General features: G+C 53.6%; 54 protein-coding genes and 10 tRNA genes (2 of these 64 only partly in view). 56 read left to right on the top strand and 8 right to left on the bottom strand.

Features of this window, described 5'->3' with window-relative positions:
• The 24 genes from yqfD to HGBM_RS04575 all read left to right on the top strand — a co-directional run.
• Window positions 1-372, top strand: the 3' end of a protein-coding gene (gene yqfD / locus HGBM_RS04695) for a sporulation protein YqfD (protein ID WP_019119931.1). 843 nt of this gene lie to the left of the window's left edge; only the last 372 of its 1,215 coding nucleotides appear in the window; its start codon lies off the left edge, out of view; it ends in the stop codon at window positions 370-372.
• Between the two features lie 33 nt (window positions 373-405).
• Window positions 406-1,377 (top strand): PhoH family protein, encoded by a 972-nt coding sequence (locus HGBM_RS04690; RefSeq protein WP_019119930.1) that lies wholly within the window; start codon window positions 406-408, stop codon window positions 1,375-1,377.
• Between the two features lie 22 nt (window positions 1,378-1,399).
• Window positions 1,400-1,879, top strand: a complete 480-nt coding sequence (ybeY, locus tag HGBM_RS04685; protein ID WP_026074208.1) for an rRNA maturation RNase YbeY — start codon at window positions 1,400-1,402, stop codon at window positions 1,877-1,879.
• 10 nt (window positions 1,880-1,889) lie between these two features.
• On the top strand, window positions 1,890-2,273 hold the full coding sequence (locus tag HGBM_RS04680) for a diacylglycerol kinase (RefSeq protein WP_019119928.1): 384 nt from the start codon (window positions 1,890-1,892) through the stop codon (window positions 2,271-2,273).
• A 33-nt stretch (window positions 2,274-2,306) separates the two neighbouring features.
• Window positions 2,307-3,002, top strand: a complete 696-nt coding sequence (locus HGBM_RS04675) for a DUF502 domain-containing protein (RefSeq protein ID WP_019119927.1) — start codon at window positions 2,307-2,309, stop codon at window positions 3,000-3,002.
• Entirely contained in the window at window positions 2,999-3,397 is a 399-nt protein-coding gene (locus HGBM_RS04670; protein ID WP_019119926.1) for a cytidine deaminase, read from the top strand. The genes HGBM_RS04675 and HGBM_RS04670 overlap by 4 nt, the downstream gene beginning before the upstream one ends.
• Window positions 3,390-4,307, top strand: a complete 918-nt coding sequence (gene era / locus HGBM_RS04665) for a GTPase Era (RefSeq protein ID WP_019119925.1) — start codon at window positions 3,390-3,392, stop codon at window positions 4,305-4,307. The genes HGBM_RS04670 and era overlap by 8 nt, the downstream gene beginning before the upstream one ends.
• A gap of 108 nt (window positions 4,308-4,415) precedes the next feature.
• Entirely contained in the window at window positions 4,416-4,571 is a 156-nt protein-coding gene (locus HGBM_RS29340) for a YqzL family protein (RefSeq protein ID WP_081590111.1), read from the top strand.
• Window positions 4,562-5,317, top strand: coding sequence for a DNA repair protein RecO (gene recO / locus HGBM_RS04655; protein ID WP_019119923.1), 756 nt, complete (start codon window positions 4,562-4,564; stop codon window positions 5,315-5,317). Before HGBM_RS29340 ends, recO begins: the two co-directional genes overlap by 10 nt.
• Window positions 5,318-5,654: 337 nt before the next feature.
• A complete protein-coding gene (gene glyQ / locus HGBM_RS04650; RefSeq protein WP_026074207.1) occupies window positions 5,655-6,542 on the top strand; it encodes a glycine--tRNA ligase subunit alpha in 888 nt (295 codons plus the stop codon).
• The gene (glyS, locus tag HGBM_RS04645) at window positions 6,535-8,613 is read left to right on the top strand and encodes a glycine--tRNA ligase subunit beta (protein WP_019119921.1); all 2,079 of its coding nucleotides are present in this window, start codon (window positions 6,535-6,537) and stop codon (window positions 8,611-8,613) included. Before glyQ ends, glyS begins: the two co-directional genes overlap by 8 nt.
• 134 nt (window positions 8,614-8,747) lie before the next feature.
• Window positions 8,748-9,389, top strand: a complete 642-nt coding sequence (ccpN, locus tag HGBM_RS04640; protein WP_026074206.1) for a transcriptional regulator CcpN — start codon at window positions 8,748-8,750, stop codon at window positions 9,387-9,389.
• 13 nt (window positions 9,390-9,402) lie between these two features.
• Window positions 9,403-10,239, top strand: coding sequence for a pyruvate, water dikinase regulatory protein (locus tag HGBM_RS04635; RefSeq protein WP_019119919.1), 837 nt, complete (start codon window positions 9,403-9,405; stop codon window positions 10,237-10,239).
• A 190-nt stretch (window positions 10,240-10,429) separates the two neighbouring features.
• Window positions 10,430-12,289 (top strand): DNA primase, encoded by a 1,860-nt coding sequence (gene dnaG, locus HGBM_RS04625; protein WP_019119917.1) that lies wholly within the window; start codon window positions 10,430-10,432, stop codon window positions 12,287-12,289.
• A 35-nt stretch (window positions 12,290-12,324) separates the two neighbouring features.
• Window positions 12,325-13,443, top strand: coding sequence for an RNA polymerase sigma factor RpoD (rpoD, locus tag HGBM_RS04620; protein WP_019119916.1), 1,119 nt, complete (start codon window positions 12,325-12,327; stop codon window positions 13,441-13,443).
• Between the two features lie 148 nt (window positions 13,444-13,591).
• Window positions 13,592-14,500 carry a hypothetical protein gene (locus HGBM_RS04615; protein WP_019119915.1) on the top strand — a complete coding sequence of 303 codons (909 nt, stop codon included), beginning with the start codon at window positions 13,592-13,594 and terminating at the stop codon, window positions 14,498-14,500.
• A 166-nt stretch (window positions 14,501-14,666) separates the two neighbouring features.
• Window positions 14,667-15,806, top strand: coding sequence for an acyl-CoA dehydrogenase (locus HGBM_RS04610; protein ID WP_019119914.1), 1,140 nt, complete (start codon window positions 14,667-14,669; stop codon window positions 15,804-15,806).
• A gap of 184 nt (window positions 15,807-15,990) precedes the next feature.
• Window positions 15,991-16,725: a tRNA (adenine(22)-N(1))-methyltransferase gene (locus tag HGBM_RS04605; protein ID WP_019119913.1), complete on the top strand. Its 735-nt coding sequence runs from the start codon at window positions 15,991-15,993 to the stop codon at window positions 16,723-16,725.
• Window positions 16,701-17,816 carry a Nif3-like dinuclear metal center hexameric protein gene (locus HGBM_RS04600; protein WP_019119912.1) on the top strand — a complete coding sequence of 372 codons (1,116 nt, stop codon included), beginning with the start codon at window positions 16,701-16,703 and terminating at the stop codon, window positions 17,814-17,816. Before HGBM_RS04605 ends, HGBM_RS04600 begins: the two co-directional genes overlap by 25 nt.
• Before the next feature lie 10 nt (window positions 17,817-17,826).
• Entirely contained in the window at window positions 17,827-18,330 is a 504-nt protein-coding gene (locus HGBM_RS04595; RefSeq protein ID WP_019119911.1) for a C4-type zinc ribbon domain-containing protein, read from the top strand.
• A gap of 18 nt (window positions 18,331-18,348) precedes the next feature.
• On the top strand, window positions 18,349-20,370 hold the full coding sequence (locus tag HGBM_RS04590; RefSeq protein WP_019119910.1) for an S-layer homology domain-containing protein: 2,022 nt from the start codon (window positions 18,349-18,351) through the stop codon (window positions 20,368-20,370).
• Entirely contained in the window at window positions 20,367-21,863 is a 1,497-nt protein-coding gene (locus tag HGBM_RS04585; protein ID WP_019119909.1) for a S41 family peptidase, read from the top strand. The genes HGBM_RS04590 and HGBM_RS04585 overlap by 4 nt, the downstream gene beginning before the upstream one ends.
• A 20-nt stretch (window positions 21,864-21,883) precedes the next feature.
• A complete protein-coding gene (locus HGBM_RS28760; RefSeq protein ID WP_019119908.1) occupies window positions 21,884-22,471 on the top strand; it encodes a TetR/AcrR family transcriptional regulator in 588 nt (195 codons plus the stop codon).
• A 116-nt stretch (window positions 22,472-22,587) separates the two neighbouring features.
• The gene (locus HGBM_RS04575) at window positions 22,588-24,069 is read left to right on the top strand and encodes an alkaline phosphatase family protein (protein WP_019119907.1); all 1,482 of its coding nucleotides are present in this window, start codon (window positions 22,588-22,590) and stop codon (window positions 24,067-24,069) included.
• Here the strand turns inward: HGBM_RS04575 and HGBM_RS04570 are convergent.
• Window positions 24,029-24,715: an endonuclease/exonuclease/phosphatase family protein gene (locus HGBM_RS04570; RefSeq protein WP_019119906.1), complete on the bottom strand. Its 687-nt coding sequence runs from the start codon at window positions 24,713-24,715 to the stop codon at window positions 24,029-24,031. The genes HGBM_RS04575 and HGBM_RS04570 overlap by 41 nt on opposite strands.
• 285 nt (window positions 24,716-25,000) lie before the next feature.
• Here HGBM_RS04570 and HGBM_RS04565 point away from each other — a divergent pair.
• From HGBM_RS04565 to HGBM_RS04535, 7 genes are all read left to right on the top strand, one after another.
• Window positions 25,001-25,091: transfer RNA gene (locus HGBM_RS04565), tRNA-Ser, on the top strand.
• Between the two features lie 4 nt (window positions 25,092-25,095).
• A tRNA-Met gene (locus HGBM_RS04560) sits at window positions 25,096-25,172 on the top strand.
• A 1-nt stretch (window position 25,173) separates the two neighbouring features.
• A tRNA-Trp gene (locus HGBM_RS04555) sits at window positions 25,174-25,247 on the top strand.
• Between the two features lie 28 nt (window positions 25,248-25,275).
• Window positions 25,276-25,351, top strand: a tRNA-His gene (locus HGBM_RS04550).
• A 4-nt stretch (window positions 25,352-25,355) separates the two neighbouring features.
• Window positions 25,356-25,429: transfer RNA gene (locus tag HGBM_RS04545), tRNA-Cys, on the top strand.
• A gap of 9 nt (window positions 25,430-25,438) precedes the next feature.
• Window positions 25,439-25,515: transfer RNA gene (locus HGBM_RS04540), tRNA-Arg, on the top strand.
• 213 nt (window positions 25,516-25,728) lie between these two features.
• Window positions 25,729-26,157 carry an EamA family transporter gene (locus HGBM_RS04535; protein ID WP_019119905.1) on the top strand — a complete coding sequence of 143 codons (429 nt, stop codon included), beginning with the start codon at window positions 25,729-25,731 and terminating at the stop codon, window positions 26,155-26,157.
• Between the two features lie 44 nt (window positions 26,158-26,201).
• Here the strand turns inward: HGBM_RS04535 and HGBM_RS04530 are convergent, their stop codons facing one another.
• Window positions 26,202-28,382 carry an anthranilate synthase component I gene (locus HGBM_RS04530; RefSeq protein WP_019119904.1) on the bottom strand — a complete coding sequence of 727 codons (2,181 nt, stop codon included), beginning with the start codon at window positions 28,380-28,382 and terminating at the stop codon, window positions 26,202-26,204.
• A gap of 273 nt (window positions 28,383-28,655) precedes the next feature.
• On the opposite strand from HGBM_RS04530, the gene HGBM_RS04525 reads away from it, so the two are divergent.
• Window positions 28,656-30,038 (top strand): hypothetical protein, encoded by a 1,383-nt coding sequence (locus HGBM_RS04525; RefSeq protein ID WP_147512802.1) that lies wholly within the window; start codon window positions 28,656-28,658, stop codon window positions 30,036-30,038.
• 39 nt (window positions 30,039-30,077) lie between these two features.
• Here HGBM_RS04525 and HGBM_RS04520 read toward each other — a convergent pair whose 3' ends face one another.
• Together HGBM_RS04520 and HGBM_RS04515 are read right to left on the bottom strand one after the other, a co-directional pair.
• Window positions 30,078-30,704, bottom strand: coding sequence for a methyltransferase domain-containing protein (locus HGBM_RS04520; protein ID WP_019119902.1), 627 nt, complete (start codon window positions 30,702-30,704; stop codon window positions 30,078-30,080).
• 78 nt (window positions 30,705-30,782) lie between these two features.
• Window positions 30,783-31,814, bottom strand: a complete 1,032-nt coding sequence (locus HGBM_RS04515; RefSeq protein WP_026074205.1) for a MerR family transcriptional regulator — start codon at window positions 31,812-31,814, stop codon at window positions 30,783-30,785.
• A gap of 167 nt (window positions 31,815-31,981) precedes the next feature.
• Between HGBM_RS04515 and HGBM_RS04510 the strand changes: the two genes are divergently transcribed.
• The 5 genes from HGBM_RS04510 to mnmL all read left to right on the top strand — a co-directional run bounded on the left by HGBM_RS04510 (window position 31,982) and on the right by mnmL (window position 34,973).
• A tRNA-Arg gene (locus tag HGBM_RS04510) sits at window positions 31,982-32,056 on the top strand.
• A gap of 45 nt (window positions 32,057-32,101) precedes the next feature.
• Window positions 32,102-32,186: transfer RNA gene (locus tag HGBM_RS04505), tRNA-Leu, on the top strand.
• A gap of 84 nt (window positions 32,187-32,270) precedes the next feature.
• Window positions 32,271-32,344: transfer RNA gene (locus HGBM_RS04500), tRNA-Gly, on the top strand.
• A gap of 311 nt (window positions 32,345-32,655) precedes the next feature.
• On the top strand, window positions 32,656-33,891 hold the full coding sequence (locus tag HGBM_RS04495; protein ID WP_019119900.1) for a glycosyltransferase family 2 protein: 1,236 nt from the start codon (window positions 32,656-32,658) through the stop codon (window positions 33,889-33,891).
• Window positions 33,892-34,004: 113 nt separating this feature from the next.
• Window positions 34,005-34,973, top strand: a complete 969-nt coding sequence (gene mnmL / locus HGBM_RS04490; protein WP_019119899.1) for a tRNA modification radical SAM protein MnmL/YtqA — start codon at window positions 34,005-34,007, stop codon at window positions 34,971-34,973.
• 9 nt (window positions 34,974-34,982) lie between these two features.
• On the opposite strand, the gene HGBM_RS04485 is transcribed toward mnmL, so the two are convergent.
• Window positions 34,983-35,720, bottom strand: coding sequence for a glycerophosphodiester phosphodiesterase (locus HGBM_RS04485; protein WP_019119898.1), 738 nt, complete (start codon window positions 35,718-35,720; stop codon window positions 34,983-34,985).
• A 340-nt stretch (window positions 35,721-36,060) separates the two neighbouring features.
• Between HGBM_RS04485 and ablB the strand changes: the two genes are divergently transcribed.
• Window positions 36,061-36,894, top strand: a complete 834-nt coding sequence (ablB, locus tag HGBM_RS04475; RefSeq protein WP_019119896.1) for a putative beta-lysine N-acetyltransferase — start codon at window positions 36,061-36,063, stop codon at window positions 36,892-36,894.
• Here ablB and HGBM_RS04470 read toward each other — a convergent pair.
• Window positions 36,891-38,423 (bottom strand): PucR family transcriptional regulator, encoded by a 1,533-nt coding sequence (locus HGBM_RS04470; RefSeq protein WP_019119895.1) that lies wholly within the window; start codon window positions 38,421-38,423, stop codon window positions 36,891-36,893. The genes ablB and HGBM_RS04470 overlap by 4 nt on opposite strands.
• Window positions 38,424-38,572: 149 nt before the next feature.
• Between HGBM_RS04470 and HGBM_RS04465 the strand changes: the two genes are divergently transcribed.
• The 14 genes from HGBM_RS04465 to HGBM_RS04400 all read left to right on the top strand — a co-directional run bounded on the left by HGBM_RS04465 (window position 38,573) and on the right by HGBM_RS04400 (window position 52,842).
• Window positions 38,573-39,934: an aspartate aminotransferase family protein gene (locus HGBM_RS04465; RefSeq protein WP_019119894.1), complete on the top strand. Its 1,362-nt coding sequence runs from the start codon at window positions 38,573-38,575 to the stop codon at window positions 39,932-39,934.
• A 15-nt stretch (window positions 39,935-39,949) separates the two neighbouring features.
• The gene (locus HGBM_RS04460) at window positions 39,950-40,648 is read left to right on the top strand and encodes a CoA transferase subunit A (RefSeq protein WP_019119893.1); all 699 of its coding nucleotides are present in this window, start codon (window positions 39,950-39,952) and stop codon (window positions 40,646-40,648) included.
• Entirely contained in the window at window positions 40,630-41,307 is a 678-nt protein-coding gene (locus HGBM_RS04455) for a 3-oxoacid CoA-transferase subunit B (RefSeq protein ID WP_019119892.1), read from the top strand. Before HGBM_RS04460 ends, HGBM_RS04455 begins: the two co-directional genes overlap by 19 nt.
• A 17-nt stretch (window positions 41,308-41,324) precedes the next feature.
• Complete coding sequence (locus HGBM_RS04450) at window positions 41,325-42,605, top strand: peptidase (protein ID WP_019119891.1); 1,281 nt, start codon at window positions 41,325-41,327, stop codon at window positions 42,603-42,605.
• A gap of 108 nt (window positions 42,606-42,713) precedes the next feature.
• Window positions 42,714-44,132: an aldehyde dehydrogenase family protein gene (locus HGBM_RS04445; RefSeq protein ID WP_019119890.1), complete on the top strand. Its 1,419-nt coding sequence runs from the start codon at window positions 42,714-42,716 to the stop codon at window positions 44,130-44,132.
• Window positions 44,133-44,302: 170 nt separating this feature from the next.
• A complete protein-coding gene (locus tag HGBM_RS04440) occupies window positions 44,303-45,514 on the top strand; it encodes an MFS transporter (protein ID WP_019119889.1) in 1,212 nt (403 codons plus the stop codon).
• A 183-nt stretch (window positions 45,515-45,697) separates the two neighbouring features.
• A tRNA-Ser gene (locus tag HGBM_RS04435) sits at window positions 45,698-45,786 on the top strand.
• Between the two features lie 359 nt (window positions 45,787-46,145).
• Entirely contained in the window at window positions 46,146-47,234 is a 1,089-nt protein-coding gene (locus HGBM_RS04430) for an Ldh family oxidoreductase (RefSeq protein WP_019119888.1), read from the top strand.
• 25 nt (window positions 47,235-47,259) lie between these two features.
• The gene (locus tag HGBM_RS04425) at window positions 47,260-48,147 is read left to right on the top strand and encodes a fumarylacetoacetate hydrolase family protein (RefSeq protein WP_019119887.1); all 888 of its coding nucleotides are present in this window, start codon (window positions 47,260-47,262) and stop codon (window positions 48,145-48,147) included.
• A 147-nt stretch (window positions 48,148-48,294) separates the two neighbouring features.
• Window positions 48,295-48,984: a FadR/GntR family transcriptional regulator gene (locus HGBM_RS04420; protein WP_035286525.1), complete on the top strand. Its 690-nt coding sequence runs from the start codon at window positions 48,295-48,297 to the stop codon at window positions 48,982-48,984.
• A gap of 203 nt (window positions 48,985-49,187) precedes the next feature.
• Window positions 49,188-49,979: an HpcH/HpaI aldolase family protein gene (locus HGBM_RS26585; RefSeq protein ID WP_161605013.1), complete on the top strand. Its 792-nt coding sequence runs from the start codon at window positions 49,188-49,190 to the stop codon at window positions 49,977-49,979.
• Window positions 49,976-51,010, top strand: a complete 1,035-nt coding sequence (locus tag HGBM_RS04410) for a TRAP transporter substrate-binding protein (RefSeq protein WP_019119884.1) — start codon at window positions 49,976-49,978, stop codon at window positions 51,008-51,010. Before HGBM_RS26585 ends, HGBM_RS04410 begins: the two co-directional genes overlap by 4 nt.
• A gap of 57 nt (window positions 51,011-51,067) precedes the next feature.
• Complete coding sequence (locus HGBM_RS04405; RefSeq protein WP_019119883.1) at window positions 51,068-51,577, top strand: TRAP transporter small permease; 510 nt, start codon at window positions 51,068-51,070, stop codon at window positions 51,575-51,577.
• Window positions 51,571-52,842: a TRAP transporter large permease gene (locus HGBM_RS04400; protein WP_019119882.1), complete on the top strand. Its 1,272-nt coding sequence runs from the start codon at window positions 51,571-51,573 to the stop codon at window positions 52,840-52,842. The genes HGBM_RS04405 and HGBM_RS04400 overlap by 7 nt, the downstream gene beginning before the upstream one ends.
• A 208-nt stretch (window positions 52,843-53,050) precedes the next feature.
• Here HGBM_RS04400 and HGBM_RS04395 read toward each other — a convergent pair whose 3' ends face one another.
• Complete coding sequence (locus HGBM_RS04395) at window positions 53,051-53,308, bottom strand: hypothetical protein (RefSeq protein WP_019119881.1); 258 nt, start codon at window positions 53,306-53,308, stop codon at window positions 53,051-53,053.
• A gap of 118 nt (window positions 53,309-53,426) precedes the next feature.
• On the opposite strand from HGBM_RS04395, the gene HGBM_RS04390 reads away from it, so the two are divergent.
• Window positions 53,427-53,924: a hypothetical protein gene (locus tag HGBM_RS04390; RefSeq protein WP_019119880.1), complete on the top strand. Its 498-nt coding sequence runs from the start codon at window positions 53,427-53,429 to the stop codon at window positions 53,922-53,924.
• Between the two features lie 208 nt (window positions 53,925-54,132).
• Here the strand turns inward: HGBM_RS04390 and HGBM_RS04385 are convergent, their stop codons facing one another.
• Window positions 54,133-54,459 carry a hypothetical protein gene (locus HGBM_RS04385; protein WP_019119879.1) on the bottom strand — a complete coding sequence of 109 codons (327 nt, stop codon included), beginning with the start codon at window positions 54,457-54,459 and terminating at the stop codon, window positions 54,133-54,135.
• 398 nt (window positions 54,460-54,857) lie between these two features.
• Between HGBM_RS04385 and HGBM_RS31280 the strand changes: the two genes are divergently transcribed.
• The 3 genes from HGBM_RS31280 to HGBM_RS04370 form a co-directional block, all read left to right on the top strand.
• On the top strand, window positions 54,858-55,079 hold the full coding sequence (locus HGBM_RS31280) for a hypothetical protein (RefSeq protein WP_019119878.1): 222 nt from the start codon (window positions 54,858-54,860) through the stop codon (window positions 55,077-55,079).
• A 90-nt stretch (window positions 55,080-55,169) separates the two neighbouring features.
• A complete protein-coding gene (locus tag HGBM_RS04375) occupies window positions 55,170-57,530 on the top strand; it encodes a xanthine dehydrogenase family protein molybdopterin-binding subunit (protein ID WP_019119877.1) in 2,361 nt (786 codons plus the stop codon).
• Window positions 57,527-57,671, top strand: partial view of an FAD binding domain-containing protein gene (locus HGBM_RS04370; protein WP_019119876.1) — the start only. 695 nt of this gene lie beyond the right edge of the window; 145 of the gene's 840 nt are visible here — the first part of the coding sequence; it begins with the start codon at window positions 57,527-57,529; the stop codon falls past the right edge of the window. Before HGBM_RS04375 ends, HGBM_RS04370 begins: the two co-directional genes overlap by 4 nt.

Below are 57,671 nucleotides of genomic sequence, written 5' to 3'. Positions count from 1 at the left end.
GCCCTTCGGCTTTGGCCCCTTCGCCAGGACCCGTACGAGCGCTACGAGCAAAGCGAGCAGCGCTACCAGTTCAGCTATGATCGGTTCACCTTCCCGATCGGATTCAAAAGGCAGATCCAACAGAAAGCGGCTGGCATAACAAGAACCCTGAGCGAGGCGGAGGCGATCGAAGCGGCCAAACGCTTCGCCCGCAACGACGTGCTGAAGCGGGCGGGAGCGGATGCGACGATCAAAGACGAAAAAGTTTTGCACGTAAAACGAGAGAATGGTAAAGTTTACTTGAGTATTCATTACTCCGTAATCGAGGACATCACGGCGGAGCAGCCGCTTGTCGCTCTGCCGCCTGCACCGTTAAACGAGACGGATCAATAAGTTACTACGTTACAGATAAGGAGATGGAAGTCTTTGCCGGTCAAAGAAGAGGTCAGCATCCGGTTTACTGATGCAGCCGAAGCGTTGATGCTATTCGGTCCGCACGACGTTTATCTGAAGCAGATAGAGGATCATACAACTGCCAAAATCATCATCCGCAGTGAAGAGCTGGCGATCAGCGGCGACAAGGAGGAAGTAGACAAGCTTGCCTCGCTGTTTGACGTCCTGATCCAGCTCGTGCGGCGCGGGATGACGCTATCGGAGAGAGATGTAGCGTACGCGCTCAAACTTGCGGACAGAGGGGAGGCGAAGCAGTTGCTCTGCCTGTTCGACGAGGAAGTGGCGAGAACGCAGCGCGGTAAACCGATTCGTGCCAAGACGCTGGGACAGCGGCATTACTTGTCTGCGATCAAGCGGCATGATATCGTCTTTGGCATTGGTCCGGCAGGGACTGGCAAGACCTATTTGGCGGTTGTTATGGCCGTAAGCGCCTTGAAGAGCGGCCGGGTAAAACGGATCGTATTGACCCGTCCCGCCGTAGAAGCAGGGGAAAGCCTGGGATTTTTACCGGGGGATTTGCAGGAAAAGGTGGATCCCTACCTGCGCCCGCTGTACGATGCTCTCTACGACATGCTCGGCAATGAGCAGGTGTTGAAAATGATGGAACGCGGCCTGATTGAAGTGGCGCCGCTTGCCTATATGCGCGGACGAACGCTGGAGGACTGCTTTGTCATTTTGGACGAAGCGCAGAATACCACTTACGAACAGATGAAAATGTTCCTTACCCGGCTCGGCTTCGGCTCCAAAATGGTCGTCACCGGGGATGTGACGCAGATCGATTTGCCCAAAGGGAAAAAGTCTGGATTGCAGGCGGCCGAACGAATCCTGCGCGACATTCCGGAGATTTCCTTTATCCATTTTCAGGAAGCTGACGTCGTGCGGCACAGTCTTGTCCAGAAGATGATACAGGCCTATGCTGCCTCGGAAGCGGCAGGCAATCCATAAACGAAGAGGGGCCGGAGTGAACATGTTGACCATCGAGATAATCAACGAACAGGATGAAGAGATCTCCGCCGCGGTGTATCAATTGATCGAGCAGTGCCTGCAGACCGCCGCAGAGCTGGAAGAGGTCTCGGGTGAAGTGGTCGTATCGCTGGTGGATGACGAGCGCATACACGAGCTGAACCGCGAGTACAGGGGAGTCGACCGACCGACCGACGTGATCTCTTTCGCGTTAAATGAAATGGGCGAAGACGAGCCGGAGATTTTCGTGGACGAAGCGGAGCAGGATTTGTTTCCCAACGCGCTCGGCGACATCGTGATCTCCATTCCCCGCACTCGGGCGCAGGCAGAGGATTACGGGCACTCCTTTGAGCGGGAGATCGGATTTTTAGCCGTTCACGGCTTTCTGCACCTGCTGGGCTACGACCATGGGACCGAGGAAGAGGAGAAAGAGATGTTTGGCCGTCAGGAAGAGGTCTTGCAAAAAATGGGCTTGACGAGGTAGGGGTTATCCCGTGAAAGAGTTGCGCCGTTTTTGGCGCAGCGCCTGCTGGGCCTGCGCCGGTATTGTCTTTGCCTTGAAGACACAGCGAAACATGCAAATTCACGCGACAGCAGCGGTTCTCGTCCTGCTCTCTGCGTGGTGGCTGCACATTCCGCGCGGCGATGTTTTGCTGGTCTTTTTTTCTATCGGGTTGGTCTTGTCGCTGGAGTTGGTCAACACGGCCATCGAGTCGGCAGTAGACCTGGTCACCGAAGAATGGCACGCAAAGGCGAAGGCGGCGAAAGACACGGCTGCCGGCGCCGTCCTGTTGGCAGCGGTTGTCGCCATCGTGATCGCTTGCTGTGTGTTTGGTCCGCCGCTCTGGGACAAAATAACCACAATCCTCATGGGTTGAGTTCGGCGAATGGAAAGGAGTAGAGGTTCATCCATGTGGCAACAACTGCGTTCCTCTCTGTTCGGTGGAATGATGGTGATCCTGCCGCTGCTCGTCACCGTATACCTGATCCAATTGGTCATCGGCATCGTCGATCGGGCAGCGGGGGGCTGGCTGACCCGGTTTCTGCTTTCCATCGGTTGGGCCTATCAGCAGGACGGACATATCTGGTTTCTCGGACTGCCGTTCCACGACCGGGTCCCGCTGTTAGGACTGCTCTTGGTGGTGGTGATTCTGCTTTTGATCGGCGGCCTTGCCCGCACGGTCGTCGGCCGCTTCGTCTTGGGCGGAATCGAGCGGTTTGTGTCGTTCATCCCTGTGGCGCGCGGGATTTACTCTACCGTTCGGCAGGTGTCCCAGGCATTTGTCCACGGCAGCTCCACCTTTAAACAGGTTGTGCTGGTCGAATACCCGCGGGAGGGCCTGTACACCGTAGGGTTCGTCACCGGCGAATCGCAGGGGGAGACGCTGGCGTTTACCGGGCGTACATATGTCAACGTGTTTTTGCCGAAATCGCCAAACCCGACCAACGGCTGGCTCGTGCTCGTTCCCAAAGACGATGTGATTTATCTGGATATCCCGGTGGAAGAAGGGCTGAAGTTCGTCGTCTCCGCTGGCGTCGTTTCACCCCAGACATCTCCTGCCCAGGCAATCCATCTCACTGTAAAAAAAGAAGGGGATCTTACATGATCGATCAAGAGTTAATCAAACAGGCGAAAGAAGCCCGCAAGCTCGCCTATGTGCCTTACTCCGGGTTTGCCGTAGGGGCTGCCCTTTTGAGCGAATCCGGCAAAGTGTACCTGGGCGGCAACATCGAAAACGCCGCGTATTCCCTCTGCAATTGTGCGGAACGCACGGCGATCTTCAAGGCGTTTTCCGAGGGGGACCGTACCTATCAGGCAATCGCGGTGGCCGCCGACACGCCGGGCCCGGTCTCTCCGTGCGGAGCCTGCCGCCAGGTCATGGCCGAGCTGTGCCCTCCGGATATGAAGGTGCTGCTCGCAAATTTAGAGGGAGAGGTTCTTGAGACTACAGTCGCCAAGCTGCTGCCGGGCGCTTTCAGCAAGGAGGATATGCGTGGATAATCGCAAGGAAAAACAACCGTTTAAATCCGGCTTTGCCGCCATCGTCGGCCGGCCCAACGTGGGCAAGTCCACTTTGCTCAACACGGTGGTTGGACAAAAAATTGCGATTATGTCCAACAAGCCGCAGACGACCCGCAACAAGATCCGGGCCGTTCATACCACGGAAAAGGGCCAAATCATTTTTCTCGACACGCCGGGCATCCACAAGCCCAAATCAAAGCTGGGCGACTACATGATGAACGTGGCCGAGAATGCGCTGAACGAGGTGGATTTGATCCTCTACGTGATCGACGCGACCGAGAAGCGCGGTCCCGGAGAGGAGTACATTATCGAACGGCTCAAACAGGTGAAGACTCCGATCTTCCTGGTGATCAACAAGATCGACAAGGTGCATCCGGAAGCGCTGCTGCCGATCATTGACGACTACAGCAAGCTGCTTTCGTTCAAACAGATCGTGCCGGTTTCCGCTCTGGAAGGAAACAACACCCAGGCGCTGCTGGATGCGATCTACGACGAACTGGACGAGGGCCCGATGTTTTATCCGGCCGATCAGGTGACAGACCATCCCGAACGGTTTGTCGTCGCGGAGCTGATTCGCGAAAAGGTGCTGCATCTGACGCGGGAGGAAGTGCCGCATTCGATCGCCGTCACCGTAGAGGAGATGAAGCGGCGGCCGGATAAAAAGACGTTGTACATTTACGCGGCAATTTACGTCGAGCGCGATTCCCAGAAGGGGATTTTGATCGGCAAAAACGGTGAGATGCTCAAAGAGATCGGACGCCGGGCCCGCGTCGATATCGAACGCCTGCTGGGCGATAAGGTTTTTCTGGAGATCTGGGTGAAGGTGAAAAAGGATTGGCGCAATCAAGAGCGAATGCTGCGCAACTTTGGGTTTTTCGATGAGGAGTAGCGCGGATTGGGAGTATACGTGGTAAGTTTTCCAAGGCATAGAACTACATGCTGGTGTGGAATCTATAAACAGCAGTGGATACAGCGGAAACAGGAAGGGATGATGCTTATGCTTCGCGACTTTTCTTGGCGCTATTTCGCTTCAACCGGCGACATCCACGCCTATCTGCTTTATCGGGAGAACTGCCTCGAAGCAGCGGCAGTCATCGATGAAGCGGCGGATTCCACCCAGTCGGAACCGGGTGAAACACAGGTATGCTTGTAAAGTGGGAAGGAATCGTCATCCGCAGTACCGATTATGGCGAGTCCAGTAAAGTAATTACCGTTTACACCAGAGAACACGGCAAGGTTGGGCTGATGGCTCGCGGCGCAAAGAAGCCGAAAAGCCGCCTGGCCGCCGTGTCCCAATTGTTTACGCACGGTTTTTTTCTCTGCAAAAAAAGCCCCGGCCCCGGGATGCCTGACTTGTCGCAAGGGGAAATTGCCGATGCCTACCCCGACCTGCGGCAGGACTTGTTCCGCACCGCCTATGCCGCTTACATCGCCGAATTGCTTGACCGTCTCACCCCGGAAAACGAAGCCAATCCTTATCTGTTTCAACTGCTGCTTTTGACCTACCGCTATCTCGACGAGGGGAAGGACCCGGAAGTGCTTTCCCGCATTTTTGAAAGCAAAATGCTGGTTGTAGCGGGAATCCGCCCTCATCTGCAAGGGTGTGTCCGCTGCGGGGCGGAGCAGGAGCCGTACGTGTTCAGCGTGACCCAGGGGGGACTGCTCTGTCCGGATTGCCGCACCAGCGATCCGCATGCGATCGCGGTCAGTGAGGTTGTGTGGAAACTGCTGCGCCTGTTTCAACTGTTCGACCTGGAGCGGCTCGGCGAGATTGAACTGAGGGACGCGACGAGGAGCCAACTGCGCCATGTCATGCGCCGTTTCATCGATGAGCATCTGGATATTCGTCTGAAAAGCCGCCATTTTCTCGATCAGGTGGAAAAACTGTTTCCGACCTGACCGGCTTGCAGTTGACATGATTTTGGTTTTTCGCTATCATAAATCAATAAATCTTTATAACGATGCGATGCGACGAAAGAAAAGAGTAGTGGGCCGCTGGCTTGTGAAGCGAACCGGGGATGGTGAAAGCCCGGTAGCCATGCCGACGAAGGGCGTTCTGGAGCATGTGATTAGCAAAAGCGGACAGCTTGCATTACGGCTGTCAAGTAGGGTGGAACCGCGGGAGTACCTCTCGTCCCTGCACTGTCATGTCAGTGCAGGGACGAGAGGTTTTTTGACGTGCGGCGATTCCGGCGAGCAGCCGCGTTACATTCAGGAGGTGGAAGTTTTTATGAGTATGACCTTTCAAGAGATGATCCTGACTCTGCAGAATTTTTGGGCCAAGCAAAACTGCCTGATCGTCCAACCCTACGATGTGGAAAAAGGGGCGGGGACGATGAACCCGATGACGTATCTGCGCACGATCGGCCCGGAGCCGTGGAACGTAGCCTATGTGGAGCCGTCGCGGCGCCCGGCAGACGGACGCTACGGAGAAAATCCCAACCGCCTGTACCAGCACCATCAATTCCAGGTGATCATGAAGCCGTCGCCGGACAATATCCAGGAACTGTATCTGGACAGTCTGCGGCAGCTCGGCATCGAGCCGCTTGACCACGATATCCGCTTTGTCGAAGACAACTGGGAAGCTCCGACCTTGGGCGCCTGGGGACTCGGCTGGGAAGTGTGGCTTGACGGGATGGAAGTCACCCAGTTCACGTACTTCCAGCAGGTGGGCGGCATCGACTGCGACCCGGTCGCCGTGGAGATTACCTACGGGCTGGAGCGGCTGGCATCTTATCTGCAAGACAAGGAGAACGTATTCGACCTCGTCTGGGTAGACGGCTTTACCTATGGGGACGTGTTCCACCAGCCTGAGTACGAACATTCGAAGTACTCGTTTGAAGTGGCGGACGCCTCCATGCTGTTTTCGCTGTTTGGCACCTATGAAGCGGAAGCCAAGCGGGCGATGGAGCAGCATCTCGTTTTTCCGGCCTACGATTACGTCCTGAAGTGCTCGCATACGTTTAACCTGCTGGATGCCCGCGGGGCGATCAGCGTGACGGAGCGCACCGGATACATTGCCCGCGTCCGCAACCTCGCCCGCGAAGTGGCGCAGACCTATTACAACGAACGGGAGCGGCTCGGCTTCCCGCTATTGGCGAAAGGGGAGAGCAAAAGTGAGTAAACGAGACCTGCTGTTGGAGATTGGAACGGAAGAAATGCCGGCCCGTTTTGTCGCCGGAGCTGTCCAGCAACTGACGGAGAAAACAGAAAAATGGCTGCAGGCACAGCGGATTTCCTATGACAGGGTGAAAGCGTACGACTCTCCGCGGCGGCTGGCGGTGCTCGTCAGCGGCGTGAGCGAAAAGCAGGCAGACCAGAGCGAAGAGGCAAAAGGCCCCTCCCGCAAGATCGCGGTAGACGAAGCGGGCAACTGGACGAAGGCGGCGCTCGGCTTCGCCCGCAGCAACGGCGTGGAACCGGATCAGCTTTTCTTCAAAGAGGTAAACGGCACCGAGTACGTGTACGCCCGGAAAAACGAGGTCGGTGTGGAAACGGCTGGTCTGCTGCCGGCGCTCGCCGAGGTCATCACCGGGATGAGCTTTCCGAAAAACATGCGCTGGGGGGCTCACAAGCTGAAGTACGTCCGGCCGATTCGCTGGTTGGTCGCACTGTTTGGCGAGGATGTCATTCCGATGGAGATTGCCGACGTCCGGTCGGGGCGCATCAGCCGCGGCCATCGGTTTCTGGGAGGCGACGTCGAGATATCGACTCCGCAGGAATACGCCGCAAAATTGGCGGAGCAGTACGTCATGGTCGACTCAGAGGAGCGGCGCAAGCTGATTCGGGAGCAGCTGGAGCATTTCGAGAAAGAAAACGGCTGGCGCATTCCGATCGATCAGGATTTGCTCGACGAAGTGGTGCATCTGGTGGAGTATCCGACTGCGCTGTCCGGCAGTTTTCATCCGGACTTTTTGCAGATTCCGAGGGAAGTGCTGGTCACCTCGATGCGCGAACATCAGCGCTACTTCCCGGTGGAAGACAAGGCGGGACAGCTGCTGCCGCACTTTGTGACGGTCCGCAACGGAGATTCCCGCTCGCTCGACAACGTGGCTCGCGGCAACGAGAAGGTATTGCGCGCCCGTCTGTCTGACGCTCGTTTCTTTTATGAGGAAGATCAAAAACTGTCGATAGAAGATTGTCTCAAGCGGCTGGAGTCGATCGTCTTCCACGAGGAGTTGGGGACGATTGGCGACAAAGTACGACGCGTGCAAAAGGTCGTGAAACAGATCGCCGCTGCCTTGTCCTTGCCTGCAGAGGCGGTAAGACGAGCCGAACGGATTGCCCAAATCGCCAAGTTTGACCTAGTGACCAATATGGTCGGCGAGTTCCCGGAATTGCAGGGAATTATGGGGGAAGACTACGCCCGAAAAGCCGGAGAAGAGCCGGCAGTCGCCAAGGGGGTCTTCGAACATTACCTGCCGCGCCACGCCGGCGACGAATTGCCGGGCTCTGACGAGGGAGCCGTCGTCAGCATCGCGGACAAACTGGATACGATCGTCGGCTGCTTCTCCATCGGGATCATTCCGACCGGTTCAGCCGACCCGTACGCGCTGCGCCGCCAGGCTGCCGGGATCGTGCAAATCATCGCCGACCGCGGCTGGCCCCTGCCGCTGTCCGAACTGTTTGGCTTCGCCCTCAAGGCTTATCGGGAGCAGGGCATCGCGAATCGTCCGGGGGCGGAAGTGGAGCGCGACTTGTTTGATTTCTTCGCGCTGCGGCTGAAGAATGTGCTGCAGGAAGAACACGTTCGCTACGACGTGATCGACGCCGTATTGGCTGCGGACATCTCCGATGTGACACAGCTTCTGGCCAAGGCCAAGGCGCTGATGGAAGCGGTCGCGGCAGATGACTTCAAGGCGACGGTCGAGCAGTTTAACCGCGCCTACAACCTGTCACAGAAGGCGGATTCATTCGAGGTGGACACTGCCTGCTTCCAGGAGGAAGCGGAGAGCGTCTTGCATCAGGCGTATCAATCCGTGCATCGCGAAGTCTCCGACTTGTACCGGAGCGGCGAACTGCAGCGGGTGCTCTCCGTGCTCGCTTCCCTCTCCGAACCGATTCGCGGCTTTTTTGACAGCGTGATGGTCATGGCCGAGGACGAGCGGGTCCGCCGCAACCGCCTGGCTCTGCTCGCCAACGTATCGGCGGAGATCCAGCGTTTTGCCGACTTCACCAAACTCGTCTTTGCTTAAATTACACGTGAACCAATGCCTCCGGAATACATTGCGGAGGCGTTTGTCTTTTCATTTTTCATCCCGAAAGCAGGAAAAGTGCGGCTAAATAGAGTAATACTAGGATAGACAAGCAAATGAACCGGTGGTGATCCATCATCGAACTTACCAAGCGACAAGAGCAGATCCTGCAAATTGTAAAGGACGAAGGTCCGATCACGGGTGAGCATATTGCCGAGAGGCTTCATCTCACCCGTGCTACGCTGCGTCCAGATCTCTCTATTTTGACCATGTCGGGTTACCTGGAAGCAAGGCCGCGCGTGGGTTATTTTTATGCCGGTCGCAAGGCTTCCAACGTCATCAGCGAGCGGCTGCACAAACTCTTGGTGAACGATTACAAGGCGATGCCCATCGTGGTACAGGAGTCGGCGTCCGTCTATGATGCGATCGTCACGCTGTTCCTTGAGGACGTCGGTACGCTGTTTATCGTCAACCAAAAAGGATACCTCGCCGGTGTGGTCTCCCGCAAGGACCTGCTGCGCGCTTCCCTCGGCAACAAAACGTTGGAGGATATGCCGGTCAGCATCATCATGACCCGCATGCCCAACATCGTGACGATTTTTCCTGAAGAGAGTTTGTTTGCCGCGGCAAAGAAGCTGATTGACTTCCAGATCGATTCCCTTCCCGTCGTCAGAGCGGAGGAAGGGGATGGACGCAATTTTGAACTGCTGGGAAGAGTGACGAAAACGACAATAGCCAAAGCGTTTGTCGAACTGGGCCAAGAGCCGATGGTTTAGGAGGAGAATGGAAATGCAGGCAAACCGTCAAGGACAAGTGATCTACGTCGTCTCGGACTCGATTGGCGAAACAGCCGAATTTGTCGTTCGCGCGGTCGCAAGCCAGTTTGACAACCATCTCATTGACGTCATCAAGTACCCGTACATCGAGGATACGGGTTCGATTGACGAGATCGTCAGCTCGGCCAAGGAATCCGGCGCGATGATCGTGTTTACCCTGGTGATTCCCGAATTGAAAGCGTACATCATGGAAAAGGCTGACAAGGCAGGCGTGCCGATCGTAGATGTCATGGGACCGCTGATGAACACGCTGCAGGAGATTCTGCACACACAGCCCAAATACAAGCCTGGTCTCGTACGCAGACTCGACGAAGAGTACTTCCGCAAAGTAGACGCGATTGAATTTGCCGTCAAGTACGACGACGGGCGGGACCCGCGCGGGCTGCTGCGCGCCGATGTCGTGCTGATCGGCGTTTCCCGTACATCCAAGACGCCGCTTTCGATGTATTTGGCCAACAAGCGTTTCAAGGTAGCCAACGTCCCGCTGGTACCGGAGGTGGAGCCGCCGGAAGAGTTGTTCCAGCTTCCGCCGGAGCGGTGTATCGGGCTTACGATAGATGCTGCACAGTTAAACTCCATCCGCACGGAGCGGTTAAAGGCCCTCGGGCTCACATCACAGGCCAACTACGCGACGATTGACCGCATCAACGAAGAGCTGGCCTACTCCAAAAAGGTGCTGGATCGCATCGGCTGTCCGGTGATCGACGTGTCAAATAAAGCCGTCGAAGAAACGGCCAACATCATTTTGGAGATCATCCGCCGCAACAAGCTAAAGCAAGGACAGTCTTGAACAAAAAGAGGAGTTTGTAAGGAGTTGTCGAATTACTTACAGAATCAAATTGCGCGAGGCGGCGAATGGGATCATATCGCCGCTTACATTCGCCACCAAATGGAAAAAAAAGAAGCTGCGAAATAGGGAGGAATTTATCGAATCCTGACGAAATAAATATCCTCACTCTTAAAAAAAAGGTGAAATGCAGATGTCTAGTCCCTCGTCGGACGACCTTGTTACCCGGGTTCGGGCGGCAGTCGATATTGTTGATGTCGTTGGGGAATACGTTCAACTAAGGAAGAGCGGGCGGGCACTCGTCGGGTTGTGTCCCTTTCATTCCGAGAAAACGCCTTCTTTCAACGTAAATGCAGATCGACAATTTTTTCACTGCTTTGGCTGCGGGGCAGGCGGCAGCGTGTTCGACTTCGTGATGCAAATCGAGCAATTGACGTTTGCGGAAGCCCTGCACAAGCTCGCAGAGCGGGCGGGCATTCCGGTTCCCGTCACTCACAATCTGCATGCTGCGGCTGAAAATCCGGAAAAGCAGGCTATGTATGAAGCGCATCAACTTGTGGCGAAACTATACCATTATGTACTAACCTCAACGCCGTACGGCATGGAAGCGATGCGGTACCTGCAAAAGCGCGGCCTGACAGAAGCGACAATTGCCCAGTTTGAAATCGGCTTTGCTCCGGATTCGTGGGATTTTACCATGCAGTTTTTGGAGAAGCGCGGCTTTTCCCTTCCGTTAATGGTGGAAGCGGGACTGTTATCCGTATCCGAGAACGAAAAGGGACAGCGATTTTACGACAGATTTCGCGGACGGGTGATCTTTCCGATCCACGATTCGCAGGGAAGGGTCATCGGCTTCGGCGGACGGTCGCTGGACGGCGGACAGCCGAAATACCTCAATAGTCCAGAGACGCCGCTGTTTAACAAAAGCCGCACCATCTTCAACCTTCACCGCGCCCGTTCACCGATACGCAAGCGCAACGAGGCGATTTTGTTTGAAGGCTATGTCGATGTAGTCGCCGCCTGGCAAGCGGGAATCCAGCAGGGAATCGCCACTTTGGGGACGGCCCTGACCGGTCAGCAGGCCCGGGTGATTCGCCGCAATGCCGAGCAGGTGCTGCTCTGTTACGACGGAGATCGGGCTGGACAAGAGGCGACGGCAAAAGCTGTCGACATTTTGCAGCAGACTGGCTGCACGGTACGGATCGCACCGCTGCCGCCAGGGCTCGATCCGGATGACTACATCCAAAAACACGGAGCAGAAGCCTTTTCCCAGCACGTTCTGCTGCAAGCCATGCCTGTAACTGCTTTTCGCCTGAAACATTTGCGCGCCAATCGCGTACTACAAGATAAAAGCGATCAGGCCAAATTTATTCAAGAAGCGCTGTCCATTATCAGCGAATTAAACAGTTCAGTAGAGCGTGATATGTACGAGCGAGACCTGGCGGAGGAATTCTCCCTGTCCCTTGACGCTGTGAAAGCAGAAGCGAAAAAAGTGTACAAGCAGCAAAAAATAAATCAACAAAGGGATAAAGTGACGCCAGCATGGAATAATAGTATAAATAATGGCAAATTTACGCTCGCAAAACAGTTGGCTCCCGCGTATTACAATGCTGAACGCATGCTGCTGCATTACATGATGCGAAATCAGGACATTGCCGAACGGGTGCAAGCAGAGGTCAAGATCCACTTGCAAGTCGACGAACACGATGCACTCGCCGCTTATTTATATGCGTACTATGCTGAGGGACACCCAGCAGATCCAGGACTTTTTATTCATTATGTAGAAGATGAAAAGCTTAAGCAATTAGCCTCGGGATTGGCCATGATGGAGTGCAAGGAAGACGTATCTGACATTGAGATCGGCGACTACATCAGACAAGTAAATAACTACCCGCAGCGCGCCGAGTTAGAACGCCTGCAGGAGGAGTTGAAAAAACTTGAACTTCTCGCTGCCGGCGAAGGAGATGCGGATGTGCAAAAACAACTTCAGAATCAAGCAGCCATTGTAGGGATGAAGATTCTAGAATTGGAAAATGCTTTAAAAGAAGGGTAGGCCCATTAACATTCCCGGGGAAGGAGGGAAAGTAGATGAACAAGCAACACATCAGCCCTGACATGGAAGCTGCATCCATCGAGCAGGTGAAAGAACAACTGATCGAATTGGGCAAAAAGCGGGGATCGCTCACCTACAAGGAGATCATGGAGCGCCTCTCCGGATTTGACCAGGATTCCGATCAAATCGATGAGTTTTTTGAGTTTCTCGGCGATCAAGGCGTCGATGTAACCAATGAGAGCGAAGAAGAAGTTGATGAGATGATGCTGAAAGACGAGGATGTGGAAGAGTATGAGTTTGACGACCTCTCCGTACCTCCAGGGATAAAGATCAATGACCCGGTTCGAATGTACCTAAAGGAAATTGGCCGCGTTCCTCTGCTTTCTGCAGAAGAGGAGATCAAGTTGGCGAACCGCATCGAACAGGGGGATGAGGAAGCCAAGCGGCGCCTGGCCGAGGCCAACCTTCGCCTGGTTGTCAGCATCGCCAAGCGGTATGTCGGTCGCGGCATGCTCTTTCTCGATTTGATTCAAGAAGGCAACATGGGCTTGATCAAAGCCGTAGAAAAATTTGATTACCGCAAAGGGTTTAAGTTCAGCACCTACGCCACCTGGTGGATTCGCCAAGCGATCACCCGCGCAATCGCCGACCAGGCCCGTACCATCCGGATTCCGGTACACATGGTGGAAACGATCAACAAGTTGATCCGCGTTTCCCGCCAGCTCCTGCAGGAACTGGGACGTGAACCGCTGCCGGAAGAAATCGCCGAAAAGATGGACCTTACCCCGGAAAAAGTCCGGGAAATTATGAAGATTGCCCAGGAACCTGTCTCGCTGGAGACGCCGATCGGTGAAGAAGACGACTCGCATCTCGGCGACTTTATCGAAGATCAGGAGGCGTTGGCTCCATCCGATGCAGCCGCTTACGAACTGTTGAAAGAACAGTTGGAAGACGTGCTGGACACGTTAACCGACCGGGAAGAGAACGTGCTGCGCCTGCGTTTCGGTCTGGATGACGGACGCACCCGGACGCTGGAAGAAGTGGGCAAGGTATTTGGCGTCACGCGCGAGCGAATTCGCCAAATTGAAGCGAAAGCACTACGTAAATTGCGCCATCCGAGCCGCAGCAAACGCTTAAAAGATTTCCTCGAATAACCGATATATAGAAAAGAAAACGGCCTACGTATTGCTGTCGCTGCCGCTGCGTAGGCCTTTCTGCTTTTCGCTGCGGCATATCTTACCTAACATTATACACGAGAAATGTATAAACTTCGATTGTTTTGTAGATAAAGGAGGGTGCAGCTTGGACGCAAAAACGAAAGTGATCATCGCCGAAATAGAAAAATGGCAAAGAACGCAACTGCTTCCAGAACATTACTGCATCTTTCTGTTGAAATTGTATTCTGGCGGCGAACATACAGGAATACAGCAGGATGGCAGTGAGAATGCAAGCGACAAAAGAGGCAACGGTTTGTTTGCGAAGCTGGCAGGCAGTTTTGCGCCGGGGAAGGGAAACGGTCAGACCGGCAACAGCCCCACTACCCGGGCAAAGGCGTTCGTTTGGCTGATCGGTACGTTTGTAACCGCTATCAGTATCTTGCTTGCTTTTCATTTTAGCGATTTTCCCACAGCAATGCAAATCGCATTTGTCGCCATATTTTCCCTGTTTTTTTATGTACTGGCCTTCATCCTGCGAAAGAGGACGATCGCGGGCACCAATATAGCGTTGGCGCTTGCCTTTTTTGCAATGGCGGCAGGCGGGCTCTTCCTGCTGCAAAGAACGGGTGCATCCCTGCCTGTGATGCTGCTGTTCCTGGCTGCTGCCTGCCTCTTGTGGTATGTCACCGGCCTTCTCTTTCGCTTGGCTTATCTGCAGTACTGCGGTCTGGTCGGACTGGGGCTTATCTACGGGTATGAAATCCTCGGGCTGATCGCTGCAGACCCCAGTTACCTGCGGGCGCAGCTGTACTGGGTACCGCTGGCCGCGGTGATGATCGGACTCGGCTTCTTTTTGCGGCGCCGCCGCGCGCAGGCAGCGGGGGTGCTGGCGGTCTGCGGCTTGCTCTTTCTGTTCGGCTCAGAGGTGTGCATGCTCTTCATCCCGGGAATGGCCCGCGATATGATCCAGTTGCTGCTGTTCATCAAAATACTCCTCGGCTCGGCTGTGTTTTTTGTGACGCGCCGCACCTGGCTCGGATCGCTGCGGCTGTAACTCCAAAGACGTCCCGTGCGGCATTCCCCGTTCGGGACGTCTTTTGCATCTTCTGAGTGACGATCGCCCGATTATTTCGAAAATGTTGTATCCAGCCACCGAGCGCTGTTGTATAATAAATGACTGAACAAACGCTCAGTCAGTATGGTGTGAAGGGGGATCAGTCATGCATTTTGAGTGGACGGAAGAACAGCGAATGCTGCACAAGATGATGCGCGAATTTGCCGACGAAGTGGTCGCTCCCGGGGCGGACGAGCGGGATCGGACCAAACAGTTTCCTGTCGAAATTTTTCGCCAGATGGCGGAGCTGAATTTGCTTGGCCTGCCGTTTCCCGAAGCGTACGGCGGGGCGGGCGCCGACTACATCAGTTTTGCGATTGTCGTCGAGGAACTGAGCCGCGCTTGCGCTTCGACCGGCATCACTTATTCGGCCCACATCTCATTAGGCGGAGCGCCGCTTGCGCTGTTTGGCACGGAGGAGCAAAAGCAGCGGTACTTGACCCGCATCTGTACGGGAGAGAGCATGGGGGCTTTTGGGCTGACCGAACCGGGCGCCGGTTCAGATGCCGGAGGCACCCAGACGACGGCCGTGTTCGAAGGCGGCGAGTGGGTGCTTAACGGCTCCAAGTGCTTTATTACGAATGCCTCGTACGCCAGGTTTCTCGCCTTGACTGCCGTGACGGACAAACAGAAGGGAACGCGCGGCATCACTGCCTTTATCGTCCCGACCGATGCACCTGGGTTGACCGTTTTGGACAACTACGAGAAACTGGGACTGCACAGCTCCAATACGACAGAATTGATCATCGACAACGTGCGTGTGCCCGATGAAAATATCTTGGGAAAGCGCGGAGAAGGCTTTAAACAGTTCATGGTGACCCTGGACGGCGGCCGGATCGGCATTGCCGCGATGGCGGTGGGAATCGCCCAGGCCGCGTACGATCGCGCCCTCCGCTACGCCCGGGACCGGCGGGCATTTGGGCAATCGATCTCAAAGTTCCAGGCGATACAGTTTAAATTGGCTGACATGGCCATGCAGATCGAACTGGCCCGCAACATGGTCTACAAGGCGGCCTGGATGAAGGACAACGGCCGCAAATTTACGAAAGAAGCGGCGATGGCTAAGCTCTACGCCTCCGAGATCGCGATGGCGGCCACCCATCAGGCGATTCAAATTCACGGCGGTTACGGCTACATGCGGGAGTACCAGGTGGAGCGCCTGTTTCGCGATGCCAGGCTGCTGGAGATCGGCGAAGGCACGTCGGAGATCCTGCGCACGGTTATCGCCCGCGAGATTGGCTGCTGATCGTCCGCGAAAGCCTCCCGGATCCGGTTTTGACAAACCAGGGCGGCTGATCGCCCAGACGAGCGTCGAATTTGCTCGAAGCAAGCCGGTATTGCCCCCCCTATGGGGGCTTTTTGTGTTTTTTTGCTCATGGGCATTTATGGGCAAATAGGGTAGAATAGACACATTGGAAGGTGACTTGCAGATGACATCCATTGTGCTTTCAAAACGGCTGAAAACAATTGCCGATTACTGCCCGGCCGGTTCGCGAGTGGCGGACATCGGCTCTGATCACGCCCTCTTGGCTTCGTACTTGCTGGCAAATGGGCTTGCCTCCTTTGTCATCGCCGGTGAGCTGAATGACGGGCCGTATCAGGCGGCGAGAGAGCAGGTCGCCAAGCTGGCGGCTGCCGATCGCGCGTCCGTGCGCAAGGGGGATGGCCTGGCGGTGCTTGCGCCGGGGGAGACAGACGTGATTTGCATCGCCGGAATGGGCGGGCAGTTAATCGCCTCCATCCTGGAGCGGGGCAAAGCGAAGCTTCCCGGTGTGAAGCGCTTGATCCTGCAGCCCAATGTCGGCGAGGAAGTGGTCCGGCGCTGGCTGCTGGACAACGGCTGGCAGTTGACCGCTGAAGACGTCTTGGAGGAAGACGGCGTGATATACGAGATTCTCGTGGCCCAGCCGGGCGATCCGCTTGCCCCGTACCGGGAAAAAGCGCGTTCGACGGAAGAGCTGCTCCGGCTTGGTCCCTGGCTGTGGGAGAAAAAATCCCCGATCCTGCGGCAAAAGTGGGAGCGCGAGCGGGAGAAGCGGAAGTCGATTCTCGATCAGCTGGCCAAATCCAGGCGGCCCGAGACGAGGAAGCGCTATGAACAAGTCGCGAAAGAATTGGACTGGATAGAAGAGGTGATCCAATGTTTGCAAACGGACAAACCGTAATTCAATACGTGGAGCAATTGGCGCCAAAATCCTTGGCAATGGAAGGGGATAAGATCGGCCTGCACGTCGGCACGCTGCAGAAATCGGTGAAAAAGGTGCTGGTCGCACTCGATGTGCTCGAAGAAGTCGTAGACGAAGCGATCGCGCTGGGGGTGGATTTGATCGTCGCCCATCACGCTGTCATCTACCGGCCGCTCAAAACGCTGCGCACCGATCTGGCTGCCGGCAGGCTGTACGAAAAATTGTTGAAGCACGACATCGCCGTCTACACGGCCCATACCAATCTTGACGTCGCCCGAGGCGGGATGAACGACTGGCTGGCGGAAGCGATCGGACTGACAGAGCTTGAGGTGCTGGCTGAAACTTCCCGGGATGTCTTGAAAAAACTGGTTGTCTTTGTACCTGTCTCCCATCAGGAACCCGTTTTTCAGGCCATCTCGGAAGCTGGCGCCGGCTGGATCGGACAGTACAGCCACTGTTCGTTTCAAGTCGAAGGGACCGGCACGTTTTTGCCGCTCAGCGGGACCAATCCGTTTATCGGCGAACAGGGCAGGCTGGAAAGAGCGGCGGAAGTGCGCATCGAGACGATCCTGCCCGCGTCCAGGCAGTCGGCGGTCGTCCAGGCGATGAAAGCGGCCCATCCCTACGAAGAGGTGGCCTATGATATCTACCCGCTGGATCTGCCCGCAGAGGCGCTCGGCATCGGCCGGTTGGGAAAACTGCCGCAGCCGATGACGCTGCGGGAGCTGGCCGGACTCGTAAAGGAACGCTTTGGCCTGCAGGGGGTCCGGGTGGTCGGCAAGCTTGACGCTGTGGTACAAAAAGTGGCGGTCGTCGGCGGGGACGGCAATTCCTTTGTCGGCAAGGCAGCCTTTCGCGGGGCTGACGTGCTGCTTACAGGCGATATCTACTACCATACGGCACACGATGCACAGGCCGACGGGCTGCATCTGATTGACGCCGGCCACAACATCGAGAAGATCATGAAGCAGAAGTTGGCTGACATTCTGCAAGAGCGCTGCAGGGCGGCGGGTTATGAGACCGAAGTGGTAGCCTCACGGGTACATACTGACCCCTTCCAGTTCGTGTAAGAGGTGTGAGATGTCGACAGCCAAACAGTTATACATGTGGCATCAGGCCAGCCAGGCGTTAGCCGCGTCCCAGCGTGAAATGGAATGGCTCGGTCAGGAAGGGCATGAGCTTCGCGAACGGATCCGGGAGATTTCACGGAAGCTGGATGCGCTGCCCGAGACTGCCGAACCGGACCGGCAAATCGCCAGACTGCTGCTGGAACAGGAGTTGTGGCTGGCCCGGCAGGAAGCGGAGCGGTTCTCGGCCTCAGAAGAGCAGCGGCGGCAAGAGCTGGAGCTTGCGGTCCGGGAACAGCAGTTTCGCGTGTGGGAATGGGAGCAGCACCTGGATCAGGCGCTGCTTGCGGAATATGACCGAGTGCGGGAAACCAAGGAACGCCCGATCGTGGAAGTGAAAAACAACACGTGCATGGGGTGTTTTTTGCCCCTTTCCCTGTCCAATCTGGCCAGATGGCGCAAGGGTGGGGACGGGAAGGTTGTCTTGTGTGACGAATGCGGCCGGATACTTGTCTGAAAAAAGGAATGAGAGTATATGGTGAAACCCTGGAAATTATCGGCTTTGTTTTTAGCCGGCCTGTTGGCTGTTCCCCAATTTGCAGCCGCACAAAACACAGATGAGTCACTTCCCTTTAACGATATTGAACGGCACTGGGCAAAAGAAGCGATTATGCAAAGCTACGAGGACGGGCTGCTGACAGGAGTAGGCGAAGGCAAGACGTTTGAACCGGATCGGGGAATGACCCGCGGTGAATTTATGGCCCTGCTCGACCGCCTTTACGTCCGTTCGGAACAGCTGCTGTTCCCGCTCACGTTGATGAGCGGAGATGAATTGAACGGGTGGGGAGAAGGCTTTGACGAGCCGTACCTGCCCTATCGGGATGTAAGTCGTTTGACCTGGCTGTACAACCCGGTGCTGGAAATTTCCCTCGTCTACGATCGTTTGTACGGGCCGGGCAGTTTTCAGCAGCTGTTTGCCGGCGAACAGTTTCAACCGCAGGCTGTGATCACGCATCGGGAGGCAGCCGAATTGCTGCAGATCTTTGCAGCAGGCAGTTCGGCAGGAAGGCGGACCGACGCTTTGCAGGAGATGGAATCGAAGGGATGGCTGAAAGGGGAGGCTGGCGCCCCGCTAAAACGGGGAGAGGCGGCCCAGCTTGCCGAACAAGTAAAAATCTTTATGACATCCCAATCGGTCTTGCCGCTGCTCGATCTTGACGGTACGAGGTTCCCGCAGATCGCGGAGATTACCGACCCGTTTCCGCTGTTTCGCACCTATGACGAGCAGGCCCGCTCGGCCGACGATGAGGCCTATCTGGAGGCGGTCGATGCGATCAGCGAGGGGTATGACGACGAGACCACCTTCGACAAGCTGCGTAAATTGGCCCAGTCCGGGTACAGCAACAGGGCCGGCGTTTACTACTATCTCAGCTGGGATTACTATTCCTCCTATGAAGAAAACCTGGAACATGCGTTTTCCGCGTTGAACGCCTATCTTGCGGATAAGATGTCCGACAAGGAATTGTTTAACCTGCTGGTCGTCAACGTCTACGATATTTCCTTGATGATGGCGCACGACGATCCAGGGGTGTTTGAACGGGTTCGCGAACGCCTGCTGACTTATCAGAGCCGCCTGCCCAAGGAAGGGATGGAGGCAGGGGTGCTCTCGCTGTACCTGGCTGCATTTGATGTCAAGGCCGGGGATGTGGACAAGGCGATTGACAAATATAAGGAAGCGGCGGCCGATGACAGGACCGCCTTGCAGAACGCGCTGTATTACCTGGTAGACAGCGGCCGGACAGAGGAAGCCAAGGAGCTGCTGCGGGCGGCGGCAAAGCGCTCAGATAATGAGGACATGAGGAAATGGCAGCGGCTTTACGAAGCGGAATTCGCCTCACTGGATGCACAAAAAAACGCCGCGGAGAAGTTGGAGCAGGCGTACGAACTGCTGAACGGACGGGATGGCTACAAGGTAGAAGGAGAGGCGCTTGTAGGCGGATACCTGTTCAAATACGCCCAAGAAGTCGACCAAAAAAACAAGACGGCACACGCGACGGGTTATTACCACGCCCCCGACAAACTGGTGCTGCAAAAGCTGGAGACGTATGCAGACAATGCGCAACATACGGTGTACTCCCGCGATTTTGACTCGGAGCAATGGGTCAAACAGGAACAAAATTCTTTCGACTATCTGCATGAATGGGTGGAGGACATCAAACCGACGGAGCGGCTGTCCCGCCTCAAGGCACGGTACTTTGTGCAGTCAATCGGCGATTACGACGTGATAACGGAGTGGATCGAAGCGGATGCGCTGCTCGCAAAGGCAAAAGAGGTGACCAGCAACAGCGGTGAGGTAACAAATATTCCCTATTTTGCAGCAAAATACTATATCGATCATGACTCGGGAATGCTGGTTCAGCGTGTCTGGCACGTAGAGGAGATCTATGATGAAGATCAGTTTGTCCCCTATGTGGGCAGCGAGCGGTATGAGCCGACGGAAGCTGCCTCCGTTGTGATCCCGGCTGATGTGGTGAAAGGGGGTTCTGAAGCAAAATGAGACTGAAAACCCTTTTGGCATCCATCCTCGTATTTGTTCTGCTCAGTTCCGGGGCCTATGCCGCCGGTGAAAAAGTTTCCCCTTTGCTGGAGACGGAAGAGGTATTTCAATATTTATTGGATAACCATGTGCAGCGGCCTACTGCCAAACAATTGGCTCAAGGAGCCTTGAAAAAGGTAAGCAGCGAGATCAAGCGGCTCGGTCAGCGGGAGTACCCGGTCAATCCTGCCGATGACACGCTGGAGGAGTTGACCAGTCGCCTCAAGCAGTGGCAGGAGCAGCAGAATCTCAACTGGAAGCCGTTGAATCGCTGGGCCGCGCAGGGGATGATCGATACCCTTCAGGATCCGCATACAGTCCTCTTTACGGAAGCCGAATTGCGGCGGTTTCTAGGGGCTGTCGAGAATGAGTCGGTAGGTTTTGGCATCTATCTTCGCACGCAAAACGACGTTACGTTGATCACACAGGTGCTGGAAGGCTCCCCGGCAGAAGCGGCAGGTGTCCTGCCCGGGGATTATCTGTTTGCGGTCGACGGTGCGCCCGTAAAGGGTAAAAATCTGGAAGAGATCAACTGGATGCTTGGCGGTGAAGAAGGCAGTACGTCGATTTTGACCGTTTACCGACCGTCGCTGAAGAAGACCATTTCCTTTTCCCTCTCGCGCACTTTCCTCTCCGTGCAGGAAGCAGTCAGTGCCCGTTTTGACGGGGATATCGGTTTCGTCGGACTGTCTACGTTCGGCTCAGAGGCGGGCCTGGAATTTCGCGACGAATTGGCCAGCTTGACGTCAGGCGGCCGCGAACTGAAAGGGTTGATCGTCGATTTGCGGGACAACGGCGGCGGACTTATCAGTTCGGCGCGTGATGTCGCCAGCCTCTTTATCGATGACGGCATTCTGATGTACACGACCAATCGCAACGGAATTGAAATAGCCAATTGGGTTCGCAACGGCGAGAAGGTCTCCTTTCCCGTCCGCATCCTGGTCAACGGCCAAACCGCTTCCGCCTCCGAAATGCTTTCCGGAGCGCTGAGAGATCACAAGGTTGCCAAACTGGTCGGAACGAGGACTTTTGGCAAAGGCAGCGCCCAACAGGTTGTGCCGCTGCCGGGCGGGGACGCGCTGAAAATTACCTTGCATGAGTACTTTACGCCGAATCACGAGGTGGTCAATCACAAGGGGCTTGAGCCCGACATCGAAGAGGCGGACGACCTGGCACAAGTCATCAGGGCGCTGCGTTCGCTAAACGTCGAGCGCTTTGTGATCGCCGAAGAGAACGTCGGCGAGGTGAAGATAAACGGGATCACTTTTTATACGACAGCACCGCTGTTTAAAGGAGATGCCATCCGCAGAGCTGTAGCCGACAGCCTGGCCAATCGCCCCTGGCGGCAGGCAGGCGAAGAATACGTGCCTCTTGAACAAGCGAAGCAGACCGGCGGCAAATGGACGGTAACCAAGCAGGAAAAAGGGACGACACTCACATGGGTTAACAACTAGACAGGAGGAGCAGCAAGAATATGCCGAAAGCGAGACCCGAATTGTTTGATGCCTTCATTGCAGCAACCGCCAGATTGATCAACGAGCAAGGAGTATTCGGCGTCCACATCGAGAAAATCTGCGAACAATTGGGAGTTAGCAAGGGCTCTTTTTACTGGTATTTCAAAAACAAGGAAGAGCTTCTCGTCCGCGTCGCCATTCGCTTTCACCAAGAGACGACGATCGATATGATCAAGGCTATCGAGACCATTCCCGATCCCCTGGAGCGCATCCGGCAGATCATCAAAGACAGTTTTGAAATGCTGATCACGGACCGGATTCACCGGGAGATCTGGTCGCTTACGTTTGTGTATCCCGAATTGCAGGCTCACATGCAACAGGTGGACAAGGAGCGGGTGGAATACATCCACAAGCAGTTTCTGCTTGCCGAGGAGGCCGGGCGGCTAAAACCGGGAACCTGTCTATGGCTGCACAGCCAACTGCTGGTTTCCACTTTCTCCGGGCTGATCCTTCGCTGGGCGCTTGAACCGTCAAAGCAGCCTACTGCCCAGTTTGAAGCGGCTGCCGGCTACTTCACGGATATCTACGTCAACAATCTGGAAAGGTGAACAGGGTTTTCGTTTGCACTCGCTCTCCGCTTGGCGGAAGCGAGTGTTTTTGTATAGAAGTCACCAGATTGCCAAAACTAATCGAACCGGAAAAAACGTAAAAAGGAAGGCAGGCCATGAAAAAAGTACTCCTTTTCCTGATCGATTCGATGATGCCAGATGTCTTGGAACAAAGTGTGGCCGAAGAAAAAGCGCGGGCCTTTCGTTTTTTTATGGAACGGGGGCAGTACATAAATGACTGCGTAACCGTCTTTCCGACGATGACAGCTTCGATTGACTGCTCGCTGATCACCGGCGTATATCCGGATGAACACAAGGTGCCAGGGTTAATCTGGTACGATCCGGTGGAAAAAAAGATCATCAACTATTTGAACGGGGCACTGCCGGTTCTTCAGACCGGGATTGAGCACTGTGCGAGGAACGTGTTGTTCGACTTGAACGAGCGTCATTTGAGCAAGGACGTGAAGACCATTCACGAAGAGATCGAGGAGAGGGGACGCACTTCCGGATCGATCAACGTGATCGCTCACCGCGGACACAAAGAGCATCGAGTGGAGCTGCCCTTCTTGCTGGATGCAGTGATGGGCTTTCGCATGAGTGAGAAGGTGAGCGGGCCGACCATTTTCAGCCTTGGCACTTTGGTGAAGCCCGCGATCTTTCGGCCGGTCACATGGAACTGGTCGCAATCGCCTTTAGCCTCCTACGGCCTGAACGACCCGTACGCGATTGACGTCCTGATCGAGGTGGTAAAGTCGGGAAAGCAGCCCGATTTTACGCTGATCTACCTGCCCGATAATGATCACAAGCTGCATAAGACACCACATTTGGCTGTCGAGCACCTGTCGCAAGTAGATGCGCAGATCGTCCGCTTCCTTCGCACCTTCGATTCCTGGGAACAGGCGTTGGAACAAAACATCTTTCTCTTTATCAGCGACCACGGGCAGACGGTAATTGGCCCCGGGCCGGAACACAACATTCCGCTTGAAGAATTGCTGAGCGGTTTTACCATTCTCAAACTGGGCGATACCGTGCAGGAGGACGTTGAAGTAGTCATCTGCAACAACGAGCGAATGAGCTACCTGTATCCCGTCGCGGACGGCGTCCTGCCGAAGCTGGTCAAAGCTGTGGAGGGAGACGAGCGGATCGACCTGATCGCCTGGAAAGAAGCGGAGTGGGTAAGGGTAAAGCAAGGGGGAACAGAGCGGACGCTCTCTTTTCGCAAAGGGGGAGACAGGCGGGATTGTTACCGCAACGAGTGGACCATCAAAGGGGATTGGCGGGTGCTCGACCTGAAGGAGAGCGAAGGAGGAGGCGTTGATTACGGCGATTACCCGGATGCGCTGTCACGCCTGTACGGCGCGCTTTTTTCCCAAGCTATCCAGGTTGTTGTGGTGACGGCTGCACCCGGATTCGAGTTTCTCTCCGCATGTTCGCCTACCCATTTGGGCGGAGGCAGTCACGGCTCCTTGCATAAACGGGATTCGCTCGTCCCGCTGCTGATCGCCGGCGCATCCCGCCCCATGCCGTATCCCGCCCGTATCGTTGATGTAAAGGGGTTTATCCTTCAGGAACTGGCGCTGCATGCAACTGTAGTGTGACCAGGATTGGGTAATGGTCGGAGAGGTGAACCCGCAGCACTTCGTAGTCGCATACCCGCCAGGCGGAGGAAGCAAAGACAAAATCGTATCTGCGCCGAATCGTCGGCAGGGTGGGAAGCGTGTGAAGCGCTTTTTCTCTGGCGCAGTCCTGTAGAGCGGAGGGGATCGAGGGGGTTTGGGTATTGAAGTCACCGGAGATGATCAAGGGGTGCTGACTCGCTTCGCGGTGAATTTCCCGTCGGATAATGCCGGCCTGAAGGTGCCGGCATTTTCGCCGCAAGCTGGAGTGGACCACCCAAAACGACAGTTCCGTGTCCTGCCAGAGGAGCGTTGTCTTCAATAAACTGCGCGGTTCCCTGAGGGCAGGGAGTTGCAGGGTAGCAGCCTGAAGCAGCGGCAGCCTGGTCAGCAGGGCATTCCCGTAGGAGCCGCCGGCAATTTGCAGGGCGGGTCCGAAGGCGTAGTCCAGGGACAACTGTTCGGCCAGGTACTCCGCCTGGTAGCCGAAGCGGGGGTTTTGGTGCACTTCCTGCAAAGCGATGACATCGGCGTTCAGGGAGGCGAGGAGACGCGCCATTTCTGTGAGCCGATTCCGCCAGAACAGGTCCTTGCCGCTGTGGATATTGTAGCTGACGATGCGCAGCATGAGAACGTCCTCCTTCCTTTGGCCCGGACAAGTCCGCATCGTCCGCGCCGGCTTCTTGCCTGTTAGTATGCGCCAGCCCGCACCCCGTATATTTAGTAGAATTGCAAGGCAAATTTTCACGAATTACCTCTTGCAATACTTCATAGGCTATGCTATATTAGTAAATGTCGCTCCGGCGAATAAGGAAATATCGACATCACAGATGCGCCTTGAAAAAGAGGTGGAATTCGGCAGATATGGTTTTGCTGTCGGCGAATTCCATCTGGTTTTGAAGGTGTACATTGCGGAGAGTTACCCAAGAGGCCGAAGGGGACGGTTTGCTAAACCGTTAGTATGCGTAAGCGTAGCGAGGGTTCGAATCCCTCACTCTCCGCCATTACGGCGGTGTAGCTCAGCTGGCTAGAGCGTTCGGTTCATACCCGAAAGGTCGGGGGTTCGATCCCCTCCGCCGCTACCATAGGGGCATAGTTTAAAGGTAGAACGAAGGTCTCCAAAACCTTTGGTGTGGGTTCGATTCCTACTGCCCCTGCCAGAATATTTCACCACATTCTATCATTGCGGCGGTCGTGGCGAAGTGGTTAACGCACCGGATTGTGGCTCCGGCATTCGTGGGTTCGAGTCCCATCGATCGCCCCATCTTGGGAGTATAGCCAAGTGGTAAGGCACGGGTCTGCAAAACCCTCATCCCCGGTTCAAATCCGGGTACTCCCTCCAAACATTCAAGTCCCAGTAGCTCAGCTGGATAGAGCAACGGCCTTCTAAGCCGTGTGCCGGGGGTTCGAATCCCTCCTGGGACGCCATTTTGCTTTGCATAAGGAAACATCAATACATACGTGGACCGGTAAGCTCCTGTGGACTCAGTGACCATTTTGAGTCGCAGGAGCTTTTCGTGATTGGGCCAAAAAGTTGTATACTTATGGAGTCCTGGCCTGCTTGCCCCGGCGCATAGAGTCATATCAGGGAGAGCGGGTGCTTTTTCCTGTATGAAAATTCAGCATAGGGAGGTAATGGCATTGCCTTTATGGTTGGTTTACGCTTTGCTTTCCGCGGTCATGGCAGCCTTGGTCGCCGTGTTTGGAAAAATCGGCTTGAAAGACATCGACGCAAACTCTGCAACGGCAGTGCGGTCCATTATCATGGCCCTCTTTCTGGTAGGTGTCGTTGCCGTTCAAGGAAAATTTGCACAAATGGCGGAACTTTTCTCCCAGACGAAAGCACTTTCGTTTGTTCTGCTCAGCGGCGTTGCCGGAGCGTTGTCGTGGCTGTTTTACTTTTTAGCGTTAAAGTACGGAAATGTCTCACAGGTTGGCCCGGTCGACAAATTGAGCGTCGTGATCGCGGTCGTGCTGGCACTGCTCTTTCTCGGAGAGAAGATATCCTGGGTGAATGCAGCCGGCGTCGTGCTGATCGTTGCGGGAACGATTTTGGTTGCAGGCAAATAATAACGCGGGGACACTTGAAGTAAAGTGCCCCCGCGTTTTATACGTTATGGCTGTGGTTTTGTCCTGATTTTGTTCAGCACATTCCGGATCATCGTCATTCCCGCTTCATTGCGGGCGCTCATGATCGATTCCGGATGAAATTGTACGGCCCATACTGGGAGCGATTTGTGCTCGATGGCCATCACGACGTCGTCCGATGTCTTGGCTGTGACGGCAAAACAAGCCGGCACTTGCTGCGCGTGCAAGGAATGGTATCTGCCGACCGCGATCGGACCGGCAATCCCTTCCCACAGGAAGCTTTGTTCTGTGACCTCGATCACCGAAACTTTTCCGTGATAGGGGTAAGGCAGAACATCAAGTTTGCCACCAAAATACTCTATCATCCCCTGCAGCCCCAGACAGACGCCAAAAATGGGGATGTTTTTTTCCAGGCACAGCTGTATCGTCTCGCTGAGCTTAAAGTCGCTGGGGCGGCCGGGACCGGGCGACAGCAGCACCAGGTCGAAGTCTGCATCAGAGCGCAGCCGCTCTCTGGCAAATTCAGAGCGCAGAATGGATACCTTCGCGCTGAACTGTTTAAAGTAGTTGGCCAGGGTGTGAACGAAAGAATCTTCGTGGTCAACGAACAGGATGTTAAGCCCTTCTCCGGCGTCTTTTGGCTGCTGCGGATCGGCTTCGATTGCGGCTTGCCCTGGTTCCAGAGCTTTAAACAGCGCCCTGGCCTTGGTCAAGGTTTCTTCTTCCTCGGCTTCCGGGACCGAGTCGTACAGCAGGGTGGCTCCTACGCGGATTTCCGCGATGCCATTTTTGATGCGGATCGTCCGCAAGGTCAGACCGGTATTCAAATTGCCGTCAAAGCTGTAAAAGCCGACAGCGCCGCCGTACCATCTCCGCGGGGAATCCTCGTGCTGCTCGATCCATTTGATCGCCGATCTTTTCGGGGCACCGGTGACGGTCACCGCCCACATGTGGGTCATGAAAGCGTCGAGGGCGTCAAATTTGGGGTCCAACGTTCCCTCGATGTGGTCAACGGTATGGATCAGATGGGAATAGAGCTCGATCTGCCTTCTGCCGATTACCTTCACCGAGCCGGGAATGCAAATCCGGGACTTGTCATTGCGGTCGACGTCCGTACACATGGTCAGCTCTGATTCATCCTTGGCAGAGTTGAGCAATTCCTTGATGCGGTCGGCATCTTCGATCGGGTCAGCCCCCCTCCTGATCGTCCCGGAAATCGGACAGGTTTCCACCTTGTTTCCCGTCACCCGGACGTACATTTCCGGAGACGATCCCACGAGGTATTCGCTGCCCAGGTTGATGAAAAAGCCGTAGGGGCTGGGATTGATCTGCATCAGCCTGGTAAACAGGTCGGATGGCGTGCCGGTACAGTCTCTCACGAAGGTATGCGACGGCACCACCTCAAACAAATCGCCGACCTTAAAGGATTCGATTGCCGTTTCCACCAGCTTGGCGTATCTGCCCTTTTGGTAACGGTCATGGGCCGAAGCCGGCCTTGCTGCGGCCTCGGAGAGCACTTCCTGATGGGGAATTTCAGCCGTGGACCGGCCCCTGTAGGAAAAATCGTAGGACAATCGGTACGAACATGAGAGCTGATGGTCAATGATGGTCAATTGGTCAGGGAAATACAGGATGAGATCGGAAAGCTCCGGATCGCGCTTGTGCCGCAGTTCCATTGGCTCAAATTGAAAAACCAGGTCGTAGCCAAAAGCGCCGTACAACCCGAGAAATGGGTCCGTATCTGTAGAGAACAGCTCTTTTATCGTGCGAATGAGCGAAAAGATCGAAGGCTGCAGGGTTCTTTCGTCCTCGTGAAACGCCTGCGTCGGACCGGAATTGATGGTACCCGATAGGGAACGGCTGTCTTTGTGCTCAATCGTAACCAACTCGTGTTCGGCCAAATGGTTGGCGATCGCTGTCAGCACGACGCAGCCGCGTTCCTGCAGCGCATGTAATTGGAATTTTTTACCAAAAGATTTCAATTCCAGCAGCGGGTTGACAAAACCGATATCCCAACGGGAGTAGCGGCCGGGGAAATCCATTTTACTGGAGAAAACGGCCCCCTTGTTTGTGTCGATTTTTTGCAACAGTGTGTCGATTGACGCGCTTCCATCTACAGGGGCGATCGTTCTCGTAACCTGGATTCCGGAAGGGGTGCTAAGGTGGATGGTTTCGGGGCTGATTTTTAACGAAGCTAAAATACTCATCTTTTTCATTCCTCCTTTTCTCAGAGGAGAACAGGGGGAAAAATTGAGAAAAGCATGTAAAATCATATTCTTTTTTCTCTACTTTGCTCTACTCAACTCAACCAACCTGACTCATCTCTTCTGTGCTACCCAAAACTATAACATATCGCCCGAAGATTCTCCAAGCATTTATTAGGCCGTAACGTTTTCGTTTCCTTCTGCATCTATAGTCTGAACACTCTGTACTGACGCGGGAGGAGGAAATGTGGTCACATGTTGAAAAGGAGCGTTTTTTTGTCACTGTCACTGCTGGTGCTGATCGGCGGGTGTTCGCAGCAAGCTGCAGTCCTGCCGAAGCCTGAAGGCAGCAATGCATTTCAATCCGCTTCGGTGCTGCTCGTTGAAGATACCGGAGAACAGCTGCAGGCCAGTCCGATCGACCCGGTTACATTGCAGAATCTGCCGGGGGATACCGCACTTCGTTTGGGCCATCATTACAGTTATGCGGCAAGTCCGGACAGCAAGCGGCTGGCATTCGTCATTTGGCCGACCGGAGAAGGGCAGGAAAACGGAGAGCTGCATCTGATCGACACGACAACGTGGCTGGATGCAAAAATGGACGGGATCTCCCTCACGGATGCAAGCCAGTTGTGCTTTCATCACGACGGCAGCCAGCTTTTCTGGGTGGAGCCTGCCAGTCGAAGCTACCCGGCGGCTTTCCGGCTCACCCGGTACGACCTCGAAAAAAAGCGGGCGTCTTCGATCGTCGACTTTCCGGAGTCGTTTATCCCGACCCAGTTGCGCTTGATGCCCGGAGGAAGAGAAATGGCTGTATACGGAGAGTGGGACAGCCGCCGGGAGCAGATGCTTGAAGCTCCTGAACTCTTTTCTGTCGATCTGGAGACAAACCAGGTAAGGGCCAGGCTCAGCCTGGACGGAATGGACATCCAGGAGGGGAGCGATTCGATCTTCCATACGCTGAGTCCGGGCCTGGCCTGGGATCTGCAAAGAAAGAGGCTGTACATCGCGCACGCCGACGAAGAGAAGTTGACCGTCGTCAATTTGGATACGTTTGCAATTGAAAAACAGGCAGAGATTCGCCCGGCGCGTTCTGTTTTCGGCAAGCTGTTCGGCTGGTTGGTTCCTGCCGCGCAGGCAAAGTTGGCCGCAGGAACGCAGATGCGAGCGGAACTGAGTGCCGACGGTGCTTTCCTCTATGTAACAGGGGTACGAAGGGAGCTTCACAATCAGGCGAGCGATGTGGTAATAAGCGAGTCGCCGCTTGGCCTTAGGGTAATCGCCACCTCTGATGCAAGCGAGGTGGAGCGTCTGCCGATTCCGGTCGACGATGTCCATCTGACGCCGGATGGCAAATATCTGCTGCTCACCGGGGCGATTCGCCGGCAGGAGCTGGGCCGTCCGTACCAACAGCCCCGCGGAGCCGGTTTATATGTGTACGAAGCAAAAGCAGAACATCTAAAGCAGCTCGCCCGGTTGGAGCCAGACAGCGTCGTACATGTGGCGGGCTTTACGGCGGACAGCAGGTACGCTTACACAACCCAGCGGACAGAGTCGGACAAAGAGGTGTGGAACGTAGTTGATCTGAAGGATGCGCGGGTCGTCACCAGTCGGCAGTCAAGCCGATGGTTTTTGGACGTCGTGCCGCTGGTTCGGTGAAAAGCAGCCGCCTCATCATCGAGCGGGGCGGCATGCGAGTTATGGCCCTGGGACAGGCTTGCGGGCGATGACTGTGCTGGCTGCGTGTCTGTGGGGGATGTTGCTGGAGCTGCAATCAAAGATGACTTCTTCCGCCTCGATGACGTCCCAGTCAGCGTAATAGCCCTGCAGTTCTGTTCTTTTGTAGAGATACTCGTTTTCTCCCCAATCCGGGGCAAGTTCAACGTCGGGATGCTCGACAAATGCGAACAGCACGTGCAGTCCCCCGGGCAGCGTCCTCTCCTTAAAGCGGGAAAATTGGCGGTTTCTGTTTTGCGGCTCGATGTACTGGAGGGCACCGATGGAATAGACAAGGTCAACAGGATCCTGCCATGCGAAGTCATTGATGTCCGCTTCAACTGTTTTGATTACGGCATTTCGTTTGGCCGCCAGCCTCTCTGCTTTGGCCAATCCTGCCGGCGCGATATCAACGGCAATCAGCTCGAATCCGGCGCGGGCAAGAAATACGCTGTCACGCCCTTCGCCGGCACCCAGGTCGACGATTTTCATGCTTTTTCGCCGGTCTTCGGGGATGTAATCCAGGATTTTTTCCGCCAAACGGCTGGGTTCCATTCCCCAGTAATACTCCTCCTGCAGGTAAAGCTTTTGCAGCTGCTCTTTGTCCATTGAAGATTCCTCCCATGCGAGTTCGATTTGACAGCTGTATCGTAAGGCGGCACGCAGCGGCAAGGTCAAGCGATTTTTCTATGTTTTTCGAATCGGCACCGCAAGGACGATGTGGAGCAAGTCGTTGATTTGCATGTGTTTCGTGATGTATCCGTGCGCATCAAACCAACAGAGCAACTGTGAGCGGTCGGAATAATACTTGTCTTCGATCTGGCGGATTTCCGCCGCTTTTTTTTCGTTTTCCAGCTTCCGCAAAAAATCGGTTCGTTTCTGCATGTCCGCAAACATCAGATCGGTGATACAGATGCGGCCGTGAGGTTTTAGCACCCGGCGCATCTCTTCCAGGGCAAGCGGTTTTTGTTCGTCTGTAAGATGGTGGAAGGCAAAACTGGTGACGATAAAATCAAACGTTCCGTCCATATAGGGAATGGCGAGGAAGTTCCCGATTTTGGTCGGAATAGCTGGATACTTGCGCTGACATTGTTTCAACATTTCCCTTGACTGGTCAAGGCCGGCCATTTTGATCCCCCGTTCCTGGAATTTTCCGGCGAGATTGCCTGTGCCGATTCCGATGTCCAGACCTTGTTCTCCTGCTTCAGGTGAGATCCACTCTACCGTCAAATCGAGAGCCTGGTCGTAATCTTCTTTCACCAAATCGTCATACATACTCGCCTGGCAGTCAAAATTCCATCGATCGTACCAATTTTTGCGAAGTTCACGCAGTCTTTTCGACCCTTCGGCAAGCCGGAAAACGTCATCCAACACGAGCGATTGACTTTGCTTTAACAGCTCGATCATGCGGTCAGTCGTTTCAATGATTTGCTTTAATTCAAGCCATTGGGAAAAGACGGCGGCCCGCTGCAGCTCGAGATAGTGACGAAGCTCGTTGTCGTCTCCTTTGTCAATCTGCTGCAGCACGTTGCGTATTTCCTTGATGCCCATGCCCACTTCGCGAAGGGAAATGATCGTCTGCAGGCGCCAGATGTCTTTTTCCGTGTAGACGCGATAGTTGTTCTCCTGTTTGATTGGTACGATCAGCCCATTTTCTTCGTAAAAGCGAATTGCACGTGAGGAAATCCCTAATCTCTCTGAGACTTCTTTGATTTTCATGAGCTTCATATGAGACAACCCCTCCTTTTGTAGTGTAAACCTTTCCCATGCGTCAAGGTAAAGATTGGGATCCTTTTTTCCTGTTTTTTTCTCTAAAATTCCTATTGACTCTGATGTCACAACGGTGTATACTTCATTACTGTCAAAGTGCTAAGACAGACAAGCATGGGCCTATAGCTCAGCGGATAGAGCACTGGCCTCCGGAGCCAGGTGCCCAGGTTCGAGTCCTGGTAGGCTCGCCATTTTTTCCCCGAAGTTTAGTCCGGAAGCATTTCGGGGTTTCATATGCGGTCGTGGTGGAATTGGCAGACACACCATCTTGAGGGGGTGGCGGGGCGACCCGTGCGAGTTCGAGTCTCGCCGACCGCACCATGGTACTTTTGGCATGAATAGATAGTCTGATTGACAATGTCGTTGCAGTCGTTGTACGATGCAAATGCCTACTAGAATGAAAGTGCGGGTGTAGTTCAATGGTAGAACTTCGGCTTCCCAAGCCGACAGCGTGGGTTCGATTCCCATCACCCGCTCCAATCAGCATGGAGCAGCCTTTCTTAACAGAAGGCTTTTTTTTGTCTCATGTATGCCGTATAGAACCGTCAGAACGTGGGAAAGGTGATAGGGACGAGAAAAAAAGAAAACAGGCATGCTTTTGCGAGAAGTTCATATCCTATAGGAGAAAACTGCAAAAAAATAAAGTTTTTGCCACTTTAGTACGATTGCGAAAGAAAGGGGTATGAAGTACACTCGCACTTGAGAGCCCGTGTAGCAGAGAGAGAGAAAAAAATAAAAAAACCATTAACCTATCCCAGGTACAAATCGGGTAGGTCGAGGAGAAGAAACGATGAGTGCATGGAAGGAATCAATTGAGGGGTTATTCATCGGATTTACTTCGGCAGTAGGGGTGATCAGCACCTATCAGACACTAGTCTCCTGTGGTGGTTTGTTTAGAAAAAAAGAGGCTGTTACACACAAACCACAAAAAACCTTCGCCGTGCTGATTGCCGCACACAATGAAAGTGCTGTCATTGCGCCGTTGATCGAGAACCTGAAAAAGCTCGATTACCCGCGCGACATGTACGACATCTTTGTGATTTGCGACAACTGCACCGACAATACGGCGGAGCTGGCCAGGGAACACGGGGCGATTGCATGTGAGCGCTTTGACAGTTCAAAGCGCGGCAAGGGGTTTGGCATCGAATGGATGCTGGAAAACCTCTGGTCGATGCCAAAGCAATACGATGCAGTCGTCATGTTTGATGCTGACAACCTGGTTGAGAAAAACTTTCTGATGGTAATGAACGATCGACTTTGCAAAGGGGCGCGTGTCATCCAGGCGTACCTGGATTCAAAAAATCCGTTCGACTCCTGGATTACGCTTTCTTACGCTGTTACATACTGGTTTACCAACAGAATGTGGCAGTTGGCCCGCCACAATCTCGGTCTGCCCAATACGCTAGGCGGCACGGGGTTGTGTATCGAAAGCAAGTTGTTGAAGGAGATGGGGTGGGGCGCAACCAGCCTGACCGAGGACCTGGAGTTTGCCACCCGCTGCATCGAACGGGGCATTTACCCGACTTGGGCCCACGATACGAAGGTGTATGACGAAAAGCCGATCGACCTGCGTTCATCCATGCGCCAACGGCTGCGCTGGATGCAGGGTCATTACGACGTGGCGGGCCGCTACATCGGTTCGATGTTAAAGAACGCCATCAAGGCGGGACGGCTCGGCATGCTGGATGCAGCCTTTTACCTGTTCCAGCCGATGTACGTCTTGATCATGACGATGATGTCTGTCCTGTTTTTAGCCCGTTTTTTCGATACGGGGGGAATGTTCAGCTTTACCCAACTGTTGCCGTCATGGCTGCTTTACGGAACGACCGCGCTCATTTACTTGCTGCCATTCGTGGCGCTGTACTTGGATAAGGTCCCGTTAAAAGGCTACCTGGGACTGCTGCTGCTGCCGTTCTTTTTCCTGACATGGCTGCCGATCTTCTTTTACGCCTTCTTTACAAAGAAGAATCAGGTATGGAGCCATACCAGTCATACACGGGCGATACGAATCGAAGAAATGCAGTGACGAGACTCCATATATTTTGCCGGGACCACGGATTGACCGTGGTCCCTTTTCTTGGGGATTTCTGATCTGTTATAGTAAATGGATCGGCGTCATGCTGGAAGGGGGAAACAGTGATGCAGCAAGCAGCCAGGCTTGCCGAGCGAGACAACAGCGAGCCTCTCTGGTGGGGGGATAAGCGGTATCATACATGGAATTACCACCTTCGCCAGCTCTTTTGCGAGAAGGTGTTCAAAGTCCCGCTTGACGGCGGCCTTACCTGTCCCAACCGCGACGGAAAAGCGGCGGTCGGCGGCTGCACCTTTTGCAGTGCCCGCGGTTCGGGTGATTTTGCCGGAGAGCGGCGGATGGCTTTGGAGAAGCAGTTCGCAGAGGTGAAAGAGCGGATGCATGCAAAGTGGCCCTCGGCAAAATACATCGGCTACTTTCAGGCTTTCAGCAACACCTACGCGCCTGTCCGGGAACTGCGCGACATGTACGAACTGATTTTACGGCAGGAGGGCGTGGTCGGACTGTCTATCGCGACCCGTCCCGACTGCTTGCCTGACGATGTAGTCGAGTACCTTGCAGAGTTGAACGAACGCACGTATCTATGGGTGGAGTTGGGCTTGCAGACAATTCATGAACATACCCAACAGCTGATCAACAGGGGGCATGATTACCAGTGCTACCTCGATGGAGTGGAGAAGCTGCGGAAGCACAATATCCGGGTCTGCTCTCATATTATTTATGGTTTGCCCGGCGAAACGCAGGAAGAGATGATGGAGACGGCACGGGCGGTCGCCCACCTGGACGTCCAGGGAATCAAAATTCACCTGCTGCACCTGCTTCGCCACACGCCGATGGTTAAGCAGTACGAACAGGGCTTGCTGCAATTTCTGACGCAGGAGGAGTATACGAAGCTGGTCGTCGACACCCTGGAAATCCTGCCGCCCGAGATGATCGTTCACCGCATCACAGGTGACGGTCCCGCGGACTTGCTGATCGGTCCGATGTGGAGTCGGAAAAAGTGGGAGGTCCTGAACGGAATCAATGCAGAAATGGCCAAGCGGAATACCTGGCAAGGAAAATTTTATGAAAAATAGAGAACCCGCCTAGGGTTCTTTTTTTGTGTCCACCAGCCTTCGTGCCCGTCGGGGGTAGTTGGTGATGAGACCGTCGATATCCCAGGAGGCAAGACGCCTGATTGCCGAAGGATCGTTAACGGTCCAGGCGACGACCGACAGTTTGCGCCGGTGGGCCTGATCCAGCAAAGTCCGGTCGATCCCGCCGACGGGCGCATGAAGCTGTTCAGCTTGGTATTGTTCGGCTACTTCCCAGGGGTCGCTCAGCTTCCCGATGTAGAGCAGGGCCGTTTGGATCTTCCGGTTCTTCCGCTTGATCTCGGCGAGGCTGCTGTAATTAAAGGAAGAGATCGTCACGCGCTTCTCCAGCTTGTACAGGTCGATCAGCTCCAGTACTTTGTCCTCCAAGCCGGGCTGGGGTACGAGCAGGTTTTTCATTTCCAGAATCAACCGCAGGCTTGTCGGCTTGGCAAAGGCAAACACCTCATGCAGGCTGGGAATGCGGGCCGCCTGAAAGCGGGGATGAAACCACCCGCCGGCACTCAACTGCCGCAGTTCCTTCCAGGTATGATTTTGAACCAGTCCCGTACCGTTGGTGGTCCTGTTTACTTTTACATCGTGGATGACGACGACCTCGTGATCGGAGCTGAGCTGCACGTCCAGCTCGATGCCGTCTGCACCGTGCCGCAGCGCGGCGTGAAAGGCGTCAAATGTATTTTCTGGATAGCGTCCGGAGGCACCCCGGTGGGCGTAGATAAGAGGCTTCACGTGAGCTTCCTCCTTTTTTCCCGTTATTCCCATAGATATGCGCCCGGCATCCCCAACTGAACAGCTTGGTAGGAAGGATGAAGCGGCTACTGCTGTTTTTGCAGTTTCAGCACGATGATCAGTAGCACAAACAGGACAAGTACGGTGAGAAAATGGTCGTCGAAACGATCCTGCTCCACGTCCCGTCAACCTCCTTTGGGCGTTTGTTTATTTGTATGCAGCGGGGCCAAAAAAGGCGAATGCCCATCGGCAGGGTTTTGTACACTGTGGAGAATGACGTCCCGGAAAAAAGCGCTACAATGGGAGGTAAAACAATAACCGCAAAGAGGGGGGAAGAGGCATGCCGGATCAATATCACTTGATTGTCGACAAGCCGAATAAACGGGTCAAATTGCTGCGCTACCGGCCTGAAGACCTGGACGCGCTTCACGCCGAGATGGAGCGGATTGCCTTGGCGGACCGCCTGACCAAATGCATCGTCTACGCCGCCAGGGCAGATGTGGAGAAGCTGCAGTCGCTCGGATACACGCTGGAAGGGAGGATCGACGGATTCTATTTGGGCAGAAACGCGTACATGATGGCGCGCTTTCTCAGTGAGGAGCGGGCGGCCTCGGCTGCCGCCGAATTGGCTGAGGAAGTGCTGCAGGCAAGCCTGGCCAAGGCAAAGGCTGGCACTCCGGCAGCAAGCGGACTTCCTGACGGGTACCGGCAGCGGGACGCTGTGGAGGCGGACGCGGAAGAGCTGGCCCGGCTGTACGGGATTGTGTTTGCCACTTACCCGACGCCGATGGACGATCCCGCGTACGTCCGCAAGACCATGCAGGAGAACACCTACTACACTGTCGTCGAATGCGGCGGAAAGATCGTCTGCGCGGCCTCCGCCGAGGTGAGCCCGGAATACGGGTCTGTCGAGTTTACGGATTGCGCTACCCATCCGGATCACCTGGGACGCGGCCTGCTGCAGCCGCTGTTTTACACCCTGGAAGCAAAAATGGAGCAGATGGGGATTTACTACCTCTACACCTTGACCCGCGCCCAGTCGCACGGCATGAACATCACGGCGGCCAAACACGGCTTTACCTACCGTGGAAGGCTGATCAACAACTGTACGATCTATTCCGGGTTCGAGGATATGAATATTTGGGTAAAACCGCTGAGGCCTTCGCATGACTAGCTTTTGAACAGGATGCCCTGCAGGCGGTAAGCCATCAATGCCAGCTGCAGCTGCCAGCGCTGGGCGGCATTCGCCAGTGATTTGCCGGTTTTCGCTTCAATCTGCTGCAGCCGATACTTCAGTGTGTGGCGGTGAATGTAGAGGGTTTGCGCAGCCTGCAGACCGTTCAAGTTGGCCTCCAGGTACACCTGCAGGGTATCGAGCAGGCGGTGCCCGTACTGTTTGTCATACGCCAGCAGCTGATCCAGCAGCGGGCTCCACAGTTTGCGCAGCGCCTCCTTCTGCTGATGAAACGGAAACAAAAACTGATAGCCTTCCATGTCTGCATAGCGGAGCACCGGACTCTGGGGCTTGATGAGCGGATATACCTGTAGGGCGAAGACAGCTTCCTGCGCGGCTTCTGCCAGTTCGGCCAGCTCGCTGCGCGGGCTGCTGACGGCTGCGGCCAAGGGAGAACCAGGAGCGGATTTTGCCCATTGGGCCGGAAGTTGCGCAAGCAGACGGTCGCTTTCCGTGCCGCTCGGCAGGATCATCAGCAGATGGGCGCTGCGCTCCCTCAGCAGGCAGGGGACGCCGTACTTCTCGGCGAGCCGCTTGATGAGCCGAATCAAATTGTGGTGCTGCTCTGCCGTCTCGGCAAGCTGATCCGCTGCGCCGATCTGCAGCGCGGCGACCAGGTGGCTGCCGGTCAGCGGGTACCCCAGCATCCGGCTGCGCGTCTCTGTGTCGCGGTTGAGGGAAAAGCGGCCGTTGAGCATCTCTTCGGCAAAATCCCCCTGCATCCGCCACTCGGCCTCAATCACAGCCCGCTCTTTGACGAATTCCAGCGCGCACAGCGTACTGGCGTGCTGCAGCGCGATCTGGTCCAGCTCCTGCCACTTGCGGCGGGGCTTGGACAGGGTGACGCTACCGTACGTCTCCCGCGTCGTTTGGATCGGCAGCGAGACCTCGACAGCCGGCTCAGCGTTTTCTGCTTTGGATGGCGTGGCGGCGAGCTGATTGCCAAAGGCGTCACGGATGGTGACGTTTCCCTTGGTCAGCCGGGCCAGTTCGCCGGCGATTGCCGCCAGTCCTCCGCCGGAAAGCGAGATGCGAATCATCTGTTCGTGAATCGCCTGCGAATAGGCCAGGGTCTCAAATTGCCGATTGACGATCGGCTGCAGGATCGCCTTGGTCACATGGGAAAAGTTTAACTCCACGGGGATTTCGATCAGCGGCAGGCCGTGCCGGTTGGCCATCTCGATCAGCGCCTGGGGGATCTCCCGCAGGTAGAAACCGGTGTGGATCGCCACCCCGCTCAGACCGCGACTGGCCAGGCGGGGGATGAACTGCTCCAGCTTCTGGCGATCCTCCTCGAGGCCAAAACCTGTCGTGATCAAAAACTCGCCCGCTTGCAGGCGCGTCGTATCGTCCAGGATTTCGACGATGGTCACCCAGCGAATGTGATTGTCCAATCCCGCTTCTCCGGCAACGAGCCGCGTCTGCACCATGTCCGGCAGCTGCAGTGCTTCACGAATGGTAATGCTCATCGGCACCCGCCTCCTTCTCCCATTCATTATACAAAATGTATAAAAGATTTTGTCTGTTGAGACGCTTTTTTTTCCACCCGGTCGAATGGCAATCCAGATGCATTGCGCTACCATGAGGGTAAAACGACTTAACTTTCGAGGTGCTGGTTATGGGAGAGAGAAAAAGCTATGTGATCAAACCGGATTTGGGCAAGGTGTACCCGACCGTCTCGCACGGAGAGGGGATCTATTTGTACGATGCTGCCGGAAAGCGCTATCTCGACGGGTGCTCCGGGGCGGTGACGGCAAGCATCGGCCATGCCGTTCCGGAAGTAGCGGAGGCGATGAAGCGGCAGGCCGAACTGGTTTCCTTCGCCTATCGCTCGCATTTCAGCAGTGAACCTGTGGAAGCGCTGGCGGCAAAATTGGCTGCCTGGGCACCCGGCAGTCTCAATTGGAGCTTTTTTGTCAGCAGCGGTTCGGAGGCGACGGAGACTGCCCAAAAAATTGCGATTCAATACTGGCAGGAAAAGGGCCTTGAGCGGAAGAACCGGATTATATCCCGCTTCATGAGCTACCACGGCATTACCATGGGGGCCCTGTCGATGTCCGGCCACGTGCTGCGCCGCAAGCGGTTCGTCCCGCTGCTGCAGGACTATCCCAGCGTGCCGACACCGTACTACTACCGCTACGGTGGGGAGCTGACGCCGGAGGAGTACGGGCTTCGCTGCGCCGATGAGCTGGAGCAGGCGATTCGGCGGATCGGCCCGGAGCATGTCGCCGCCTTTATCGCAGAGCCGGTGATTGGCGCGGCTGGCGGCGCGATCGTTCCTCCGGCGGGGTACTTCCAGCGAATCCGGGAGATCTGCGACAGGTACCAGGTGCTCTTCATCGCCGACGAGGTGATGACGGGCATGGGCCGGACGGGCAGGAACTTCGGGATCGACCACTGGGGAGTCGTGCCCGATCTGATGGCGCTCGGCAAAGGCATGAGCGCAGGCTACACGCCGATGGCGGCAGCGATGGTCTCGGATGAAATCATCGAGACGATCCAGCGCGGCTCCGCCTCGATCATGGCCGGACATACCTACAGCGCCAACCCTCAATCTGCCGCTGTTTCCCTTGCTGTCTTCCGCTACCTGGAGCAGCACAACCTGGTCGACAACGCGGCAGAACAAGGAGCCTATCTCTTGGCCGAACTTCACAAGCTGGCAGAGGAGTACCCGTTCATCGGCGACGCCCGCGGCCTGGGACTCTTGTGCGGTCTGGAGTTCGTCCGGGACAGGCGGACGAAGGAGATGTTCGCTCCTTCGCTCGGCGTTGCGGGTCGCGTCATCGGGCGGGCGTTTGAGCGCGGGCTGATGATCTATCCGGCTTCCGGCGCGGTGGAAGGCGGAGCCGGAGACGCGGTTATCATCTCCCCGCCGCTTACGATCAACCGGGAACAGATTGACGAATTGCTGGCCATATTGCGAATGGCGATCGAAGATGTCCAGACGGAATTGAAACATGAAGGGCTGTTATCGCTGTGACAGGAGGGCACAAACATGCGTAACCAGAATCCATTCGACAAGGTGGTACCGATCGAAGAAGCACTCCGCCATTTTCACGATGGGATGGTGCTGATGGTAGGCGGGTTTGGCGGTGTAGGCAATCCCCCGTCGCTAATCCAGGGGATCTTGGACAAAAACGTGAAGGACCTCACCCTGATCAGCAACGATACGGCGTTCCCGCAGATCGGGGTGGGCAAATTGGTGACGGAGCGCAGGGTAAAGCGGGTCATCGCTTCCCATATCGGCTCCAATCCCAATGCCGGGGCGCAGATGACCGCCGGGGAACTGGAAGTGGAATTTTGTCCGCAGGGGATCCTGGCAGAGCGCATCAGGGCAGGCGGTGTGGGCCTGGGCGGGATCCTCTCCGACATCGGCATCGGCACGATCGCCGAAGAGGGAAAACAAAAGGTGACGGTAGGCGGCAAAACCTATCTGTTGGAGACGCCGCTCACAGCCGAGGTGGCGATTGTCCACGCGAAGCGTGCAGACAGGCTGGGCAATCTCATCTACGATACGAGCGCCCGCAACTTTAATCCGCTGGTGGCGATGGCCGGGGATTTGACCATTGTGGAAGCGGACGAGATCGTCGAGACGGGCGAGCTTGATCCGGAGGAGATCGTGACGCCGGGTGTATTCGTCGATATGATCGTGCAAAGCGAAGGGGTGAACTGGCGATGGGCATGGGAGAAGTAAAACAGGCGGAGAGCTACCGCGAGCGCATTGCGCGGCGGGCAGCACAGGAAATTGCCGACGGAATGATCATCAACCTGGGGATCGGCATTCCCACCCTGGTCGCGGACTATATACCAAAAGAAAAGCACGTCTTGTTCCACGCGGAAAACGGCATTCTCGGCACGGGACCAAGTCCCGCCCCCGGCGAAGAAAATCCCAATCTGTGCAATGCCGGGGGGTTCCCCGTGACGCTCGTCCGCGGCGCTTCGTTCTTTGACAGCACCACCGCCTTTGGGATCATTCGCCGCGGCAAGCTGGATATGACGATCCTGGGCGCGCTGGAGGTCAGCGAGCGGGGAGACATCGCCAACTGGATCGTCCCCGGCAAGCGGGTGCCGGGCATGGGCGGAGCGATGGAACTGGCCCAGAAGGCAAAGAAGGTGATGGTGTTGACCACACATCTCGACAAGAACGGCCGATCCAAGATCGTCCGCGAGTGCAGTCTCCCGCTTACCGCGAAAGCCTGCGCAAACCTGATCATCACCGATATGGCGGTCATGCAGGTGCGTTCTGACGGCCTCTACCTGCTGGAAGTGATGCACCCCTACACGGTCGGAGACGTGATCGGGGCTACCGAAGCGGAACTAAAGCTAGACGGCGAAGTTGGCGTATACCGCTGAACAAAGGAGGGATAGCGATGAGCTGGCAGGAGAAGATCAAGGAGAGAATCAAAAAGGAGCAGGCAGAGGCGACCGCCCTGCTGCAGGAGTGGGTCAGAGAGGCTAGCGTGCAAGGAGCGGAACGCTCCATCCAGGAGAAAATCGCCTCCTATCTGGCGGACATGGGGCTGGAGGTTGACCTGTGGATCATGGAGGGAGAAGAGCTGACCCGCCATCCGTATTTTGTCTCGCCGCGCAGCACGTTTGAGGAGAGTCCCAATGTAGTGGGGGTCTGGAGGGGGAGCGGCGGCGGCCGTTCCATGATACTCAACGGGCACGTCGATGTGGTGCCCGCCGGCGACCGGACGCAGTGGGATCACGATCCGTTCAGCGGGGAAATCATCGACGGCAAACTGTACGGCCGCGGCGCGACAGACATGAAAGGCGGCAGCCTCGCTGCCCTGCTGGCGATCAAGGTCTTGCAGGGGCTGGGCGTCCGGCTTAAGGGAGATGTCATCTTCCAGAGCGTGGTAGAAGAAGAGAGCGGCGGAGCAGGGACGCTGGCTGCCATCCTTCGCGGGTACAAGGCAGACGCCGCGATCGTTCCCGAGCCGAGCAACATGAAAATTTTCCCCAAACAGCAAGGCTCGATGTGGTTTCGCCTGACTGTAAAGGGGCGTGCAGCCCACGGGGGCACCCGCTACGAAGGGGTCAGCGCCATTGAAAAAAGTCTGCAGGTGGTGCAGGCGGTCGGCCGCTTGGAGAAGGAGCGCAACGGCCGCATCACGGATCCGCTCTATGAGAAATTGCCGATCCCCGTCCCGATCAATATCGGGGTCATAGAAGGCGGAAAGTGGCCTTCGATGGTCGCCGACCTGGTAAAGCTGGAAGGCAGGATGGGCGTCGCTCCCGGAGAAGAGATGGAGCAGGCGAAACAAGAGATGGAACAGGCGTTGAAGCGGCTGGCCGAGGAAGATCCGTGGTTTGCCGAAAATCCTGTCGGGCTGGAATGGTTTGGCGCCCGCTGGGTCCCGGGAGCTGTGGAGGAAGACCATCCATTGGTGACCTTGCTGAAGCAAACCTATGCCGCTGTCATGGGCGAGCCGCCGGTCATTGAGGCTTCGCCGTGGGGGACGGACGGAGGCCTGTTGACCAAGCTGGCAGACACTCCGGCGATTGTCATCGGCCCGGGCGTGACCAAGGTGGCCCATTATCCCAATGAGTACATTCCGCTCGAGAACGTCTTTCAGTGTGCCGAAATCTTCGCGCTGACATTGCTGGAGTGGTGCGGAATCGACGAGGAAGCAGCCGCCCTGTAAGCGGAGGCGCATTCTTCTGCACAGATATTTCAGAAGATTCGGGAAGGAAGGTTCGCTTTCGCGGAGAATGTTATACAAGAACCCCTTTTCAGATGGAGGAGAATGTGAATGAGAAAAGCGTTTTACATCGGCGGCCAGTGGGTCGAAGGCAGCGAGTACAGTCCGTTGTACGCCCCGCATAGCGGAGAACAGTTGGCGGAAATCCCGCTTGCTGATCAGTCTATAGTCGAACAAGCGATCCAGGCGGCAGAGCAGGCAAATCCGGTCATGCGGCAGATGCCGGCCCACCAGCGGGCAAGCATGCTGGCCAAAATCGCCGACCTGTTCGCCGAACGAAGCGAGGAAGCGGCGCGGATCGTTGCCGAGGAGGCGGGCAAACCGTTGAAAACGGCTCGGGGCGAAATCGCCCGGACAATCCAGACCTACAGATTTGCCGCTGAAGAGGCGAAGCGGATCCACGGCGAAACCCTGCCGATCGATGCCGCGCCGGGCGGAGAAGGGCGCATCGCCTATACGGTCCGGGAGCCGCTGGGAACCATCGGGGCGATCACCCCGTTCAACTTTCCGATGAATCTCGTCGCCCACAAAGTGGGTCCCGCACTGGCGGCAGGCAATACCGTCGTGCTCAAACCGGCATCGCAAACGCCTTTGTCGTCCCTGTTTCTAGCCCAACTTGCCGAGGAGGCAGGACTTCCGGCCGGCGCGCTGAACGTCATCACGGGAAGCGGAGGACTGGTGGGCGACATCCTGGTTACCGATCCGCGCATCAAGGCGATTACCTTTACCGGCAGCCCGCAAGTCGGGATCGGCATCCGCAACCGCGCCGGTTTAAAACGGGTCACCCTGGAATTGGGATCGAACTCCGCCGTCATCGTCGATCGGGACGTCAATTTGGCAGAAGTCGTACCCCGCTGTGTCTTCGGCGCCTTCAGCTATTCCGGGCAGGTTTGCATCTCCGTCCAGCGGATTTACGTTGTGGATGAAATCTACGAAGCGTTCGTGGAGGCGTTTCTAGCGGAGACGCGCAAGCTGCGCGGCGGTGATCCGCTGCTGGAAGACACCGACTTCTCCGCGATGATTCACCCCAAAGAGACGGAGCGGGCTCTCTCCTGGATTCGCGAGGCCCAGCAGCAAGGGGCTCATGTACTGACAGGCGGAGAGGTGGAGGGCCGCGTTCTTCTGCCGACGGTGCTCACAGACGTACCTGTGGACGCCAAAGTCTCCTGCCAGGAGGTCTTCGGCCCTGTAGTCCTCATCAACCGCGTCGGGTCTGTGAAGGAAGCGATTGGCTGCGTCAACGACTCCCGGTACGGCTTGCAGGCAGGTGTCTACACCAACGATCTGCACACGGCGCTTGATGCTGCCGAGCGGCTGCACGTGGGGGGAGTCATCATCAATGACATCCCTACCTTCCGCGTCGACCACATGCCATACGGTGGAGTGAAGGAGAGCGGCATGGGACGCGAAGGGCTCAAGTACGCGATTGAAGAGATGACCGAAATGAAGCTGGTCATGTTCAAGCGATGATAGGCAGGTTTTACGGAGTGCAGCAAGGGAGAAATCCTTTCGCTGCACTCGCTTTGTGCCGAAGCGGATGGGAGGCATCCGCCTTTTTCATTGCTCGTAAAGAAATATTTACCCGGTTTCCCCCACATGAAAATCCGATGTGGTATAATGCATCTTCGGGGGTGTAAAGGTTGGAGTCTTGGAAGCGAAATTTGATTGTGCTGTGGCTGGGGGTATTCTTGTCAAATGCCAGCTACACGATGGTCGTCCCCTTTCTTTCCTTATATCTCTTTGATTTAGGAGTCGGTAAACAGACAGTGAATTTGTGGTCGGGCATTATTTTTTCGGCCGCTTTTTTCGTTGGTGCGATAATGGCTCCCTACTGGGGGGCACGAGCGGATCAGACAGGCAAACGCAGAATGGTGATCCGCGCCGGGATCAGCTTGACGGTTGTATATTTATTGGCTTCATTTGTAAGGAATCCTTGGGAATTATTGGCGGTCCGCATGCTGCAGGGCTTTGTCAGCGGGTTCGTTCCCGCCTCGATGGCGATCGTCGCTTCGTCCGTACCGCAGAACAAAATGGGCTGGAGCCTCGGGATCATGCAAACGGCAGGGGCAACCGGGGGAATATTGGGGCCGCTGTTCGGGGGGCTCCTCTCTGAGTTTTTCGGGATGCGGCTTGCCTTTGTCGTCTCTTCTGTTGTGATTTTGCTGGCGACGGTCGCAGTCTGGCTGTTTGTCAAGGAAGAAAAGATCGTCCCGAGCCAGGTCAAGCATCGGGTGATCGAGGATATCAGGGCCGCTTGGCACAATCGGATACTGATGAAAATGCTGGCGCTGCTCTTCATCGTCCAACTGGTCTACATGGTGTTGCAGCCTCTGCTGACGCTGTACGTCACCCAGCTTCAGGGACAGGTGGAAGGGGCCGTCCTCTCGTCTGGCATTATCTTTTCGCTGAGCGGGATCGCCGGAATCATTGCGGCTCCCTACTGGGGAAAGATCGGCCAGCAAAAGGGCTTCTTCAACATTCTTTACATCGCCCTGATCGGTGCCGGGATCATGAATGCGGCGCAATTCCTGTCAAATAATCTCTGGACATTTGGCGGAGTCCAGTTCGTCTTCGGGCTGTTTATCTCCGGCGTGCTGCCGGCGGTGAATACGATTGTGGTAGAACATACAGATGCCGATTTTCGCGGCCGGGCGTTTGGGCTGACGACGAGCGCCAACCAATTGGGCTCCATGGTCGGACCGATCCTTGGCGGACTGCTCGGTTCTCTGGCAGGAATCCGCTTCGTATTTGTCTGTACCGGCACAATGCTGGTGATCGTAGGGTTGATTGTGTGGAAGTATCTGGCCAAGAGGAAGCTTCCTGCTGCGCCATACCAGGATTCGTTTCACTGAGGCAGACCTGGATGCCGCTCCACTTCTGTGAGAAACGGTATGCATCCGTTTTGTGCAGAAGTGGACCATGCTTCTCGTTCGAGGGGCGCAGATAAAAAAATGAAATTTTGGCTACAAAAATGTCTTGCATTATTTAGATGAATTATGCTATAGTAATAATTGTCCTTCAGATGGAAGGCTCACGGAGGGATACCGAAGTGGTCATAACGGGGCGGTCTTGAAAACCGTTAGGCGGCAACGTCACGGGGGTTCGAATCCCTCTCCCTCCGCCATAATCGTATTATCAAGTTTTTTAGGGTAAAACGTATTGATTATAAACCAGACCGTTAGAAAAGCAGATGGTATATTACCATCTGCTTTTTTGCGTTTTCTACAGCAGGTCTGTATTGATATGAGAAGGATGATGAAAGAGAGAAGAACGAGTTTATTTTGACAAAGAAGGCAGAAGGTCAACGGATCGTACGATCAATGACTATCAGTATTGATTTTTCTAAATATTCATCTTGACAAACCACAGTTGAGTGCCATATCATAACATTATAGTCGTATGGTCAGACCATAAGTCCATAAGACATTAAGATGGTTGTTAACATTTAATAAATGATAAAAACTTAAAAGGAGCGCTCTGTATATGCCTAAATTCTACCAGGTCGATCCACAATCTATATCCCAAATATGTTCGGATATTCTAAAAAGCTATCAGGTTCCAGAGGAGGATGCTGAGATCGTTTCCAAGTCTTTAGTAGAGGCAGATCTTAGAGGGGTTAGCAGCCACGGTGTGATTAGACTATCCATTTATTTGAAAAGGATAGAGAAAGGAATTATGAAAAGCAATCCCAACATCCAATTTGTTAAGGAAACACAAAATACAGCTGTCTTAGATGGAGATTACGGGTTGGGACAAGTGGTTTCTCAACGGGCGATTTCCAGGTTGATTCAAAAAATGAAGGAGAACCATTTAGGTGCCATTGCGGTCCGCAGAAGTAACCATTTTGGGGCAGGGGCTTATTGGGCGATGCAATTACAGGAACATGACATGATTGGAATTGCTGTTAGTAATGTGGAACCACTCATGGCCCCTCCGGGTGGAGCTGCTGCAAGAGTAGGGAATAATCCATTAGCTTTGGCTGTCCCTGCGGGAAAGGAAAAGCCGATTATTCTGGATATGGCAACGAGTGTTGTACCGTTGGGAAGAATTGTAGCGGCGAAAAGTAAAGGTGAGTCTATACCGTTAGGATGGGCGGTAAACCGGTTAGGACAGGCTACGACGGATCCTGATGAAGTAATTAATGGTGGAAATCTCTTCCCAGTAGGCGGACCGAAAGGATATGGAATCGCGGTAATGATTGACATTTTATCCGCATTGCTCAGCGGTGGTGCCATCGGACCGGACATTCATTCGTTATATCAAGATTTCAACAATCCGAATGATATCAGTCATTTCTTCATGGCTATTCGCATAGACGCGTTTATGGATCCGCGAGTATTCCGTGAATCAGTCGATCGCTATATTCAATATATGAAAAATACTCCGTTGGCGCCAAATACGAATCAAGTTTACCTGCCTGGGGAAATCGAAATATTAAATAAAGAAAGAAATTTGAAAGAGGGCATTACATTACCAGCTGCCGTAGTGGAAGAGATTGTATCCTATGCAAAAAAAGCATCCGTGTCTTCTGACCTTATAAATAAACTAAAAGTATCACCGTTAGATGAATAGATAACATTTGAAAGTGAGGATATATATGAAATTAGTTAGTTTCTATATGGATAATCAAGTTGGTTTAGGTGTGAAAACGGAACAAGGTATTCTAAACGTTAAGCGTGCGAGTGAAGTATTTAATGTACCCGTCCCGGGTTCGATGGAAGAGGTCATCCATAGTGGAGATGAGGATCTAGGTTCATTACACAGACTAACTCAGATGGCTCAGGACAATCTAACAAAAGATGAACTGTTTATTCAAGAAGAAATGATTCAATATGCTCCGTCTGTAACAAACCCTGAAAAGATTATTTGTGTAGGGTTGAACTATAAGAATCACGCTGAAGAATCTAAGATGCAAGTTCCGTCAAGCCCTATTTTATTCAGTAAGTTCAGCAACTCCCTGGCAGCGCACAACGAGGTTATTCCGCTTCCTTCCGGTGCGGAGAAATTTGACTATGAAGCAGAATTGGTGATTGTCATTGGGAAAACTGCTAAAGAAGTCAGCAAGAAAGAAGCCCTTTCATATGTATTTGGCTATACCGTAGGGAATGACCTGTCTGCCCGTGACCTTCAATTTAGAACAGGTCAATGGCTTCTCGGCAAGGCTCTTGACAAATTTGCTCCGATTGGACCTTACATCGTAACGACTGATGAAATCCCTAACCCGCAAGAACTGGATATTACGTGCAAGGTGAATGGGATTTTACGCCAATCGTCAAACACCAAAGATATGATCTTTGATTGTGCAACGATCGTAAGCTATGTTTCTCAATACATGACTCTAAAACCGGGAGATATCATTTTATCCGGAACTCCTGATGGAGTGATATTAGGTTATCCTGAAGAACAGCAGATCTGGTTGAAGTCTGGTGATGAAATTTCGGTTTCCATTGAGAAGATCGGAACGCTGACCAATATTCTGTCTTAATATAAGGAGATTTATATTCAGAGAATTCCCTTAATGGATAATTTGAATGGATATAGGTTCATGAAATTGATTTCACGATTTATTTTTATATATTTTTGTAGTATGGTCAGACTATGTAATATGTTGACCAATAGAAAGGTGAAAAAAATGATTGAACCTGTCAAACGTTCAAATATCGGGGATATGATCGTAAACCAAATCAAAGAGCTTATACTGGAAGGAAAACTAAAACCCGGAGACAAACTGATGCCGGAGCGCGAACTGATGGAAATCCTCCAAGTTGGCAGAACTTCTTTAAGGGAAGCTTTAAAAGTACTTGAATCACAAGGTTTAATTCAAAGGTCACAGAAAGGGACATTTATTTCAAGTAACTATCATGACTTTTTTTCGGATACGCTTATGTACCAGCTCTATTTGGCAGATACGGAGATGGAAGATATTTTTGAAACTAGGCGTATTATTGAAAAGGAATTAACCTATTTGGCAGCCCAACGTGCCGATGAGGAAGATCTAAATGGGATATTGATAGCGGTTCAAGGAATGGAAAAAGCCATTGAAATGAATGATCAAAAGGGGTTTGTCTCAGCTGATATGCTCTTTCATGAGCGGATTGCAAAATCCTCTAAAAATCTTGTCATGAATGACCTCTATAATTCAATTAAAAATTTGGTATTTCGTGTACAAGAAAAAGTGGTTATGGTTCCGGGAGTGATGAATGAATCATTAGAATTCCATAAGAAAATCTATGACACCATTAAAAACCGGAAACCGGAAGAAGCAAGTATGCTTATGTTAAATCACATGCTGCAAGTGCAGAGGTTTTTAAAGAACAAATAGGCGGGATACTTTCGCGAAGAGCGAAGTCTATGTTGGTGGCTGGATTACTGGCAAGGTGAAAACCATGATTCAGCTTAAACATATATATATTGACTAAATATATCGGATAATAATATTATTCAATCAAATCACATTATTATGGTCAGACCATCTAATGATTATACATGTAAACCATAAATGGAAGTGAGAGACATAATGAAAGGGTGATCCCTATTTTCGCGGATAAAAATTCTGTTCACTTAGGTACATGGGTACAGATTAACAATGCAGAAGTAATTGAAATGATTGGCACTAGCGACTTTGACTTCATTGTCATTGATATGGAGCACGGGAATATCTGGTTGGAATCTGTAGAGCATTTAATACGTGCTGCTGAAAATTCAAATTTGTATCCCATTGTTCGGGTACCGGAAAATAATGCTTCTTTGATTTTAAAGGTGTTGGACCTCGGTGCAAAAGGAATTCTGGTCCCTCATATTTCCAGTAAGGAGGATGCTGAGAAAGCAGTCAAAGCGGCGAAATACTCTCCTTTAGGAGAACGGGGCTCCTGTCCTTGTATCCGAGCCGGCCGGCATATGGTGGAAAATTGGAGTTCTTTCTCAAGGAAAAGTAATGAAGAAGTCAAAGTGATCCTACTTATTGAAGGGGAAGAGGGGGTGGCGAATTTTCATGAAATTGTAACCATCCCGGGAGTAGATGCCTATATGATCGGTCCTTTTGATTTATCCGTATCATTAGGAGTTCCGGGTGAAGTGAGTCACCCATTGGTGGAGCAGAAATTCAAAGAAGTTAGTGAAATCATCAGGAAATATAACAAAGAATTAATTGGAGTTGACTTTTCTGCAAATGAAAGCGACATCATTTATAATCTTCAGAAATGGAGGGAAAGAGGATCGCGCATTTTCATGACCGGTATTGATAAGTGGATATTTAGCAAAGCGGTCAAAACAACTTCTTCTGTAATAAACAAATTAAGGGGAGAGATCAAAGCATGAAAAAATGGTTTAGAAAGAGTTCAGTTATTTTATCTTTAGCTGCTCTAGCCGTGATTGGCTGCTCCCAGTCTACTGAACAGGCCGGTTCTTCAAATTCTGCTTCAGGCGGAACAGATGGAACCGTTAAATTGAGTGTCGCTCACATCTTTCCCGAGAATCACCCGGGTGGTATCCATTTGAAAAAATTCGCGGAAGAAGTGAGCGCGAAAACAAATGGAGCGGTGGAAATTACAGTTCACCACGCCGGTGTTTTGGGAAGTGAAGCCGACGAAATTCAGCAGATTCAAGCGGGGAATCTGGATATGGCCCTGCTCTATGGAATTTCTAACTTCCAAAATATCGATCCACAGCTTGGGGTAGAAGAACTTCCATTTGTATTCAAGGACAAGGAGCATGCCCATAGGGCGTTGGACGGTGCTTTCGGAAAGGCGGTTTCGGAGAAGTTAGCCTCCAAAGGGTTCCAAGCTCTATCGTATTGGGAGAATGGATTCAGGCATTTTACCAATAATAAAATTCCGATCACCACACCGGAAGATATGAATGGAGTTAAATTCAGAAGTGCAGAAATCCCAATTCGTCTAGAAATGTTTAAACAGCTAAATGCGAGCGCTATCCCAATGGCCTTTACCGAATTGTTTACAGCCCTTCAACAAGGAACTGTGGATGGTCAGGAAAACCCTCTTTCCATTATCGAAACGAATAAATTCTATGAGGTGCAAAAATACTTGTCTCTTTCCGGACATATTTACAATTCCGCAGTTCTTGTAACCAGCCCACAAAGTATGGAGAAATTGTCTCCCGAACAGCAAAAGATTGTAGCGGAAGTGGCCGAAAAGATAAAAGCAGAAGAACGAGAAATGGTCAAGAAGCAAGATGAGGAACTCGTTGCCGTGTTAAAGGAAAAGGGAATGGAAGTAAATGAAATTGACCGCGAAGCCTTTGTAAAGGCTGTACAGCCGGTATGGAATGGCTTTACTTCGAAAAATGGAGATGAGCTGTTGAAATTGATCCAAGAAGCTGAGAAGCAATAATATGATCAGACTGCCCCCTGGAATTTTTTCTAGGGGGTCATTATAAAGGAGAATGTTATGAAAACACAAAATCCATTCCTTAATTTATTAGACCGTATCGTTCAAAATTTAACCATTATTTTATTCAGTTCGATGACCATTATTGTGTTTTCCCAGGTATTTGCAAGGTTTGTACTGAATCAATCCATTGATTGGGCGGAGGAATATGCTCGATATGCCATGATTTGGATTGCCTTTTTAGGTGCAGCGATGGGAGTAAAGAGAGGAGAACACACTAGAATCGATTTCTTTATCAACCTATTGAAGCCGAATATCAAAAAATGGATGGAAGTTTTTAATTGCCTTCTGTGTATCGTCTTTCTCGGCTTCTTGACGTATTATGCGATTGATTTCTTTCCGAGGGCCATGATCATGAAGAGTACTGCCCTTGAAATTCCCATGGGAGCCATTCAATTAATTTTGCCGATTTCCGGTGTCATCATGATTCTTTATTACCTGGCAGAAATCTATTCCATGATTCGGAAAAGCCCTGAAAACGTTGAGAAAGAAGGGGAGATCGCATGTTAATCTTTTCATTGCTTTTTCTATTACTGATCATGGGGCTTCCGGTGGGTTTTGCGATTGGAATTTCTTGTTTCCTGTTTCTCATGTTCGCGAATGGACCTGTATCACCCAATATTATAATGCAAAAAATGTTTTTCGGCATTGATTCATTTCCTTTACTGGCCCTTCCTTTCTTTATTTTGGCAGGGGATCTCATGGCCTACGGAACAACACCACGCTTGATGCGATTGGCAAATGCCTTTCTCGGGACTGTACGAGGCGGACTAGCAGGGGTAAATGTTGCCTCTTCCGCCTTTTTCGGCGCTATCTCGGGTTCCGGAGTGGCAACCGTAGCTGCGATCGGATCAGTGATTCAGCCGGAGATGGTCAAAAAAGGTTATGGAAAAGGTTTTACCGCTTCCCTTACAGCGGGTGGCGGTGTACTTGGAATGATTATTCCGCCAAGTATGCCCATGGTGGTTTTCGGTGTTACAGCAAGTGTATCGATCGGAGGCATGTTTTTAGGCGGAATTATCCCTGGGTTGCTCACTTCTCTGTTTCTTATTCTTTTCGGAATATGGGTTTCTCGAAAAAGAAACTATGGAGATACGGGGGTTAGCTTTAGTTTGAAAGAATGCGCGGCAGCGGTTCGCGCAGCGATTCTTCCGATCATGCTGCCCATCATTATCTTGGGTGGAGTCATGTCGGGTGTTTTCACTCCAACCGAATCTGCCGTTGTTGCTGTTGTGTACGCCTTTATTTTGGCGATGTTTGTTTACAGGGAATTGAAGTGGAAGGATTTAATAGAGGTCATAACCCGTTCCTCCATCACTAGTGCGATCATTTTGTTTATTATCTCGACCGCTGCTCCTTTTGGCTGGATCCTTACCATGGAGAAAATTCCCGTCATGCTGTCAGGTTTCATCACTGGATTGACTGACAGCAAGGTTATCATTATGATCCTCATAAGCATTCTTCTACTAATATTAGGAACATTTATGGAAACCATCGCCATTATCATTATTATGACTCCTATCCTTTTCCCCATTGCAACGGGTATTGGATTGGACCCTATCCATTTCGGAGTTATTATGATGCTTAATCTAGCGATTGGCGGTGTTACCCCGCCATTGGCTGTCGGTTTGTTCACATCTGCCAAAATTATCGGAATCCGAATAGAAGAAACGTTTCCGGATGTCCTGTATGTCGTAGGAATCATGCTTTTGGCCTATCTACTGGTTCTATTCGTACCGCAGTTAACACTTTTCATTCCTAGCTTGTTTGCTTGAGTTTACCCCTCACCATCGAGGAGGATGTTATGGATTGGGCGGCGGGCGGCGTACCGTAGGTAACGATTGAGAAGCGCCGCTGCGCAACTCAAAACGCCGTCACCCACGGCTCTTTTCGTCGCATTTTTCCTGATGACGGGACCTAGCCGTATTGGTTATAAACGATAAACGGGCCGCGAACGAAAAAACAGTCGCGGCCCGTCTTCAACTAAACGAAAGGGTTGTAATAGTAGAGTCCGTGGTAGTAGCGTTTTTCCGCCTTTTCCAGGGCTTTTGCCTTTTCGCTTTCCAGGCAGCTTTTCATCTGCTCCCAGTAGTCGGCGGTGGCATCCATTAAATCGACATCCATTTGATCTCCGATGAGGTTGCGGATGAGCTGCCAGTCATCGGGATGCTCGTACTGCTTCATACCGCCGCCGATCAGCCTGATATCGTGCAAAAGTTGTTTGACATCTTCAGGTATCATGGCTTTCCTCCCTGTAGAAAGATACGCTTAGGTTCGCCGAAAGCGTGCCTTCCTATCCTGAACAGGGGTGATGGCACGGGACGTATCGGTTATGATAGTAAGAAGGGAGGCGTGGCGTATGAGCGATAAAAAGACAAGGCATTTCTTGTTTCTGCTGATCCTTGCCACTCTGGCAATCGTGGTGCCGGGCTGCGTCACAAAATACCCGACGGTCACGGTGCAGGTGAAAGTAACGAACATCACCCCGGATGAAATTGCGGAGATCAAAAATACAGATGCGGCTGCCGACGATTTCAAAAAGCTCTATGTCATGATCAGGATCGATGAGTCGAAGAGGATGAAAGAGCGGCACATCACAGTGCCCAACCTCGTTTACCAGGTGGACCACTACGACCGGATCAGATCAGCCAGCGCTGGATCGTTCGAGCAGAATAACGTGGGCCAGGAAGATTTCGCGGTGTCGGAGCACTACGTTATCTTCGATGCCAGAGGCTTGGATGAACGTGCGATCCGCGAGATGGTCCAGGGCTCCTTCGCCCATGCCGGTTGGACAACGCCGGATGGCAAGAAGTCAGAGGATAAAATCTCAATTGAAAATTTGCTTCTGATCGAATAATAAGAACGAGCGGAAGCCTGGCTGTTCGCCGCGTCGGGGGAAGCCGGGCTTCTTGTTTGGATTACGAATTATTGGACCTTCTATCAATCGAATGCTTGGTATTTACTGTAGCTGTCATCGGGATTCTACTTCCGTATTGCAAATTTTTTGATGACCCAAATGAATAAAGCGGGCTATTTTCTACCCGCTTCCGCTTCATCCCGCTATTTTAGGGGAAAGGAGAGAATCTGCCTTCCATCAAGGATTCGATGCACTCATGCACATCCATTGAAATGGACAAGTGGACTTCCGGAATTTGGGCGACAAATTTCCCTCTTTCCACGTGATAGGTCAATTTGCCGGTCGGGTGGATATCGTACAGGGTAACGTCTTGTTTTGACTCGATGGCCAACTGGCTGACTTCGCGAAGGGCGACAAACAGCTCCCCCCAGACGGGAAGGTACGGTTTTTGCCGGTATTGCCACAAAAGCTGGTAGAGACGGTTTGTAAGATGTTCCAGCAGCAGTTTGTTTCTCTCTGTCATTATGATCACCACTGGACTATTACCCTGATCATGTGCAGGCAAAACAATCTTTTGACGGAAATTCTCTTCAAGGATAGAAAACACAACCTTCCAAAGGAGCTTGACATTATGGGGGATTGGATGAAGAATCATTTGCACGATTGCCGTATCCCTCATTTGGAATGTATTGCATCACCAAATCAGTCCGATTGGCGCGGTTATCGGTGATAAAGTAATCATCCATGATCTGGGTGTGATGAAACGTGAGCAAGTCGTTGTTCAGAATATTTGGAGTTTCACTCAACAAGACACCCGGGATTTTCACGGTTGGCCAACTGCCAAGAAAGCAGAGGGAAAGTAGAAGTCGTGATAAAAAGCAAGCGATTGTGGAAAAGGCCGGAATACGCTGAAGTGAAAGAAGCAATGAATGTATGGCTATACCTATCCAACGGAAGCCGCCCGAGGATATCAATGCCGTCACGGTAGCTTTCATTATAAAGGGAATCATCGGTCAACGTACAGTCGGTATTCGCAAGTCAGAGTTTGAACATTTGTATCAAAACTTGGAAGGCAAAGATTTGAGCAGAGAACAAATCATCGACGAATTAACCAAACAGTGGGGAAAGGATACAAATTACCGCCCTGTGATGTGATCCGTCGAGTGTTGGATATCCAGCTTCCCTCATACAGGGAAGCTATTTTTATCGTCGCATAATCCCCCCTCATCCGGGGAGACTACTCGAATGGAAAAACGTATCTCGTTTAAAGGGGGAGGTTCCGTGAAGGCAATCGGTCTAAGCGTGATGCGGAAAGAGGCAGCCAATAAGGTTACCGGTGCGGCTACCTATACGGGTGATTTGGCCGTACCGGGACTTTTGCATGCCAAACTGTTGACAAGCCCCTTCGCTCACGCCAGGATCATTTCGATAGATACGGCAGAGGCAAAGAAAATGCCGGGAGTCCGCGCCATCGTAACGGGAAGGGATATCCCGATTTTGACCGGCTCTCCTTTGGAAGACCGTCCCATCATGGCGATTGACAAGACCAGGTATCACGGCGAACCGATTGCGGTTGTCGTGGCCGACAGCGAACATGAGGCGATGCGGGCGTGCAGCCAGATCAAAGTGGATTACGAACCGCTGCCCGTCGTCAATTCTCCCAGCGAAGCGATTTTGCCGGACGCTCCCTTGGTGCATGAACATCTGGCGAGGTATAAACAGGTAAAAACCGTTTCTCCTCTGCCGGGCACCAATATCGCCAACCACACCAAGATCCACAAAGGGGATATCAAACAAGGGTGGGCGGAGTGCGACGTCGTCGTCGAGGCCTCTTTTTCGTTTCCGCAGACGGACCACGCGGCGATGGAGACTCGCTGTGTCCAGGCGGAAATCCTGCCCGATGGCTGCGTGACGATTCACGCCTCAAGCCAAGGCCCGTTTATCGTGAAGAAAACCATCAGCAAAACCTTTCAGATCGATATGGGGAAAATTACCGTACATACGCCGCTGGTCGGCGGAGGATTTGGCGGCAAGGCGGCGATCCAGCTTGAATTGATCGCGTATGCGGCTTCCAAAGCAGTCGGCGGCAGACGGGTCAAATTGGTCAATTCCAGAGAAGAAGACATGATCACGTCCCCTGTACACATCGGATTGGATGCCAAGGTAAAGCTCGGCTGCACGAAGGACGGCATCCTCAAGGCAGCGGAGATCACCTGTTACTTTGACGGCGGCGCCTATACGGATGAAGGAGCGGACATCAGCAAGGTGGCCGCACTGGATTGTACCGGACCGTACCGGGTCGACAACGTCAAGTGCGACACCTACAGCATGTACACCAACCACCCGTACGCCACGGCTTTCCGCGGCTACGGGCATGTCGAGCTTAATTTTCCCATTGAACGGACAATGGACATGCTGGCGGAAAAGCTGAACATGGATCCACTGGAGCTCCGCTTGAAAAATGTCATCAAGCCGGGCGACACCAATCCGTCTCAGGCGGTCTTGACAAAAAACGCCATCGGCGATTTGGAGAAGTGCCTGCTGGGGCTCAAAGAATTGATGAACTGGGACGAGGGACGCCGAAGGGAAACGGTATCGGGCAAGGTCAGGGCCAAAGGGATCAGCTGTCTCTGGAAAACGTCGATCACCCCGACCAACGCCTCTTCGGGAGCGATTGTCACGTTTAACAAGGACGGGAGCGTCAACCTCAACTGCGGCGTAGTGGAGATCGGCCAGGCCACCAAAACCGTACTGGCGCAAATGCTCGCAGAAAAATTGAAAATGGACGTAAACAGGGTCCACGTGACGATGGATGTGAACACCGATGTCAATCCGGAACACTGGAAGACGGTTGCCAGCTGTTCTGCGATCATGGTCGGGAATGCCGTGCTCCAGGCCGCTGATGACGCGATTCGGCAGCTTCAGAGCACGGCTTCGATCGCGCTTCGCTGTGCCCCTGAAGAGGTGGAGATCGCCGAGGAGAGAGCTTTTCTCAGGCACGATCCCCAGGTGTTCGTCAAGCTCAAGGACATCGCCTACGGCTACATGTACGCCAACGGGAACGCGGTCGGCGGACAGGTCATCGGGCGGGGGAGTTACATCATGAAGCATCTGACCAACATCGATCAGGCTGCCGGAACCGGCGTGCCCGGTCCGGAGTGGACCGTAGGGGCACAAGCCGTAGAGGTGGAGTTTGATCCCAGGACCTGTACCTACGAACTTGTGACGGCGGTGTCGGTGATCGACGCGGGCAAGGTGTTGAACCCAAAGACGGCGGCAGGCCAGGTAATGGGCGGGATGTGCATGGGACTTGGCCTCGCCAGCAGGGAAGGCTTTCTCTACGACGACAACGGCACTGTGAAAAACCAGCAGTTTCGCTCCTACAAATTGATGCGCTTCGGTGAAAATCCCGCCTATGTCGTCAAGTTCATTGAAACGCCCAAGCTGGATTCCCCGTACGGCGCCCGCAGCGTGGGCGAACACGGGATTATCGGGATGCCGGGAGCACTGGCCAACAGCCTCTCCACAGCCGCACAGGTCAATCTCAATCAGCTGCCGTTGACACCTGAGAGTATCTGGAGGTTGAAAACGGAGGGAGATTCGTGATTCCATTTGACTTCGAATACTACAAACCCGCTTCCTGCAAGGAAGCGGTATCCCTGTTTCTCGAGCTGCACGATCGGGGCAAACAGCCGCTCTACTACAGCGGCGGAACCGAGATCATCACGATGGCCAGACTGAATCAGG

The sequence above is a fragment of the Brevibacillus massiliensis genome (genome assembly GCF_000311785.1).
Classification (GTDB): domain Bacteria; phylum Bacillota; class Bacilli; order Brevibacillales; family Brevibacillaceae; genus Brevibacillus_C; species Brevibacillus_C massiliensis.
This window is presented reverse-complemented; position numbering and strand designations above follow the sequence as displayed.

Coding starts and splice junctions, on each gene's coding strand:
- HGBM_RS04595 (WP_019119911.1), top strand. CDS start 17,827: ATGTCGACAGCCAAACAGTTATACATGTGGCATCAGGCCAGCCAGGCG.
- HGBM_RS04495 (WP_019119900.1), top strand. CDS start 32,656: ATGAGTGCATGGAAGGAATCAATTGAGGGGTTATTCATCGGATTTACT.
- HGBM_RS04470 (WP_019119895.1), bottom strand. CDS start 38,423: ATGAGCATTACCATTCGTGAAGCACTGCAGCTGCCGGACATGGTGCAG.
- HGBM_RS04395 (WP_019119881.1), bottom strand. CDS start 53,308: ATGATACCTGAAGATGTCAAACAACTTTTGCACGATATCAGGCTGATC.
- HGBM_RS04420 (WP_035286525.1), top strand. CDS start 48,295: ATGATTGAACCTGTCAAACGTTCAAATATCGGGGATATGATCGTAAAC.
- HGBM_RS04450 (WP_019119891.1), top strand. CDS start 41,325: ATGAGCTGGCAGGAGAAGATCAAGGAGAGAATCAAAAAGGAGCAGGCA.
- HGBM_RS28760 (WP_019119908.1), top strand. CDS start 21,884: ATGCCGAAAGCGAGACCCGAATTGTTTGATGCCTTCATTGCAGCAACC.
- ybeY (WP_026074208.1), top strand. CDS start 1,400: ATGTTGACCATCGAGATAATCAACGAACAGGATGAAGAGATCTCCGCC.
- HGBM_RS04515 (WP_026074205.1), bottom strand. CDS start 31,814: ATGAAAATCAAAGAAGTCTCAGAGAGATTAGGGATTTCCTCACGTGCA.
- HGBM_RS04520 (WP_019119902.1), bottom strand. CDS start 30,704: ATGGACAAAGAGCAGCTGCAAAAGCTTTACCTGCAGGAGGAGTATTAC.
- glyQ (WP_026074207.1), top strand. CDS start 5,655: ATGACCTTTCAAGAGATGATCCTGACTCTGCAGAATTTTTGGGCCAAG.
- HGBM_RS04465 (WP_019119894.1), top strand. CDS start 38,573: ATGGGAGAGAGAAAAAGCTATGTGATCAAACCGGATTTGGGCAAGGTG.
- HGBM_RS04400 (WP_019119882.1), top strand. CDS start 51,571: ATGTTAATCTTTTCATTGCTTTTTCTATTACTGATCATGGGGCTTCCG.
- HGBM_RS04390 (WP_019119880.1), top strand. CDS start 53,427: ATGAGCGATAAAAAGACAAGGCATTTCTTGTTTCTGCTGATCCTTGCC.
- HGBM_RS04575 (WP_019119907.1), top strand. CDS start 22,588: ATGAAAAAAGTACTCCTTTTCCTGATCGATTCGATGATGCCAGATGTC.
- HGBM_RS04610 (WP_019119914.1), top strand. CDS start 14,667: ATGCATTTTGAGTGGACGGAAGAACAGCGAATGCTGCACAAGATGATG.
- HGBM_RS04455 (WP_019119892.1), top strand. CDS start 40,630: ATGGGCATGGGAGAAGTAAAACAGGCGGAGAGCTACCGCGAGCGCATT.
- HGBM_RS04460 (WP_019119893.1), top strand. CDS start 39,950: ATGCGTAACCAGAATCCATTCGACAAGGTGGTACCGATCGAAGAAGCA.
- HGBM_RS04675 (WP_019119927.1), top strand. CDS start 2,307: ATGTGGCAACAACTGCGTTCCTCTCTGTTCGGTGGAATGATGGTGATC.
- HGBM_RS04405 (WP_019119883.1), top strand. CDS start 51,068: ATGAAAACACAAAATCCATTCCTTAATTTATTAGACCGTATCGTTCAA.
- HGBM_RS04605 (WP_019119913.1), top strand. CDS start 15,991: ATGACATCCATTGTGCTTTCAAAACGGCTGAAAACAATTGCCGATTAC.
- HGBM_RS29340 (WP_081590111.1), top strand. CDS start 4,416: ATGCTTCGCGACTTTTCTTGGCGCTATTTCGCTTCAACCGGCGACATC.
- HGBM_RS04445 (WP_019119890.1), top strand. CDS start 42,714: ATGAGAAAAGCGTTTTACATCGGCGGCCAGTGGGTCGAAGGCAGCGAG.
- HGBM_RS04585 (WP_019119909.1), top strand. CDS start 20,367: ATGAGACTGAAAACCCTTTTGGCATCCATCCTCGTATTTGTTCTGCTC.
- HGBM_RS04600 (WP_019119912.1), top strand. CDS start 16,701: ATGTTTGCAAACGGACAAACCGTAATTCAATACGTGGAGCAATTGGCG.
- HGBM_RS04590 (WP_019119910.1), top strand. CDS start 18,349: ATGGTGAAACCCTGGAAATTATCGGCTTTGTTTTTAGCCGGCCTGTTG.
- ablB (WP_019119896.1), top strand. CDS start 36,061: ATGCCGGATCAATATCACTTGATTGTCGACAAGCCGAATAAACGGGTC.
- HGBM_RS04430 (WP_019119888.1), top strand. CDS start 46,146: ATGCCTAAATTCTACCAGGTCGATCCACAATCTATATCCCAAATATGT.
- HGBM_RS04635 (WP_019119919.1), top strand. CDS start 9,403: ATGCAGGCAAACCGTCAAGGACAAGTGATCTACGTCGTCTCGGACTCG.
- recO (WP_019119923.1), top strand. CDS start 4,562: ATGCTTGTAAAGTGGGAAGGAATCGTCATCCGCAGTACCGATTATGGC.
- HGBM_RS04410 (WP_019119884.1), top strand. CDS start 49,976: ATGAAAAAATGGTTTAGAAAGAGTTCAGTTATTTTATCTTTAGCTGCT.
- dnaG (WP_019119917.1), top strand. CDS start 10,430: ATGTCTAGTCCCTCGTCGGACGACCTTGTTACCCGGGTTCGGGCGGCA.
- HGBM_RS04670 (WP_019119926.1), top strand. CDS start 2,999: ATGATCGATCAAGAGTTAATCAAACAGGCGAAAGAAGCCCGCAAGCTC.
- HGBM_RS04425 (WP_019119887.1), top strand. CDS start 47,260: ATGAAATTAGTTAGTTTCTATATGGATAATCAAGTTGGTTTAGGTGTG.
- HGBM_RS04530 (WP_019119904.1), bottom strand. CDS start 28,382: ATGAGTATTTTAGCTTCGTTAAAAATCAGCCCCGAAACCATCCACCTT.
- HGBM_RS31280 (WP_019119878.1), top strand. CDS start 54,858: ATGGCTATACCTATCCAACGGAAGCCGCCCGAGGATATCAATGCCGTC.
- rpoD (WP_019119916.1), top strand. CDS start 12,325: ATGAACAAGCAACACATCAGCCCTGACATGGAAGCTGCATCCATCGAG.
- HGBM_RS04375 (WP_019119877.1), top strand. CDS start 55,170: ATGGAAAAACGTATCTCGTTTAAAGGGGGAGGTTCCGTGAAGGCAATC.
- mnmL (WP_019119899.1), top strand. CDS start 34,005: ATGCAGCAAGCAGCCAGGCTTGCCGAGCGAGACAACAGCGAGCCTCTC.
- HGBM_RS04570 (WP_019119906.1), bottom strand. CDS start 24,715: ATGCTGCGCATCGTCAGCTACAATATCCACAGCGGCAAGGACCTGTTC.